39 protein-coding genes (1 of these 39 running past the window's edge) are annotated in these 57,671 nt (G+C 69.0%); 15 read left to right on the plus strand and 24 right to left on the minus strand.

Annotated elements, in window-relative coordinates:
• Positions 1–113: 113 nt before the first annotated feature.
• Both DVA66_RS00725 and DVA66_RS00730 read right to left on the minus strand, forming a co-directional pair.
• Positions 114–1,076 (minus strand): carbohydrate ABC transporter permease, encoded by a 963-nt coding sequence (locus DVA66_RS00725; protein ID WP_114558297.1) that lies wholly within the window; start codon positions 1,074–1,076, stop codon positions 114–116.
• A complete protein-coding gene (locus tag DVA66_RS00730; protein ID WP_114558298.1) occupies positions 1,076–2,383 on the minus strand; it encodes an extracellular solute-binding protein in 1,308 nt (435 codons plus the stop codon). Before DVA66_RS00730 ends, DVA66_RS00725 begins: the two co-directional genes overlap by 1 nt.
• 763 nt (positions 2,384–3,146) lie before the next feature.
• Between DVA66_RS00730 and DVA66_RS00735 the strand changes: the two genes are divergently transcribed.
• Positions 3,147–3,926, plus strand: coding sequence for a DUF4839 domain-containing protein (locus DVA66_RS00735; RefSeq protein ID WP_157973748.1), 780 nt, complete (start codon positions 3,147–3,149; stop codon positions 3,924–3,926).
• Positions 3,927–4,161: 235 nt separating this feature from the next.
• On the opposite strand, the gene DVA66_RS00740 is transcribed toward DVA66_RS00735, so the two are convergent.
• From DVA66_RS00740 to DVA66_RS22065, 7 genes are all read right to left on the minus strand, one after another.
• On the minus strand, positions 4,162–7,272 hold the full coding sequence (locus tag DVA66_RS00740; RefSeq protein WP_114558300.1) for a discoidin domain-containing protein: 3,111 nt from the start codon (positions 7,270–7,272) through the stop codon (positions 4,162–4,164).
• Positions 7,269–8,000 carry a hypothetical protein gene (locus DVA66_RS00745; RefSeq protein WP_114558301.1) on the minus strand — a complete coding sequence of 244 codons (732 nt, stop codon included), beginning with the start codon at positions 7,998–8,000 and terminating at the stop codon, positions 7,269–7,271. The genes DVA66_RS00740 and DVA66_RS00745 overlap by 4 nt, the downstream gene beginning before the upstream one ends.
• A 789-nt stretch (positions 8,001–8,789) precedes the next feature.
• Positions 8,790–11,726 (minus strand): type I restriction endonuclease subunit R, encoded by a 2,937-nt coding sequence (locus tag DVA66_RS00750; RefSeq protein ID WP_232821660.1) that lies wholly within the window; start codon positions 11,724–11,726, stop codon positions 8,790–8,792.
• On the minus strand, positions 11,726–12,907 hold the full coding sequence (locus tag DVA66_RS00755) for a restriction endonuclease subunit S domain-containing protein (RefSeq protein ID WP_114558302.1): 1,182 nt from the start codon (positions 12,905–12,907) through the stop codon (positions 11,726–11,728). The genes DVA66_RS00750 and DVA66_RS00755 overlap by 1 nt, the downstream gene beginning before the upstream one ends.
• Positions 12,904–14,397, minus strand: a complete 1,494-nt coding sequence (locus tag DVA66_RS00760) for a type I restriction-modification system subunit M (RefSeq protein WP_114558333.1) — start codon at positions 14,395–14,397, stop codon at positions 12,904–12,906. Before DVA66_RS00760 ends, DVA66_RS00755 begins: the two co-directional genes overlap by 4 nt.
• Entirely contained in the window at positions 14,394–15,944 is a 1,551-nt protein-coding gene (locus tag DVA66_RS00765; RefSeq protein ID WP_114558303.1) for a type I restriction-modification system subunit M, read from the minus strand. The genes DVA66_RS00760 and DVA66_RS00765 overlap by 4 nt, the downstream gene beginning before the upstream one ends.
• A gap of 219 nt (positions 15,945–16,163) precedes the next feature.
• Positions 16,164–16,850, minus strand: a complete 687-nt coding sequence (locus DVA66_RS22065; protein WP_114558304.1) for a DNA/RNA helicase domain-containing protein — start codon at positions 16,848–16,850, stop codon at positions 16,164–16,166.
• A 741-nt stretch (positions 16,851–17,591) separates the two neighbouring features.
• On the opposite strand from DVA66_RS22065, the gene DVA66_RS00775 reads away from it, so the two are divergent.
• Both DVA66_RS00775 and DVA66_RS00780 read left to right on the plus strand, forming a co-directional pair.
• Positions 17,592–21,506 carry a YobI family P-loop NTPase gene (locus tag DVA66_RS00775; protein ID WP_114558305.1) on the plus strand — a complete coding sequence of 1,305 codons (3,915 nt, stop codon included), beginning with the start codon at positions 17,592–17,594 and terminating at the stop codon, positions 21,504–21,506.
• A 768-nt stretch (positions 21,507–22,274) separates the two neighbouring features.
• Entirely contained in the window at positions 22,275–22,832 is a 558-nt protein-coding gene (locus DVA66_RS00780) for a DUF6919 domain-containing protein (RefSeq protein ID WP_114558306.1), read from the plus strand.
• Between the two features lie 12 nt (positions 22,833–22,844).
• Here DVA66_RS00780 and DVA66_RS00785 read toward each other — a convergent pair whose 3' ends face one another.
• Entirely contained in the window at positions 22,845–23,147 is a 303-nt protein-coding gene (locus tag DVA66_RS00785) for a hypothetical protein (protein ID WP_114558307.1), read from the minus strand.
• A gap of 355 nt (positions 23,148–23,502) precedes the next feature.
• Between DVA66_RS00785 and DVA66_RS00790 the strand changes: the two genes are divergently transcribed.
• The gene (locus DVA66_RS00790; protein ID WP_157973750.1) at positions 23,503–24,618 is read left to right on the plus strand and encodes a DUF4365 domain-containing protein; all 1,116 of its coding nucleotides are present in this window, start codon (positions 23,503–23,505) and stop codon (positions 24,616–24,618) included.
• Positions 24,619–24,854: 236 nt separating this feature from the next.
• Here DVA66_RS00790 and DVA66_RS00800 read toward each other — a convergent pair whose 3' ends face one another.
• From DVA66_RS00800 to DVA66_RS00825, 5 genes are all read right to left on the minus strand, one after another.
• Positions 24,855–25,523 carry a hypothetical protein gene (locus tag DVA66_RS00800; protein ID WP_157973751.1) on the minus strand — a complete coding sequence of 223 codons (669 nt, stop codon included), beginning with the start codon at positions 25,521–25,523 and terminating at the stop codon, positions 24,855–24,857.
• 57 nt (positions 25,524–25,580) lie between these two features.
• The gene (locus DVA66_RS00805; RefSeq protein WP_232821661.1) at positions 25,581–26,009 is read right to left on the minus strand and encodes a hypothetical protein; all 429 of its coding nucleotides are present in this window, start codon (positions 26,007–26,009) and stop codon (positions 25,581–25,583) included.
• Between the two features lie 284 nt (positions 26,010–26,293).
• On the minus strand, positions 26,294–27,994 hold the full coding sequence (locus tag DVA66_RS00810; RefSeq protein ID WP_157973752.1) for an alpha/beta hydrolase: 1,701 nt from the start codon (positions 27,992–27,994) through the stop codon (positions 26,294–26,296).
• Between the two features lie 495 nt (positions 27,995–28,489).
• Positions 28,490–29,593, minus strand: coding sequence for a peptidoglycan recognition protein family protein (locus tag DVA66_RS00820; RefSeq protein ID WP_157973753.1), 1,104 nt, complete (start codon positions 29,591–29,593; stop codon positions 28,490–28,492).
• Between the two features lie 129 nt (positions 29,594–29,722).
• Positions 29,723–30,211: a hypothetical protein gene (locus DVA66_RS00825; protein ID WP_114558314.1), complete on the minus strand. Its 489-nt coding sequence runs from the start codon at positions 30,209–30,211 to the stop codon at positions 29,723–29,725.
• A gap of 130 nt (positions 30,212–30,341) precedes the next feature.
• On the opposite strand from DVA66_RS00825, the gene DVA66_RS00830 reads away from it, so the two are divergent.
• From DVA66_RS00830 to DVA66_RS00840, 3 genes are all read left to right on the plus strand, one after another.
• Entirely contained in the window at positions 30,342–30,986 is a 645-nt protein-coding gene (locus tag DVA66_RS00830; protein WP_114558315.1) for a C39 family peptidase, read from the plus strand.
• A gap of 196 nt (positions 30,987–31,182) precedes the next feature.
• Complete coding sequence (locus tag DVA66_RS20705; protein WP_157973754.1) at positions 31,183–31,800, plus strand: hypothetical protein; 618 nt, start codon at positions 31,183–31,185, stop codon at positions 31,798–31,800.
• A 485-nt stretch (positions 31,801–32,285) separates the two neighbouring features.
• Complete coding sequence (locus DVA66_RS00840; RefSeq protein WP_114558317.1) at positions 32,286–32,780, plus strand: hypothetical protein; 495 nt, start codon at positions 32,286–32,288, stop codon at positions 32,778–32,780.
• A gap of 135 nt (positions 32,781–32,915) precedes the next feature.
• On the opposite strand, the gene DVA66_RS00845 is transcribed toward DVA66_RS00840, so the two are convergent.
• Positions 32,916–33,665 carry an IclR family transcriptional regulator gene (locus DVA66_RS00845; RefSeq protein WP_232821662.1) on the minus strand — a complete coding sequence of 250 codons (750 nt, stop codon included), beginning with the start codon at positions 33,663–33,665 and terminating at the stop codon, positions 32,916–32,918.
• A 96-nt stretch (positions 33,666–33,761) separates the two neighbouring features.
• On the opposite strand from DVA66_RS00845, the gene aceB reads away from it, so the two are divergent.
• The 7 genes from aceB to DVA66_RS00880 all read left to right on the plus strand — a co-directional run bounded on the left by aceB (position 33,762) and on the right by DVA66_RS00880 (position 47,233).
• On the plus strand, positions 33,762–35,366 hold the full coding sequence (gene aceB, locus DVA66_RS00850) for a malate synthase A (protein ID WP_198671369.1): 1,605 nt from the start codon (positions 33,762–33,764) through the stop codon (positions 35,364–35,366).
• Between the two features lie 20 nt (positions 35,367–35,386).
• The gene (locus tag DVA66_RS00855) at positions 35,387–36,658 is read left to right on the plus strand and encodes an ABC transporter substrate-binding protein (protein ID WP_114558320.1); all 1,272 of its coding nucleotides are present in this window, start codon (positions 35,387–35,389) and stop codon (positions 36,656–36,658) included.
• A 1-nt stretch (position 36,659) separates the two neighbouring features.
• Positions 36,660–37,586 carry a carbohydrate ABC transporter permease gene (locus tag DVA66_RS00860; RefSeq protein ID WP_114558321.1) on the plus strand — a complete coding sequence of 309 codons (927 nt, stop codon included), beginning with the start codon at positions 36,660–36,662 and terminating at the stop codon, positions 37,584–37,586.
• Positions 37,583–38,479: a carbohydrate ABC transporter permease gene (locus tag DVA66_RS00865; RefSeq protein ID WP_114558322.1), complete on the plus strand. Its 897-nt coding sequence runs from the start codon at positions 37,583–37,585 to the stop codon at positions 38,477–38,479. The genes DVA66_RS00860 and DVA66_RS00865 overlap by 4 nt, the downstream gene beginning before the upstream one ends.
• A gap of 66 nt (positions 38,480–38,545) precedes the next feature.
• The gene (locus tag DVA66_RS00870; protein ID WP_114558323.1) at positions 38,546–40,696 is read left to right on the plus strand and encodes a Tat pathway signal protein; all 2,151 of its coding nucleotides are present in this window, start codon (positions 38,546–38,548) and stop codon (positions 40,694–40,696) included.
• Between the two features lie 250 nt (positions 40,697–40,946).
• A complete protein-coding gene (gene pulA, locus DVA66_RS00875) occupies positions 40,947–46,703 on the plus strand; it encodes a pullulanase-type alpha-1,6-glucosidase (RefSeq protein ID WP_114558324.1) in 5,757 nt (1,918 codons plus the stop codon).
• On the plus strand, positions 46,700–47,233 hold the full coding sequence (locus tag DVA66_RS00880) for a hypothetical protein (protein WP_114558325.1): 534 nt from the start codon (positions 46,700–46,702) through the stop codon (positions 47,231–47,233). The genes pulA and DVA66_RS00880 overlap by 4 nt, the downstream gene beginning before the upstream one ends.
• Before the next feature lie 355 nt (positions 47,234–47,588).
• Here DVA66_RS00880 and DVA66_RS00885 read toward each other — a convergent pair whose 3' ends face one another.
• The 7 genes from DVA66_RS00885 to DVA66_RS00915 form a co-directional block, all read right to left on the minus strand.
• Entirely contained in the window at positions 47,589–48,683 is a 1,095-nt protein-coding gene (locus tag DVA66_RS00885; protein WP_114558326.1) for a Gfo/Idh/MocA family protein, read from the minus strand.
• Entirely contained in the window at positions 48,680–49,435 is a 756-nt protein-coding gene (locus tag DVA66_RS00890; RefSeq protein ID WP_114558327.1) for a ThuA domain-containing protein, read from the minus strand. The genes DVA66_RS00885 and DVA66_RS00890 overlap by 4 nt, the downstream gene beginning before the upstream one ends.
• A 38-nt stretch (positions 49,436–49,473) precedes the next feature.
• Positions 49,474–50,454, minus strand: coding sequence for a carbohydrate ABC transporter permease (locus tag DVA66_RS00895; protein WP_114558328.1), 981 nt, complete (start codon positions 50,452–50,454; stop codon positions 49,474–49,476).
• Complete coding sequence (locus DVA66_RS00900) at positions 50,451–51,428, minus strand: ABC transporter permease (protein WP_114558329.1); 978 nt, start codon at positions 51,426–51,428, stop codon at positions 50,451–50,453. Before DVA66_RS00900 ends, DVA66_RS00895 begins: the two co-directional genes overlap by 4 nt.
• Positions 51,425–53,068 (minus strand): extracellular solute-binding protein, encoded by a 1,644-nt coding sequence (locus DVA66_RS00905; RefSeq protein WP_114558330.1) that lies wholly within the window; start codon positions 53,066–53,068, stop codon positions 51,425–51,427. Before DVA66_RS00905 ends, DVA66_RS00900 begins: the two co-directional genes overlap by 4 nt.
• A gap of 456 nt (positions 53,069–53,524) precedes the next feature.
• Positions 53,525–54,202 (minus strand): GntR family transcriptional regulator, encoded by a 678-nt coding sequence (locus tag DVA66_RS00910; RefSeq protein WP_198671370.1) that lies wholly within the window; start codon positions 54,200–54,202, stop codon positions 53,525–53,527.
• 29 nt (positions 54,203–54,231) lie between these two features.
• The gene (locus DVA66_RS00915; protein ID WP_232821663.1) at positions 54,232–55,104 is read right to left on the minus strand and encodes a hydroxypyruvate isomerase family protein; all 873 of its coding nucleotides are present in this window, start codon (positions 55,102–55,104) and stop codon (positions 54,232–54,234) included.
• Between the two features lie 61 nt (positions 55,105–55,165).
• Between DVA66_RS00915 and DVA66_RS00920 the strand changes: the two genes are divergently transcribed.
• On the plus strand, positions 55,166–57,301 hold the full coding sequence (locus DVA66_RS00920; RefSeq protein ID WP_114558331.1) for an alpha-amylase family protein: 2,136 nt from the start codon (positions 55,166–55,168) through the stop codon (positions 57,299–57,301).
• Positions 57,302–57,322: 21 nt separating this feature from the next.
• Here DVA66_RS00920 and DVA66_RS00925 read toward each other — a convergent pair.
• Positions 57,323–57,671: part of a LacI family DNA-binding transcriptional regulator coding region (locus tag DVA66_RS00925; RefSeq protein WP_157973755.1), annotated on the minus strand (this coding region is incomplete at its 5' end). 594 nt of the annotated region lie beyond the right edge of the window; the window shows 349 of its 943 annotated nt.

Genomic DNA, 57,671 nt, shown 5'->3' on the forward strand with positions numbered 1-57,671 from the left:
CCCAGCGGCGGGTCCGGCGGCGACGTCGGCGCTGGCGGGCCCGGTCGGCGGCCTCGAGAGGTGCGGGGACGGCGGCCGGCGCGGCGGAGCGGCGCGGGGCGTCCAGGGTGGTCTCAGTCATGGAGGGTCCTTCCGCGCTGGGCGCGCCAGGTGAGCACGGTGAGGGCGAGGACGCCCACGAAGGTGGCCATGCCGATCGCGGCGGCGTAGCCGAACCGGTAGAACTGGAAGCCGTTCTGGTACATGTAGTACGAGACGACCGTGGTCGCGTCGCCCGGCCCGCCGGCGGTGATGAGGGCGATCAGGCCGAAGCCCTGCGAGGCGCCGATGAACAGGGTGACCAGCAGGAACACCGTGGTCGGCATCAGCGAGGGCCAGGTGATGGTGCGGAACTGCGTCCACGCCCCGGCCCCGTCCACCTCGGCCGCCTCGTAGAGCTGGGTGGGGGCGTCGGACAGCGCGGAGAGGTAGATCATCGAGGCGTAGCCGACGCCGCTCCAGATCGCGATGAGGATGAGGGCGGGCAGCGCCCAGTGCGAGGAGGCGAACCAGCCGGGCAGGTCCTGCAGCCCGAGGGCGGCGAGGGTCTGGTTCACCAGCCCGGCCGAGGGGTTGAGGATCATCAGCCAGACCATCCCGATCGCCACCACGGTGACGATGTAGGGCAGGAAGAAGATCACCCGCAGCACCGCACGGCCGGGGACGTCGCCGTTGAGCAGCAGCGCCAGCCCCAGCCCGCCGAGGACGGTGAGCGGGACGCTGATGCCGGCGTAGACAACGGTGCGGAGGGCGGCGTTCCAGAAGCCGGGGTCGACGGCCAGGTCGAGGAAGTTCTGCAGGCCGACGAACTCGATGCCCTCCAGGCCGGAGACGAGGTTCCAGCTGGTGAAGGACAGCCCGACCACCGACAGCAGCGGGATGAGGGTGAAGGCGAGGACGCCGAGGAGGTTGGGGGCGAGGAAGGCCCAGCCGATCCACGGCTTGGGCAGCGACGGGTTGCCGCGGCCGGTGCGGGTGGCGGTGGTCGGGGCCGGGGCGGGCGCGGCAGGAGGTGCCAGCGGCGGCGTGAGGGTCATCAGGCTTGCCTCTCGTAGCGTCGGATCGCCGCGTCGGCCAGGGCGTCGATGCTGGCGACGGCGTCGGCCGGGGACTTCTCGCCGATCCAGCAGAGGTTGCGCTGCTGCTCGCTGACCAGGCTGATCTCGGGGACGGCGCTGAGGATGGTGTCGGTCATCAGCTTGGGCTCGTCGGTGAACAGCGTGCGGCGGAACGACTCGACGTCGAACCACTGCTCGGGATCCTCGCCGAGGACGCCGGCCAGCACGTCCTCGTCGGGCAGGACGTCCAGGGCGGGGATCTTGCCGCCGCCGAGCATGGGGCCCGCGCCGTCGGTCACCCAGTAGCGGACGAACTCCCAGGCCAGGTCGATCTTGGTCGAGCGCGGGTTGATCATGATGAAGTTGTTGAAGCTGCCGCCGTTCCAGTCCCCGCGGGCGGTGGTGGGCGTCGGCGCGGCCGCGACGAGGAAGTCGTGCGGGTAGTCCTCGGCGTTGTTGAGGTAGCGCAGGTTGAACGGCGCGGTGGGCCAGACGACGAACTCGCCCTGCAGGAACGGGGTCTGCTGGTAGGCCTCGAGCTGGCGGGCCAGCACCTCGGTCCAGGGGTAGGCCGCGCCGTCGTCGATCAGGCTGCGGCCCAGCTGCATCCACTCCAGGAAGGCGGGGTCGTCGAAGTTGGAGCCGCCCTCCGGGGCGTACCAGTAGTTGGCGCCGAGGGACACGCGGGCGGTGTCGGGCACGGAGTAGGTGCCGTAGCGATCCGGCCCGGCGAGCTCGCGGACCGTGGCGGCGAACTCGTCGACCGTCCAGGCCCGGGGCAGCTCGATCCCGGCCTGCTCACGCAGGGACTCGTTGAAGAGCAGGAAGTTGGGTTCGCGCGCGGTGGCGAGGGCGACGATGCGGCCGTCCACCATGGTCGCCCGCGGGGCGGTGGTGTCGAGGTAGGGCGCGAGGTCGGGGTCGGCCCGGACGCGGTCGGTGAGGTCGAGCGCCATCCCCGAGCCGGCCCGCAGCGCCATGTTCTGCGCGGCGTAGGTGAAGTAGACGTCGATGTCGACCCCGCCCTGGAGCGCGGTGTCGACCTTGAGGTTGCCGCGGTCGTCGTTGACGAAGCGCGTGTAGGTCACCTGCTCGCCGGTGGCGGCGGTGAAGCCGTCGACCAGCTCCTGCGGGCCGTTGGCGGCGGGCACGCCGCCCCAGACCTGGAGGGTGGTGGAGGGTGAGCCGGTGCTGCCCGACCCGCAGCCGCTGAGGGCTGCTGCTGCCCCTGCGCCGGCCGCGGCCCCGAGGAGGGCGCGGCGGGAGAGGGTCGTCCGTGGTGTCATCGCTGATCTCCCTTGATGCTGTGCGATGGCAAAAAATTAGCGGTGCGCGGGCTTGCGCCGCAAGCGTCTGTGAAGAATTTTCCTCCACCTGTGCCGTGCGGCAGCCGGTGCCGTGCGGGATTCGGCGGAGTGCGCATCCGGGAGGTTGGGCGCACGAGTCGTCCTCTGGGACGGACGCGGTCAGCCAAAGAGACGGGGACTGCCTCCGTGGGGCCCGAGCCGGGAGGGCCGTGGGGCGAGGCGACTTCATGAACGGCGCGCGGCTGACGACCGCACCGCTGAGGGACGCCTCGGGACCCCGGTAGCGCCGCCCCCCGACTCCTCAACTTCACGACGGCACGGCAGTTGTCAACCACCACCGGCGCCATCGACAGCTTCCCTCCCCCGCAGCGAAGCCGCCGAATTGATCACGTCCTTCGAAGTCGGTCGGCGGCGTCGCCAGGCGGACCGACCGAGCTCGCCGCGGTGCGGGGTACGCCGAGCCGATCGTCAAGCGCACGCACTCCTTCCAGGGATTCCGGCAGAGCGCGAGTTGCGAGCGCGTTGCAGCGACGTCGGGGCGATGGTCGCCTCCCTGATCGGCCGCGCACCACCTACTTGCGTGACCCAGTCAGATGCTCGCCGAGCTGCTGTTCGGTCGTTGTGGCTGGTGGACTGACTGCCGAACGCAAAGGCGGATGAACGTGCCGAGTAGCGAGCTGGCGCGTTGCTACTCTCCTCTCGGCCAATGCGCGATGGTTCGGGTGAAGGGATCTGGAGCCGGATGGCTGCCAACGACACCGAGTATGAGTTCAAGCCGGTCAACGCGGTCCGAGGTATGGAAGCTCGGACCGTCGCGAAGTGGGAAAGCGAAGGCTGGGAGCTCGTCAACCAGACGCCCGGCACGATCCGAACTGAGCTGACCTTCCGTCGCCCCAAGCCAAAGTGGAGGAGGACGCATACGCTCATAACCCTGGGCGGTGCCGCTGGGCTCGCAATCGTTGCGGCCCTCATCGGTGCAGTGGTTGTTGGCGACAACGACGATCTTCCGGCAGTCGTACAGGCGCCGGACACCTCAGCCACAAGCGCTCCTCTCGAGCCGGTTCCGTCTAGCGAGGCCGCCACCCCTGCCGTGGAAGGGGATCCCGCCGCTCCGGCCCCCTCTGAAACGGAATCTGCTGCCCCTGCGACTGCGGCTGACGATCCCAACGTTGCAGCTCTGCTGACGATGGACTATTGCGACCCCGCCATAGGCACCTTCGCAGCCAACTATGAGGGACGGCCTATTGCCTTCGACGGTCTGATCGCGGACCTAGCGCGTCATGGCGACTCTGACACCCGGTACGACATCTTGATTTCCGCCGGAGACGACATCGACTCTGGGGCGGGACCAGCCTTCAAGTACGAGGACGTCAACACTACGAGCGACTTCGGGTGGACCGACCCTGCGAGACAGGACACCGTGGGTGAGGGTGACAGGCTTCGCTTCACCGCCGAAGTCGTTGAGTACCGGAGCAACCAGTGCCTGCTTTACCTTGATCCCATTGCCACCGAGTTCAGGTGATTGATGGCGGCCGGCCGACTGCCCTCCCTGCGCTAGACACCGCGCCGGCAATCAGTCACCAGCGTTCGAGGGCAACGCCTGTTGCGGTATCAGCCCGCAGCGTCCGGCCGATCGACCGCGCTGCGGGGCCCACTTGTTGCGCTTGCATGTGCTCTGGAGCGTGCGTTGCCATACGTAAGGAGGCGTTCCTCGAGGTGTGCCGGCAGAGCAACAACCTGGAGGGTGGGTTCCGACCTCACTCCACCGGCACCCCGTCGGTCCACACCCGGGTCGGCGCGTACCCGGCCTTGGTGACGGTGACCTCGACCGACAGCGTGCTGCCGGCGTCGGCCTCGGTGACCTGGTGCTGGCGGGTGTCGGCGCCCTCGACCGGGACGCCGTCGCGCAGCCACTGGTAGCTGGCGCGCACGCCAGGCTGGCGCCAGCGGCCCGGCGCGACCACGAGCGTCCGACCCACCTCGGCCTGTCCGCGCAGCACCGGCTCCGACACCGGCACCAGCAGCGGACCGGCGGCCTCGGCGTAGGCGTCGACGGCCTGCCTCAGCTTCTCGGCCGCCTCCACCACCTGGGTGTGGGTGACGTCGCCGGCACCGGCGACCCGCACCCGCGCCAGGACGTCCTCGCCGGCCTCCAGCGCGCTGGCGAGGGCGGCGTAGTCCTCCCCGTCGACCGGGGCGTAGGCGCGGGCGTCCTCGACGGCGGCGGTGAGGTCGGTGGTGTCGAGGAGCATCAGGCCGACGTCGCGGGTCTGGCCGGAGGCGAACTCCAGCCGCAGCCCGGACGGTCCGAGGGGACGGCTGAGCAGGAACTCCCGCGCGATCGTCAGCTCACCGTCGGCGAAGGTGTAGTCGTCGGCGTCCAGGCTGCCGAGCACGTTGCCCTCCGGGCCGATGTAGCGGACGCCGGTCAGCTCGTCGCCGTCGAGGTCGACGCCGAAGACCACCCGGTTGGCCGGGTCGCCGGCCACCACTGCGTTGACGTCGTAGGTGGCGGACGCGGGGTCGACCTGCGGGTCGGTCTCGGGTGCCTCGGCCGGCCCGTACACCTCGATCTCGGTCATCGTCGGGCTCCACTGCTCACCCTCGACCAGCGAGGTCAGCAGCACCCGCAGACCGGTGGAGGTGACGGTGCCGAAGTCGGTGACGACGTGGTCGTGGCCGATGCCATCGTCGCCCTCGGCGAAGGTGACCCACTCGCCCGTGGCCGCGTCGAGCCGCTGCAGCTCATACGTCTGCACCCGCGGGTTGGTGCCGGAGTCGGTGTACTCGTCGAGCTGCACCTCGGTGAAGGTGGTCGCGGCGCCGAAGTCGAGCTCGAGGCTGATCGGGTAGGTGGCGTCGTCGGCGGCCGCCCAGCGGGTGGTCGGGTCGCCGTCGACGAGGTTGGCGGCCTTGAGCGCGAAGTTGTTGTGCGGGTGGGTGGAGCTGGCGGTGGCGTTCGCCCCGAGCGCGAGGTTCGCGCGCTCGTCCGGCCCCTCGTCCTCGATCGGATCGTCGTCGACCGGGTTCTCCACCTGCTCACCGATCGGGCTCTCGTGCAGGCCGATGTCCATGCCGTTGCCGTAGTAGAGCGGGGTGCCGAAGAAGTCGGCGTCGCCCACGTTCGGGTTGTAACGGCCGGCGTCGATGAGCGGGGAGGTGGGCCGGAGCTGGAAGTGGGCCGCGGAGTCGACGACGTCCTCCACCCCGCCGTCGCGGTCGTAGTCGGCCGGGTCGCCGACGAACTGCGGGTCGGCGGTGACGGAGTCGGCGTCGGCCGGCTGGTCGGGTGAGTGGACGCCGCCGGCCTCGTAGAAGGCGTTGTGGGAGAAGCTGGTGAGCCGGAAGGCGTCGTCGCGGCGGGACCACGGCGTCGGGGTGGTGGTGGAGGTGTTGTAGAAGACGTTGTTGAGGAAGTAGACGGTGTCGAGGAACGTCTCGTCGTGGACGTAGTCCATCTGCGCGGCGTCGTAGATGAAGACGTTGTTGGTGAAATAGGTGGGTGAGTAGTTGGTGGAGAGCATGTTCTTCACCAGCACGCCGTTGTCGTTGACGCTGAGGTTGTAGCGGGCGACCGAGTTCGAGCTGTTGCCCATGTAGGCCATCCAGCCCGCGGCGTTGTCGTGGGAGTAGTTGTACTCGTAGGTGACGTTGAAGTTCGTGTACTCCAGGTCCCACGGGGTGCCGTCGTACTCGTCGTAGGGCCCGCCGTAGACCTCGTTGAAGCGCATCACCGAATCCGCGCCGGCCCAGAGGTAGAGCGCGCAGGAGACGCCCTCGTAGCGCTGCAGGTAGCCGTTGATCTCGTTGTACTCGACGACCATGTCCTTGGTGTTGGCGAGCTGGATGGCGCCCTGGCCGATGTTCTCGGCGTAGTTGTGGCCGATGTAGACGTCGCGGCTGTAGAGATCGCGCTCGCGGACCCACAGCTGCTCCCAGCCCTCGTGGAACTTTCCGGTCTCGTCGTACTGGCCCGACGCGGCGTCGCGGTCGAAGAACCAGTTAAAGGCGAACTGGATCGCGTGCAGCTCGACGGTGCGGAAGGTGTTGTCCTCGATCCGCACGTCCTGGAAGTAGTAGGCGCTCTCCTGGTAGTTCGCGTAGCGGTCGGCGCCGAAGACCTGGAAGACGATGCCGCCGTAGTGGATCTGCTGCCAGGTGCTGGGTCCGTCGATGTGGTGCACGTCGACGCCGCTGATGCGGAAGTGGTCCATGACCAGGTCGTCGCCGTCGGAGAGCAGGTCGGCGTTGATGGTGATCGAGATGCCGTCGCGGACGATGTTGCCCTCGGTGATGTCGACCTCGAAGTTGTCGTCGTTGGAGATCTGCAGGTGGTGGATCTCCCAGTACTGCTGGTTGCGCAGCGTGATCGCGCCGGTGGTGCCGACGGTCTCGGGGTTCTTGGTGGTGCCGGTGGTGAACGGGCTCGGGGTGGTGCCGTCGGCGGCGATGTAGGGCTTGGCCGCGTCGGCGTCGCCGTAGGCGTCGATGGTGATCGGTGCGCCCTCAGCGCCGTCACCCTTGGGCCACAGCTGCTGGCCGTGCCAGGCCTCGCCAGCCTTGAGCAGGATCCGGTCACCGGGCTCAAAGGTGTGCTCGCTGGCCCGGGTCAGGTTCTGCCAGGCGTCCTCGGGCGAGGTGCCGGGCGCGCTGTCGTCGCCGCTGGTGGCGTCGAGGTAGAAGTCGGTGCCGCCGTAGGGGTTGGCGCTGTTGCCCGGCCAGTCGGCGGGCTCCGCCTCGCTGGTGGGAGCCGGCTCGGGGTCGGCGGCGCGGGCGTCGGGGGTAGTGGCCCAGGGCAGGGCGAGCGCGAGCAGCACGACGGCCAGCAGGGCGACGGCCGAGCGGGCGCGGGCGGGGAGGGTGGTCACGAGAGGGTCTCCTGGGCGAGGGCGGTGAGGCGGTCGAGATCGACGTCCACGTCGAGGCCGGCGCGGCGCTCCTCGAGGTAGGCGGTCAGCTGCTCGTCGAGCAGGGCCTGGCGGATGCGGGGGCGGTACTGCTCGAGGGCGGCGGCGGTGTCGGTCTCGGCGTCGAGCAGCCCGACCCGCTGGACGTGCTCGGTGGTGCTGGTGGCCGGCGCGACCGCGCCGACGTTGAGGGTGCTGACGGTCTGCAGCAGGCGCGACTGCGGGGAGTGCTGCGGGGTGGGGTCGGACCCGTCGAGGGCGGTCTGCTCGGTGGTGGCGGTCGGGCAGCCGTTGGGGTCTTGAAGGGCAGCAGCTGCGATGTCGCCGGTGAGCAGCTCGCGGCAACCCGGGGCCTTCCCGTCGGCGGCCGGGACAGTGAGCGTGACGACGTCATAGCGGGTGGCGTTGGTGCGCCAGCGGTCGGAGTGGGCGGCGAAGTAGGCCTCGACGTCGGCCTCGGTGGCGTGCAGCGGGTCACCCGGCTCGTCGCTGAGCCGCTGGCCAACCTCGGTGCGGACCGCCGTGAGCAGGTGGTCGTAGAACTCGTCGTCGTCGAACTCGGTGAGCCCGTAGACAACCTCGCCCCGGCGGACCGCCTCAGCACGGTCGGTGTTCGTCTGCTCGCGAAGCTCCATGAGGGAGGCGAAGTCAGTCTCCTCGAGGACGCCCTGCTCGCGGGCGACGGCCAAGAGCGTGTGGTCGGCGGCGATTCGGTCGACCGCTCTCTCGGCGAGGACGGGGGCGACGTCCTGGCCAGTACGGCGGGACTCGTCGCTGACCGCTGGGGCGAGGCGTTGGAGGTGGAAGGTCAGCTCCTGCTCCGTGGCTTCATCCCCAGCGACCGCGAGCGTCGGTGCAGACCCCAGCGCCTCCACAGTCCCGATGATGGCGAGGATCAGCGCGCAGGCGGCACACGCGAGTGCAAGGGAACTTCGCGACAGTCGAGCGAGCATCGGCACCAGCCGTGGGGATCGGACGAATCGAGAGGCGGGCAGCGGCGCAGCCCCCGAGCGTGGTGGGCATAGGCGGGTGACGCCAAGGTAGGCCGCTCGTCTAGACCTGTCAATAGTCAGATCTCTGCCGCTCCCCCACAGTCACACGACCGCGGTGGCGAGCGTGCCCGATGCCTTTTCATGTCGGCGCTTACGCGTGCTGGGACGTGAGGTTTGCGACACTCCAGGCCGGCCGTTCGACGCAGGCGAACACCTCTGGGTGCGGGAACCTGCAAGGGCCTTCACCGCAGGTTCTCCAGCCCAGGCCAACGCCCGCCTGAAGCAAGGCGGGCGGTTGTTGCCGGTGCAGCGGGCCCGCCAGCAGCAGGAAAGTACGCTGACCCATTTGCAATGCAACGGATCACGCGCCGATGCGCCAATCAGGGTCCGCCGATTCGAGGGACCCGGCGCGGGCTGGATGCGCGAGCTAGCGTGGGCGGCCTCGCAGCATGTACCCGACATCGGCTCGCGGCGGCCGATCGACGGTCAGTAGTACTCCCGGACGTAGCCGAGCGCCTTCTCGAAGACGTCGTTGTCCCGGATCTTGAACTGAAGATAGAGCGTCTTCCGTAGGGCCTGGCGGACCTCTTGGTCGCCACGGATCGTGGACTGCCAGCCCTCAAAGCGGACTCCACGGACGACCTCGTCGATCCGGTTGACGACGTTCTCGACGATGATCGGAGTCTGGTCGCCCTTGAGAGCGTCGAACAGTTCAGTCAATGCCGCCTTGCCCTGCTCTTCGCGAGGCACATCGTCGGTTGCCTTCTCGGCAGCAACAGTGTCGCGGGCGAGTTCGAGAAGCTCGCGGAGGAAGTCAAGGCTGGACTGTTGGATGTCGGCGTAGCGCTCGCGCAGGTCGTTGAGGCGCTGGCCGAGTTCGACGAAGACGGGGTTGTGCAGGTGCCGGGCGATGCGTGCGGTGATCTGGCGCTCGATCTCTACACTAGGGATGTCGGTGCGCCGACCGATCATCAGGTCTTCGATCGTCTGAGCGTCGAGCACGATCGTCTCCGTGCTCTGAGGAATCTCGACGGCGACGTGCTCGTTGATCAGGTCGATCGTCTTGGCTCCGAGCGAGTGCCACACGAGTCGCCCCGTGATGTCCGAGGGACGCACCGACTCGTAGACATCCGAGAGCCAGCGGTAGTCGTCGCGATGCTCGCCCAGCATGGGGTCGGGACTGAGCGCCTCCCACAGTTGCGATACCACGCTGTAGGCCGCTCCGAAGGCGTCCTTCGCGACATCGTCAGCGATCGCGGATTGCGCCTGGACGAGGCCTTCGTACCCGCCGACCGTGCGGTCGACACCGGGGAAGAACGCGAGTGCGGCAGCCATCGCCGGCGCGAGCTGAGCCTTCAGCTCCTCGATATTGGAGACGACCTCACGTACAGCCTGCTCATCGAAGGAGAGGGATCGGGCGACGTCGTCGAAGATGCCGAGGTAGTCCACGATCAGACCGTGGGTCTTGTCCGGCGGGTACACGCGGTTGGTCCGTGTGATCGCCTGGAGCAGCGTGTGCTCTTTGAGTGGCTTGTCGAGGTACTGGCAGTAGAGGATCGGTGCATCGAATCCGGTTAGCAGCTTCGCGGTGACGATGATGATCTTGAGTGGGTCCGCCGGGTCGTTGAACCGGGCGACGACCTCCTCCAACTCATCTGCACCGGGCGTCCACTTCGCCCAGTCGGACGAGTCGCCGCGCGACTTCGACATGACGATCGTCGATGCGTCGGGCCCGAGGTGCTTGTCGAGCTCGTCCTTGTAGGCCACGCAGGAGGCCTTGTCGTAGGCGACGACCTGGGCCTTGAAGCCTTGGGGCTCGACCTTGCGTCGGTAGTGGGTGGCGATGTCCGCAGCGATCTTCGCGATGCGCGAGGGCGTCTTGATCAGCACCTCGATCGAGGACGCCTTCTTCGAGAGCGTGATCTTGTCGCTCTCGGACAGGTCGCGGCCGGTCGCTAGCTCGTCGAAAGCCGAGTCGATCGCTTCTTGGTCGATGTGAATCTCCGAGAGCCGAGGTTCGAAGTGCAACGGCAGGGTCGCACCGTCGCGGATGGAGTCCTGGAACGTGTACCGCGACAGGTAACCGCCCTCGTCCTCAGGCGCGCCGAACCACTTGAAGGTGTTGCGGTCACGCCGGTTGATCGGGGTGCCGGTCAGGCCGAAGAGGTACGCGTTGGGCAGGGCCTCACGCATCTTCTGCCCATAGTCGCCCTCCTGTGAGCGGTGAGCCTCGTCGACCATCGCGATGATGTTCTGCCGAGCGTCGAGGACGCCGGGTGCCTCGCCGAACTTGTGAATCGTGGTGATGATGATCTTTCGCGCTCCCTGGCTGAGCAACGTTCGGAGCTGAGCCCGGGAGTCGGTGGACACCAGGCCGGGAACGTCAGAGGCGTTAAAGGTGCCGGTGATCTGAGTGTCGAGGTCGATGCGGTCGACCACGATCAAGATGGTCGGATTCGTCAGGTCCGCCATGGCGCGAAGCTTGAGCGCGGTGAAGACCATCAGCAGCGACTTGCCCGAACCCTGGAAGTGCCATATCAGGCCCTGCTTAACCTTCCCGAGCAGCACCCGGTCGACGATCAGGTTGGTCGCCTGGATCTGCTGGAATCGCGCGATGATTTTGATCTTGCGGTGCTTCTTGTCGGTCGCGTAGAGGGTGAAGAACCGCAGGAAGTCGAGCACCGCTCGAGGAGTGAGGACGCCTTCGACGGCCTTTTGGACCGCGACGAGACCGATTGTCGCCGGCGCGTCCTCATCAGTGGGGTCCTCGCGCCAGGGGCCCCAGAGCTCGACCGGCATCCCGATGGTGCCGTATCGGAAGTCCTTGCCCTCGGTCGCGAACGAGAACACGTTAGGCACGAAAAACTGCGGGACGCTCTGTTCGTAGCCGTCGTGGATCTGCGCGGCCCCATCGATCCAGGTGTACGCCGGCCGGATCGGCGTCTTCGCCTCACCCACGACGAGCGGCAGGCCGTTGCACCACAGCACCAGATCGAACCGCTTCTCCAGCCGCCCCTGCTTGAAGGTCACCTCAGTGGAGACGATCCACTGGTTCGACGAGTCATCGTTGAGGTGGTCGAAGTCGATCAGCCGGACCGTGATGTGCTCGCCGTTCGGCCCGAACGGCATCGACTTCTGGCCGGTCACCCACGCCATAAACTCCTCGTTCGCGACCACCGGATGCGGGCTGTTGCGAGCCGCGATCAAGATGGCACGGAGGTTGTAGATGACCTCGTCCGCCTTGGCAGGATCCGCCTCGATTTCTGGGTTGAGATTGACCAGTGCACCCTTGAGCACACCTTCCAGCAACACTTCGTCGGTACTCCGCGGCAACTCATTGCCTGGCGTGAACTGCACGGCCAGCGACTTGATTGAGTCCCGAACGAAGTCTCGGACAGAGTTCGCCTCGTTGAACAGAGCCATTAGCCGCCTCCAAACACTTGGGCCAGCACCGTCCCGCGCAATGCGGCAACAGCTTCCGCCTCGTCATCGGCCCGGTCCACCGCAGCAATCAGTTGACCGATTCGCTCGACAAGAGCCCACTGGTCGCGCTTCGAGGGGACCACGAGAGACCGAGCCAAGTAGTCGGGAACGGCGAGATTGGAGATGTTCGTCGTTCGGCGTGCATAGTACCGTGTCACGCCGGTGAGCCAGTCGAGGCGCAATTTCCAGAAGAGGTATGCGGGAATGACCTGATCCTTGTCTGGACGCAGCAGGCGTTGGAAATCAGTCGGAATGGTGTCCGGCAGATCTGGCCCGGCGATTACGACGCGGCCAACAGCCTGTTCGAACGATCCTCCCGAACGCTCGAGCACGATGTCCCCGTCACGGAGGATTCGGTCCGCAGCCTGCCTGCTCGTGATGGAGCGCGTCGGCGAGCCGTCGGGGTCCACAAACAGTACGTCCCCGGAGTACGACTTTGGGCCGAGCGCCAGGACATCAACCTCGCTTTCTCCGGCAGGAGCGCCCCACACACCGCCGATGACCAACTCACAGAGATCGACAATCTGCCGTTCGACGCCGACAGCCGAGCTGAACTGTTCCAGCGCCCACTTGGCGAATGCCGATCGAAGTTCCGAGGTTTGCTGCTTGAGGGCCAGGCGGTGGCGCTCGATGGACCAGAGGAGATCGGCGAGGCGCTTCTGCTGGTCGAGAGGCGGGAGGTCGAACTCGAAGTTGGCGAGGTCACGCCAGTGGGTGCGGGGCGAGAGGGAGCCGGCTGAGGTGCCAAGTGCATGGTCGAAGTACTCATTCGACTGGACGACAAAGGGCAAGAACTCGCCGAGCAGCTGCGTCTCGTCGGCGTCGAACGTGTAAATGTCTCCTGAACAGACCGCATCGAACTCGGCATAGGCGACCTTGCGTTGATACGCGCGGCGCTTCCCGAAGAGCGTCTGGCCGGGCTTCACCCGGCGGGTGAAGGTGGTGCCGTGGTTGGCCGATCCCCAGCGGCTGATTTTCAGCTGGCCGGGGTCCATGTGCTCCATCGCGATGATCCGGTCGATGCCTGCTGTGTCGAGCTGCCGGACCGTCTCGTTGGCATTGCGGACGACGTCCCCGAAGGCAACGCGCTTCCATGCGGGCTTGTCGAGGTCCAATGTCATGCCGTCACCTCTGCTCGCAATTGCGCGAGCACGTCAGCGATGGCCTTGTCCGATGCGGCAGCGGCGGCGCGCCAGTCGACGACCGCGTCGGCGACGTCGATCTGATCACCATCGTCGGCAGTATTGGCTCCAGCGACGTATAGGGGGATGGCAAGGCTGTGGCCCTTCTCGGCGATCTGGTCGAGGGTCGCGACTGCAGCGAACCCGTCCTGTGGCTCGAAGGCCCGATAGGCTCCCAGGATCTTTTGCTGGTGCGACTCGCGGAGGAACGACTGCGCCTGTTCGCGGGCGACCTCGTTGACCGCGTTGATGATAAGCACCTTGCCGCGATGCGCAGCCGGTTTCGTCGCCCTCAGCGTGACGACCACGGCCTCCATGGGGCTGTTGTAGAAGAGTCCTGCGCCGAGCCCGAGAACGCACTCGATCAGGTCAGACTTGGCCAGTGCTTCACGCAGAGCTGCCTCTTCGCGGCGGAAGAGCACACCGTGGGGAAACAGGATGGCTGCTCGTCCGGTCTTGGGGTCGAGACTCTTGGCGATGTGCTGGAAGAACGCGTAGTCGGCACGCCCCTGTGGCGGCACACCCCACAGGTTCCGGCCGTAGAGGTCCCTGGCGAATGCGGCACGGTTCCAGGCCTTGATGGAGTAGGGCGGGTTTGCCAGTACGACGTCGAACGTCTGCAGACTGCCCTTCCCGTCGAGGAATGCTGGCCTGCTGAGGGTGTCGCCGTGGGCGATGTGGCCGTCGGTGATGCCGTGGAGGAACAGGTTCATCCGCGCGATGGCAGAGGTCCCGTAGTTGAGCTCCTGGCCGTACAGGCGGAGGTTGCGCCACTCCTTGCCCTGCCGTTTGAGCTCGGCGGCGGTGGAGATGAGCATGCCGCCGGTTCCGCAAGTGGGGTCGTAGACCGACTCACCGGGTTGCGGCTCGAGCATCATCGTCATCAGGTGCACGAGCGTGCGGTTGGTGTAGAACTCCTGCGCGGTGTGACCGGAGTCGTCGGCGAACTTCTTGATCAGGTACTCGTAGCCGTTGCCGAGCTCGTCCTCGGGCAGGTTGGCGATCGAGAGCGTCTTGGTGGAGAAGTGCTCGATCAGGTCGGCCAGGGTCGAGTCCGGGAGGAGGTCCTTGTTGCCCCAGTCGCCGTCGCCGAAGACGCCGGGCAGGGTGTCAGGGTTGGCCTTCTCGATGGAGCGCATGGCGTACACGAGCGTCGCGCCGATGTTCTGCGTGACGCGGCGAATGTCGTCCCAGTGGCAGCCATCGGGGATGGCGAAGCGGTGGTTCTCCGGGAGGTCGGCGAGAATCTCGTCGTCGTACACCTCCATCGCGGCAGCGTGCTCTTCGTCGTAGACGTCGGAGATCCGCTTCAGGAAGACCAGCGGGAAGATGTACTGCTTGTAGTCGCCCGCGTCGATGAGACCGCGGAGCACGATCGCCGCGCCCCACAGATAGTTCTCCAGCTCGCGCTGCGTGATCTTGGTGCTCATACGGACAGCCCCCACTTCGCCAGCTCGACCTCCAGCGCAGTGCGCGTCTTGGTCGCCTCGGCGTGCGCCGCTTCGAGGTTGGCGAGAGTGTCCGCAAGCGTGAGCTTCTCACCGGTGTCAGGTGGGGTTACGTACAGCGGGATGTTCAGGTTGTAGTCGTTGCTTTCAATTTCGGCCAGGTCGACGACGCGGGAGCGTCCCTCGATGTCGGCGTGAAGCTCGTAGGCGTCGAGGAGCTCTTGTGCGTGTTCGGCTTCGAGAGTGTTCTGGTTGCGCCCCCGCTTGAAGAGGTCCTCGCCATTGATGAAGAGGACCTTGCCCTTCTCGTCCGGCTGCTTTGCCTGTCGAAGGATCAGCACGCAGGCGGCAAGGCCGGTGCCGTAGAACAGATTGGGAGCCAACCCGATGACCGCGTCGACGAGGTCCGACTTGAGCACGTGCGTGCGGATCCGCGCCTCAGCGCCCTGCCGGAAGAGTGCGCCCTGGGGCAGGACGACCGCGACACGGCCGGTCTGGGGTTTCGCGGAGGTAAGCATGTGTTGGACCCAGGCCCAGTCGGCGTACCCCTTCGGCGGGACACCACCGAGGGCGTTCCGGCCCCACTTGTCAGACGCCCATTCGGGCTCGCCCCAGTTCTTGAGCGAGAAGGGCGGGTTGGCGACGACGCAGTCGAACTGCGCGAGGTTGTTGCCCGTGTAGAAGGCGGGGTTACGGAGCGTGTCCTCGCGGACGATCTTGAAGTCCTCGACGCCGTGGAGCAGCAGGTTCATCCGCGCGATCGCCGAGGTAGCGAGCACCTTCTCCTGGCCGTAGAGTTTGCCCCACAGGGTCTTGGGGCTGCCGCCGGCAGCCTTCACGTGCTCGATGACCTCGATCAGCATGCCGCCGGTGCCGCAGGCCGGGTCATAGACCGTCTCACCCTCTGTGGGGTTCAGGATGTTGATGAGCAGGCCGACGACCGAACGCGGGGTGTAGTACTCGCCGGCCTTCTTGTTCGACTGGTCGGCGAACCTCTTGATGAGGTACTCGTACGCGTTGCCGAACACATCCGGCGAGACCGCTGCGTTGGTCAAGGCCTGGCTGGAGAAGTGCTCGATGAGATCGGCAAGCTTCCGGTCAGGCAGCTTGTCCTTGTTCGTCCAGCTGGCGTTGCCGAAGATGCCGTGGAGCGTCTCGGGGTTGGCTTTCTCGATCTCGCGGAACGCGGTCTGCAGGGCCGTGCCGATGTTCTCGGTGTGGCTGCGCACGTCCTCCCACATGCTGCCCGGCGGGATCGAGAGGCGGTGGTTATCCGTGAACAGGGCGAACTCGTGATCACCGCCGGACTCATCGAGCGCCTGGGCGTACTCCTCGAGGTAGACGTCGCTGATCCGCTTGAAGAACATCAGCGGGAAGATGTACGCCTTGAAGTCAGCCTGGTCGATGCCGCCTCGCAGCAGGTCCGCGGCGGCCGCAAGGTACTGCTCAAGCCCCGCCAGGGTCAGCGATTTCCGGCTACCCTGTGACAGCGATGCAAGAGCTGCCGCACGTGCCTCATCCTCGGTCATCCGGCTCCTCGTCATCACACCACTACGCGACCACAACCGTAGCTACAATCACAGGCGCGCGGATGAGCCGCCAGACGAGGTCCGGTGATGCCATGATCACGCCGAACCAGTCGCACTCGAACGCTGCGCCGTGTAGACGCAGCCCACCTGCTGGAAGCCGCGGACGCCGTAGGCCCAGAAATGCGTGCCGGGCGCGTCGCCGACCGTCGTCTCCTCTTGTTAGTTCCACGGTCGGTGCCAGTCGTCGACGCTCACGTCGGCCCTGAGCGCCTCACCGCTGCGGACGTCGCTCCACCGCCAGCAGTAGCCCGCCGCCATCCTCGCGTTGTCACCGAACTCGAGCCTTCTCCGCAGCCGCGCCTCCATCTCGGCCGGGCTGCGGCCGACGCTGAGCTCGAACTGGTCGTCGCCGTCCCAGGCGACCGGGCTCGAGCCCCAGCAACTGGTACCTCCACTTCTCGTACGCCCGGCTTCCACCACATCGGAACTGCTCTGTTGAGGTCGATCTCCCTCGTGCTCAGCCCCGCGGCTGCGGCGGGTCGCCTTGGGGCCTGTGAGGTCGAACTCAGCGCCTGGCTCAGTGATAGGCGGGCGGCGCAAGGGGGCGCAGGCTCTCCTGCGCCGAAGGTCACCGGCTCGTACTCGCCCTCGAACGATTGGCTCGGGCTCGGGCTTCGGTGCGGGCTCGGGCTTCGGCGCAGGCTTGGGCTCCGGTGCAAAGTTGAGCTTCGGTGGTGGAACACTGTCGGGATCGGTAGAAGCATCTGCCGGCGTTCCAGGAGGTGCGCTTCTTACAGCGGAAGCCGGGGTGAGCGCCGTCTCACACGGCCGCGGCGGGGTGCAGCCTGCGGACGCTGCGGTGCTCAGGACCGCTGCCAGGAGCCGCGCGGTGAGACGTCGGGACACCCCGCCACCGTGGTGGGAACGGCCCTCAGCTCGGCCTCAGACCGCTTGCTACTGCTTTCGAAACTTGTTGATACCGCGCGCCGAACCCGCACCGGCGGCTCGGGACTCGGCGTTGAACAGCGACCACTCGACCTCATCGGCCCAGACGGAGAGCTGAGTGCTAGCCTCATCGGCCCAGAAGGTCGGTGCCGTACGTGGTTGCTGTGTCGCGTGAGTCTTCGGCGGTGCTGCTGAACTCGAGCACGTTGATCGGGTACGCGGATATCTCCCGGTTGATGTCGTGCCGTCGCCGAGACTTAGACGTGCAGTCGCCCTCGTCGCCTCGCCGGTCCGCACCGTCACGCTGACAGGGGTGCGCACCAACATTGACGCAGGGACTGACCAGGGCCTGGACCGTCGCCGCAACACACAGCGGCGGCTCCGGGCGATCCCTGCAGAGAATGGGCCCCAGAAGACGGCTTGGTGTCGGTGCCCGCCGCTAGCCTGACGGCCCTGAGCTCCCGAACTCGGGACGGGAACGCGGTCGGGCGAACCCAACTGCCAGACGCCACAACTGCGGCACCGTCTACTTGGAACCGCGGGCACGCGCATAGAGGAGACACGGTGGGGCACGGTTCAGAGCACAACGGTCACGGTTCAACCGGCGGTACGACCGCTTCCGGCGTCGGCGAACCGGCAGCGCCGCCCCCTGCCGTTGATGCCTCGTGTTTGTCGAGCTCAGGTCAGGGCTCGGGAGCGTCGGTGGCCATTGTGGCGTCCACGGCGACCTCTTCGGCAGCGATGCCGCTCGAGTCGCTCACTCCGAGCTACGACGAAGGGCACCACGGCACCTACCTGCGGCGACTTGAGGAGGCAGTCACGGACCCGCGGAACCTCAACATCGCGCTGACGGGTCGCTACGGCGCCGGTAAGTCCAGCGTGCTTGACCAGTTTCAGGCCAACCACCGCAAGACCATCCAACGCCTGGCCATCTCCACCCTCGCCCCCGGCGAGGAGGGCGAGAGCACCACGAACCGCATCCAGAAGGAGATCGTCAAGCAGCTGCTGTACGGCGCATCCGAGAAGGTCGGCAAGAACTCTCGGTTCAGCAAGATCGCCGTCCTCGGCAGGCCCAAGGCCTTCCGGCAGTCCGCGGTCATCGTCATCTGCGTGGGCGGGCTGCTGTACCTGCTCGGCTGGCTCCCGGACCTCAAGTGGACCGTTGCCGGCCACCCGACCTGGGCACGGGCGGCCGCGTGGGTGGGTGCCTGGCTCCTCGCAAGCGTGGTTGTGAGCGCCTTTCGGATGCTGACCTACGGCCGGTTCACCGTCTCCGACGTCTCGGCCGGCGGCGCGGCGCTCACGCTTGCGGAGAAGCCGGACTCGTTCTTTGACAAGTACCTCGACGAGATCGTGCACTACTTCGGCCACGAGTCGAAGGACATCGTCCTCTTCGAGGATTTGGACCGGTTCGAGGACCCGCACATCTTCGAGGCGCTGCGTGAGCTGAACATCCTGCTCAACGAGGTCCCCGAGCGTCGGGCGAAGGAGCCGGCGCCCGCGGTGCGCTGGCTGCTCGCACGCCTGTCCGAGCAGACGCGCTACAAGCTCACCGCAAAGCTGCCGTACCGGTGGGCTAAGCGGCTGCTGGGCCTCGGCGTGCCCGTCCGATTCGTGTACGCCGTCAGGGACAGCGTCTTCGAGAAGATCGACGCCACCCCCAGTGGTGCTGGTGACGCGGCGGCTGCGGACGGGGAGAGCGGTGAACCGCCCGGAGCAGACACTGGCGCCGCAGCGCCTGCCGCCCAGGTCGATGCGGCCGCTGCCGAGACGTTGCGCGCGAACCGCACGAAGTTCTTCGACATCGTCATCCCGCTCGTCCCCTTCATCTCCCATCGCAACGCCCGCGACCTCCTCCTCAAGCTCCTCGCCGAGCGCGGCATCACCGGCATCGAACCGCGGTTGGTCAACACCGTCGCGCAGCACTGCACCGACATGCGGCTGATGCGCAACATGTGCAACGAGTACCTGGTGTTCGCCGAGCGCCTGCTCGAGCCGAAGGAGCCGAACAAGCCGGCACCTGGAATGGACGCCAGCCACCTGTTCGCCCTCGTGGCGTACAAGAACTTTCACCTCGAGGACTTCGAGAACATCACCCGCCGCGACAGCGACCTCGACCGCCTCTACGAGCTCCACCAGCGCCTGGTACGCGAGACGATCGCCGCGAAGGACGCGCGGAAACGTGCCCTGCTGGCTGCCCCCGAGCTTGTTCAGGAACAGACCCGAGTCACCGAGCTGTTAAGCAAGCGGCTGACCCAACACGCAGAGCTGGCGAGGCGTGCGGCTCGATGGGACGCTTACCCGTACGAGTTCGTAGTGGGCTCGACCGTGTTCAATGCCGATGACGTGGCCCGGGGTGGGTTCTGGACCGCGCTCGCGCAGGCTCCGTCGCTCACCATCAGGCTCGTCGACTCCAACGTCTTTGAGACCCTCGACAAGCAGGCCCTTGAGGTGCTCGTTCCAGAAGGTCTCAACGCTCACCGCTGGGGTGACTACGACGACACCGCCAGGCAGAACGAGCTCGATGACATCGAAGGCGACATCCAGTCTCTGCGGCGAGCCGACTTCGCACAGCTCGTCGAGATGAAGAAGTTCACCTTGGCGCCCGACCCTGCGACTCCCGGGACGGAGTCGGACCGGCGTGCGTTCGCCGACTTGCTGACGGCGACGCTGAAGTCGCAGCTCGCGTGCGACCTCGTCCGCCGCGGCTACATCGACCGGAACTTCTCCCTGTACGCCGCCCAGTTCTACGGCCGCTTCACCGGCGTCGACGTCGCCAACTTCATGGTCCAGCACGTACAGACCAACACGATGGCCGTCGACTACGACCTCAGCCGCGACGGCGCCGTCGCCAACCTCCTCAACGAGACCGTGGAAGGCGGCGACGGGCTCGAGCACACCTTGGCGGCCTACAACATCGACATCGTCAACCACCTCCTCGCAAAGGACGACCCACGGGCCGGTGACGTAGTGGACAACCTCATCACCGGATGGACCGGCCACGAATCGCGAACATTCCTCGCCGCCTACCTCACCTCCGACAACGCAGAGCGCGAGAAGCTCGCAGCCGCCTTGGCCGAGCACGGGTGGCGCGAGGCGTTCACCTACCTCGTCGGCGACGACGATGTTCCGGCCAACGCGCGCGTGGCCCTCGTCAGCGCTGCCATGTGCGCGTTCGACCCGCACGCCACCTACGACCTCGAGGACAGCGTCCGCGAGTTCATCACCACGAACTACCGCGCCATGCGCGCCTTCACCGAGGAGCACCCGCTCGATGCGACCCTGCCACCGGCTGAGCGCACCCCGGCGCGGCTGGACATCCTGCTGGGCCGCGCCGCAGTCGTCATCCCGAAGCTCGATGACGTGCGCGACCCCCGCCTGCGCAAGCTCATCGTCGATGGCAACCGGTATCAGCTGACCGCCGACAACCTGCGCACCGTGCTCGGCGTCAGCGGCGGAGTGTCCCTCGACGAGATCCAGCAGGACCAAACCGTATACGAGCGCTGCCTCGACGACTTGTCGAGCTACGTGGCTGCAGTAGAGGGGGACGCCCACACCGACTACGCGATTCGGACCCCCGAGACCCTCGCGGCCGTCCTCAGCGACGGCGTCGAGATCTGGGACGACGAGCTGCTCGAAGACCCGCAGGACGGTGATGTTGCCGATCTGCTCGCTCTCGCGTCCCCGGCTGCGCGGCTCAGCAGGCTGCCCGCCGTACCAGAATCCACCTGGCCCATGCTCGCCGCGGCAGACCGGTTCCGCGCATCCCTGGCCAACCTCGAGGCGTACCGCGGCCGAGTGGGCTCGATCGACACGCACTTGGCCGCCCTCCTCGAGCACGCGGGCACCGTCCACGTCGACGGGCCCGACGACACCAACGACCAGGACGGCAACGCGTACAGCCGCCAGACCGCAACCATCGCAGTCCTCAACGCGACCACACTCCCGACGCGTGTGCGGGTGGACTTGGCCGCCAGTCTCGCCGCGACCGTCCCGCTCCCGGTTGAAAGCATTGCGGCTGCCAGCGACGACCTGTTCTCGCTGCTGCTCGACCGCGGGCTGGTCGAGGATGATGAGACGACATTCGGGCACTTCCGCGACGGTGGCTGGGCTGCCATCGGACCCGCCGTCATGGTCTCGGACGACATCGCCACGTTCCTCAAGCCAAACCTCGTGAAGGGGATGGTTGCCGAGCTCCTCGCAGTTCCCGGCACCAGCGCCAAGGTCGGTCACGTCATCGTCGCCGATGTCGACGGGTACGTGTCAGACGACGATTGGGAAGAGCTTGAGGCCGTCGCCCGCTATGCAGACGCCCGCCATGTCCCGCTGACCCCGGAAACGGTCGCACGCATCGCACGCATCGGACACGACCAAGGACAAGTCGACACCAAGCTCATGTTGCGCCTGCTGTGCGCGGCATCACCGCCGGCATCAGCCGACGGCATCGTCGAGGTGTTCTCCCAGCTCGGGAAGCCGTACTCCGACATCTCGCGGGCCGGCGCCAAGCTCACGGTCGACGAGGATGAAGTCCACGACAAGCTGTTCAAGGTGCTCAAGACAGCGGGACGCATCTCGCGCGGCTACCCGCGGCGTCACTACAGCGCCACCGTCCTCTAACACCGGTCGCTCGCGCTGTCGGCAGTGCCGAGCACGATCACCAGGGTGCAGAGCACTGGGCCAGCCGTGAGGGATGCGGTGCGCGAACGTGAGCCGCACGTGCCGGCCGGACGCCCTCGAGGACGGCAGGTGGGTGTTCGCGCCGTAGGGGCCATGTTGCCGGTTGAATCCGGCCGCCGGGTCGTGTGGCACGCATGCGGGACGCGCTGGCTGCCACTCTTACGCAGCACGCGCGTCGGCACGGCCTGTAGTTGGCCGGGTACCGGGAGTGGTTCCGGCTGAACCGACAGTCCTCGCTCCTCGCTCCCGGGTTGGCTGAGACCCGCCGGTTGGAGGGCCGGCGTCGGTGGGTCGAGAACGCCGGGGTGCGTGACGGTCTGGCGGTCGGGCAGGCGATGGCGCGACGAGCGTTCTGTACGAACTAGCTGCAGGCGGCGCAGCCGGTCGGGGCACGCAGGTCGCAGGGACGGGCCGCGGCGTCGCGGGAGGGTGCGGCGCGCCAGCGTTGCGCGCGACCCCGCGTGAAGCAGTCCGTGGCCGCGCGCGAGCGCGGTGGGATGAACGCGCCCGCACTCGGGTTTGCAGGGTTCGAGGACTACATTGCCGCCCGCCGGGCCGAGGGTGCTACGGCTCATCGGGTGCGGCCCGAGCCCGGATGCGGCGGCCGAACGGCTCCTCGCGGCCGCGCCAGTGCGAGCGGCGATTCGGGAACTACCCGCGCCCCGTAACAGTCTGACGCACCGAGCCTAGGCCTGGCAGGGTTTCGGCATGACGCCTGAGTCGAGCGGGACACCACGGTGGGATGCGGCACGCAGCCTAGATGACCTCGCGCGGGCCACCATCGCGTTCCTGCGCGGCGAGCTCGACTCCACGCCCACGCACGGCGGCCCGCCGAACCCAGAGACCGCGCCGCTCATCGGGGCGCTGGTCTCCTTGAACGAGGCAGGGTTTGTCACCATGGACTCGCAGCCGGGCATCGTCGACGGCGCCGGCGCACAGCGTGCATACGTCGAGGGTCTCTGCTTCGAGGACACCGTTGACCGACTCGTTCACGGCCTGCTGCGGACCGACCTGGTCGCGTTGATGTTCGCGCCCGGCACGAGCGCTTGGGGCAGCATTGCCGTCACGGTCAACGACGGTGAACCGTTCACCTTCCTAGGCCGACATGACGGGTCCGACCTGGAGTATTTCGACAACGGCAGCCCGGAGCTCGCCGCCGTACTGGACCAGTTGTGGCTGGTACAGGTGTTCGACCCGGTTTGGGGTCGCGCCGAGGAGTTGTGGACGCACCTCACGGCTGCGCTGGCCGGCCGAACCACTTCGTGACCGAGCTCGCGGCTACGGCACGTAGACGCGTATCTCGTGCATGGTGTCGCCCAAATCGCCGCGATGGCACCGGCCCAACGCCCAGCGGATGCCCTGACGCCGCATGGCCGTGATGCGATGTCCGCCCGAGGTGATCTGAGGAGGAGTCGCGTAGACCGGCTCGGCGTACAGCGACGAGAGGCCCTCGAGGTCGGTCGAGCTCAGCCCAGCGGCACGTCCGGCCCGGGTGGCCGCGGCGCGGTTGCCCGTCGGATACGACACCGGGTCGTTGCGGACCAGGTCGTTGACCTGCGCCCAGTTCACGCCCAGCGCCATTCCAAGCTCTCCGACTTCCAGATCCGCGGGTAGTCGGGCACGGCCTCCAGGTCGATGTCGAACCACAACCACGGGCCCCCCGCACCCCAGGAGTCCCCATCGCCTCCGTCGGCTTTGTGATCGGCGGCGTCGCGACATGGGCACACGTTCGCAGAACCGGCCGTTGGTGCTGGCCGTCTTTCCACAGTCGGAGCCCGGCAGCGGCTGCCGGTCGACGCGCCTTGAACGTCTGCGCGCCCTGGGATGGTCGTACAACCGGCTGGTCGCCGAGACAGGTTCAGCAGTCGAGCGCGTCCCTCAGGTCCAGCGCGCGGGAGTGGCTGGACATCGTTGCAGACTTAAGGGTGTGGTGGGGATGGGCGAGCACGACGAGCTCGAAAACCGGTACCTGTCGGAGTTCGAGGCGCTGCTGAGCAGGAGTGGTGTCGTCATCGGCTATCGGCACGACCGAGCCGGTATCGACACCGGTCTGCACCTGTTCGCGCGGGGCGAGAAGCCCACCAGGGCGGGCGAGGGGCGCCCCTACTGGCGCGCGCTGGCCAGCCGGGTGTGGTTCCAGCTCAAGGGCGTCCATGCGACGACCACGTCGGCGGCCGAGTTCGCGAACACCGACCACGTCGCCGTGACGGTGAAAGTCGAGCACCTGAAGTTCTGGTTCGCGGCCCCCGAACCGGTTTACCTGGTTCTGTACTTCGAATCGGTAGACCGGTTCATCGGCATCGACGTCCGCGAACTGGTCGAGCGGCAGTGGGGGCACGACTTCTACGGCACCCTGCGGGACCGGCACGGCGATGTGGTCGTGCACGTTCCGACTGACGCGGTCATGGACACCGTCAGCATCGCCGCGATGGTGGACCACCGCAGCATGCGCATCGACGGCCCCGCGTTCCGAGGGCGCCCCCTCGGGCACCGCATGGACCCGCTGCGCTCGGAGCTCGCACCTCCGGCGGCCGACGTGTGGGTCGAGATGGTCACCCGGGTTCTCCAGGCCCATGATCTCCGCGAAGCCAGCCGCACCCAAGTCGGCGACCTCACCGTCCTGCACGGCACCATCGCGCAGACGCTGCTGTGGCAGTCGCCCGCGTTCGCGGAGTACGGCTACAGCAACAGCCCCGACGAAGTTCGCGATGAGCCCGCGCTCGAGCAGATCTTCGGCAACGTCGGCATTATCCTCGACTCCACCCAGGACCGGACCACCTTCACCGACGAGGAAACGAAGGCTCTGTCCGAGTTCATCGAGGCAGCTTCCACCAACGACCTAGACGTCGGGGTCTTCTTCCGCGGCCGAGACCTTAGCGGGACCGGCGGGCTGTGGCGCAGCATCGTTCGCGAGTCGGCGCCGGGCGACCGGCAGGGCGGGTGGCATGAGCTCGGACTCGAAGCGTTGACCTACCTCGTGCTTACCGCAACCCTCGTCTACCTGGAGTTCGCGCCCCACCTGGATTGGCGCCACGCGAACTTCCTCGGCTGAGCGAGAGCCAGCCCGACAAAATCGTTAGAACGCCCGATACCGCATCCAGGTCTCTCTCGGCGAGTGGGCATCGCGACCGCAGAACCGCCGGATCATCGCATGCGGCCCCTCCGTTCCGGTGCTGCTGTAGGCGCACAGCTCGGCGGGGCTGCCGGGACAGCTCTTCCAGCGAGGGCGCCACCGCAGCACCACCTCAGACCGGTTCTCCAGCGCCCCGGCATGCTCGCCCACCTTGTTCAGTACCAGTCCTCGAACTCTGCCCGCATATCAGCTGCGATTTCTGCTTCGATAGCCCGCTGTTCCTCGAGCATGTCGCTTTGAAAGGCTTCGTATGCATCCATCATGTCCAGGGAGGCTGAAGACATGGTGTATGCGTATTTCAGTGCTTTTGCCAATGCTGGGAAGTCGATCTGGTCTTGTTCGTTCGCCAACCCGCTGCCGTAGCGGAATGATTCACCTGTTGGGTCCGTTGCCGAGATGCGATCGAACAGCTTGCGCACATCCTTCGGTGTGGTTGAGAGGTTTAGTGCCGTGAGATGCCCGTCCAGCTCGTCGAGCAGCGCCATGAGCCGGTGTCCGTGCTTTTTCTGCAGGCGCTCTGCCACAGCCTTGGTGGCTAGGGATGGGTCGCTCTCCCCATTATTGCGCCGCAGGCGGGTGGCGACGCGGATGGCGGACTTGAGGTCCAGCTCGATGGCGTGGCGATACAGGTAGAGGAACGGCAGCAGCATGGCGTCGTCGGGAGCCTGTGCCCGAAAGGTTGTGGCCAGGCGTTCCGCTGCGTCTGCAAAGGAGTAGCCGAGACTGTCCGTCCGGTCGGGAAAGCGAACGATGAGACCTGCACGGTCGCCTGCAGGGAATTCCGTAAAGATGTCACGTCGAGGTTGAGGTTGTTGGCGGGTCATGGTTGCAAGTCTCCGATGATTGGGCGGTGGATCATCAGCCGGGGCGGCGGGCAAGTATCAGCCGGGGCGGCGGTGGCGCGTCTGGGAGCTGCAGTACTGCCCACAGTTCGTCGTGCTCGTGGTCAAACACAGCCGGCCCGTGAAGGTACCGGCAGTACGCACGCACCTGCTCGACCGGGTGCAGACGCTCGGCGGCGTCACGAAGACGCAGATCTCCTCGCTGTCGACCAGCATGCTGGCCTCGCTCGCTGCTTGAGCTAGGACCGCGAAATACACCGGGTGACCGGTCTTCGGCGAGGTACCGCAGAGGAGCGCGTCGACGCGCTTGCTGGTGAGCGGCAGCTGGTACTCGAGCAGCATCTCCACACCGGACAGCCCGGCGTCGTTGAGGTCGTTGGCCAGCACGGCGAGGCTCTCGCGCCAGGACCGCTGCTCCGCCGGGCTCGGGCGGTGGCCGACCTGCCGCCGGAACTGCTCGCTCAGCACGTCCACCAGCGTGTCAGCGCGGACGCGCTCGAGGAGGTGCGCCGCGGACCCGCGGAACAATGGCACGACAAACCCCAGGAAGTACGGAACTTCCCGCACGGGTGGGAGGCTCGTCGTGCTGACTTGCCTGTCGGGCCGGGCGGCTTCAGTGGCACTCTACCGAGGCCCGACGGAGCAACCACCGCCCTCCGAGGCATCCGGGCTGGGATGTCGGACGCGCCCTTCTAAACGCGCGGAGAGCGGCCGCACAGCATCCGGGCTGGCGGCCGCTCCCACGGTGTCGTTCAGGAACGCGTCAGGCTCAGCTGCGGCGCGTTCTGCTCACGCACCAGCTGCCGCAGCTGGCTCGGCCCCTCAGCGGCCTGCGGATCGTCAGTGAACGGGTTGCCCTCCATCGCGCAGACCCGACCGTCGATCTCACCGGCGCTGTTCGGATCCAGCAGGTACTGCCCCACCAGCTCCCCGGCGCACACGTTGGCCCCGAGCGCCCCGTGCCCCGGGGTCTCGGTGGTCAGCAGGGCACTGTTCGGCAGCAGGCCGCGAAGGGCCTGGGCACCCTCGTAGCGGGTGGCTGGGTCCTCGCGGTTGCCCACGACCAGCACCGGCGCCGCAGTCTGGCTCGTGTACGGGCCGGTGTAGCGGTCCTCGTCGGTGAAGGGCCAGACGCTGCAGGTGCTGCCGGCCCAGGTCCACACCTGACTGAAGGGGCCGTCGGTGCGCACCGAGCGGTCACCGGCCCGGTCGATCTGCTCGTGGTCGCTGGGGTTCTCGCTGTCGCTGCAGCCGACCCCGACGAAGCCCTGGTTGGCGTTGACGGTGTCGGGGATCTCGGGGAACGGGGCGTCGGCGGACTGCGCCAGCGTCGACCGGGCGGTGTCGGCGTCCAGCAGCTGGGCCTGCTGGGCGGCGCGTCCCAGCTCCTCGGGGCTGGCACCCGCCTCCAGCTGGGCCAGCAGCTCAGCCAGCAGCGGGAAGAGCGGGGCGTTGTAGAGCAGGTTCATCGTCAAGGCGAGCAGCTCGTCGTAGCCGATCACCAGCACCTCACCGGTCGACGGATCGCTGAGCTCGATCGGATCCTCCCGCACCCGCTCGGCCAGCGCGTCGAACCGGGGCCGGGCGTCGGGGGCGAGCGCGCACGTCTGCGGCCCGGCGTCCTCGCACAGCTCCAGGAAGCGGTCGAGGGTTTCGGTGGCGCCCTCGCCGGAGCGGATCGCGGTCAGGAACGGGAGCCGGCCCGGACGGTTCGCCCACTTCACCGGGTCGATCACGGCGTCCACCACCAGCGCACCCACCCGGTCGGGGAACATGTTGGCGTAGGTCGATCCGAGCTGGCTGCCGTAGGAGATGCCGTAGTAGTGCAGCTTCTCCTCCCCCAGCAGCTCGCGGACGTGGTCGTGGTCGCGGGCCACGTTCGCCGTCGACATGTGCTCGGCGATGGCACCACCGTTCTCCGCGCACGCCTCGGCGAGGTTGCGGTCAGCGGCCTCGAAGGCCGGCAGCTCCTCGTCCTCGACGGGGAAGGCGCCCGGCTTGGTCGCGGGCAGCGCGTCCTCGACCGTCGCGAAGCAGTCCAGCGGACTGCTGCGGCCGATGCCCCGCGGGTCGATGCCCACCAGGTCGTAGCGGGAGGACGCCTCAGCGCCGATCCACTCCTGCAGCTGCGGCCCGCCGGCGGCGACGAACTCCACCGCCGAACCACCGGGACCGCCCGGGTTGACGAAGAGCGAGCCGATCTTGTTCTCCTGGTCCGACGCCGGCAGCCGGACCATCGCGAGGTCGATCTGCTCGCCGTCGGGGTCGTCGTAGTCGAGCGGCGCCGGCACCAGGGCGCACTCCAGGCCCTCGGTGAGGTCGGCGTAGCAGGGCTGCCAGGCGATCTGCTCGGCCGGTTCGGCGGACGCCGGGACCGCCGGGACCAGACCGGCCACCAGGACGGCGGCCGCACCGAGGGCTGCGGGTGGGATGAGGCGTGACACATGGGGCACGGGGGTTCTCCTCAGTTGTCGGGGTACCTCATGCTCAGCACACCCAGGCATCGGTCGACCACCCCTGCGGACGCATCTGGGCCCACAGGACTACACCGTCCCGGGCGGCTGCTGACAGACGTCACCACGAGGCCGGGATCCCCCGACCCTGCGGACGTCGACGACCCACCGGAAGGCATCCGCCTTGGAGCCAGCGTGAGGACGGCGACATGAGCCGGCCGACGATCTACGCCCTGCACGAGCACCCGGAGTGGTTCCCGCCGTTCGCGGCGGCGTTCGCCGAGCAGGGGGTGGAGGTCGAGGAGTGGCTGCTCACCGACGGCGTCCTCGACCTGGACGCCGCCCCCGTCGCCGGGGGTGTTCTGGTCGCGGATCAGCGCCTCCTCCCACACGCGCGGCCACGGGCTGTCCAAGGACTACGCGCGGGCGTGCTGTCCTGGCTGGAGGCGCACGGCGACCCGGCTCGGGGCCCCGCGAGGCCCCGAGCCGCAGCGGTCAGCCGATCAGTGCCGCGGTCCGCGACCGCAGCGAGGCCATCTTGGCGATGACGTTCCGCCCCGGGCAGGCGGTCGCCATCACGTCACCGTGGCCGGCGATCCGGTAGATGGTCTTGCCGGCCAGCGTCACCCGGCTCTCCGGGTCACGGCCGTACGGCGCGAGCTTCCAGGCCGCCAGGCGGGCGGCGGACTCCAGCATCGCCGAGGTCGCGGCGGCGGTCTCGTAGTTGCCCATGAAGGAGATGCCGACGGTATCGGTGTTCCAGCTGCCGGCGTGCGCACCGTGGGCGTTGGACTCCACGCTGCCGTCGCGGCCCTCGAAGATCCGGCCCCACTTGTCGATGAGGAAGTTGTAGCCGATGTCGCACCAGCCCAGCGTGTTGGTGTGGTACGCGTGGATGCCGCGGATGATCTGCGCCGAGTCGGCCTGGGTGTAGCTGTTGGTGCCGGCGGTGTGGTGGATGATCGCGGCGTGCAGCGTCGGGTTCGGGCCGCGGCAGGTGCTGCCCAGGTTGGGATCCGCGCCCCAGCCGCCGCGCCACGTGAGCTCGGGACGGGCCGGCGCCGCGGTCGTCCCGAGGCGGTCACCCGGCACCTCGCGGTCGGAGGCGAGCCGCTCGGGGTCGATGAGCACGACCTGCGGGTCGGCGACGTCGCCATCGGGAGCGTCGAGCACCCGGACGGCCACGCCGTCGCAGTCCCCGACGAAGATCGGGTCCGTGCCGTCGCGGGGGCCGACGGTGCCCTCGGTGCGGCCCACCGGTCCGTCGCCGAGCGGGGCCCAGCCGCTCCAGCGGCCGTCGCGGCGGACCCGGTAGCGGACGTCCGGCGCAGGGGCGTCGGTAGCGGCCCAGGTGACGGCGAGGGTGGAGAAGGCGCTGGTGGTGCGGGCGGCGAACTCGGCCACCGGGCGGGCGCCCTCGCGGGACGTCCGGGTGGTGCTGGTGACCGGGTCGAGGTCGAGGTAGTCGATGCGCGTCCGGGACGGCTCGGCGACCGCCTGGAACGGGGCGACGAGACCGGCGCCGACCGTTCCGGTGAGGCCCACGGCCCCGCCGAGGCGGAGCAGCGAACGGCGGGAGAGCGCAGCAGAGTCAGACATGGCGACCTTTCAGGGGGGTGGGGTCGTCTGGAAGAGGGCACGGCCCTCGCGTCGCAGTTAACCGTCCGGCTCGGCGGATGTCACGGGGTGCGGGCGCACGAGATCAGGGCTCGTGGACGTCCGGCTGGTTCAGGAGACGGTGGCGTGCGGGACGGCCGGCAGCTCCAGCGCGTCGAAGAAGTGGCCCACCGTGGACTCGTCGAACCCGCGCACCTGGAGCAGCTGGGTGCGGGCCTCCTCGCGGTGCTGGGCGACGTCCGCGGACGTCAGCAGGCCGACGGCGATCAGCGCGTCCGCGGCGTCCTGGACCACGCAGGTGCGCGGACGTCCGCCCAAGAGGCAGGGGTTGCGCATGACCCGGGCGAAGGCGTAGTCGTCCAGACCGGTGATGTGGGTGAGCTTGTCGGCGCGGCAGGCCCGGTGCAGGTGCCAGCGGTCGACCGCCCGGCGGATCTCGTCCGGCTCGCAGGCGGGATCGGTCGCGGTGGCCGTGGTGAAGACCGCAGCGATCAGCGCGAGCTCCACCTGGTCGGCGTAGCTCGACGGGTGCGTGGCCGAGATCGGTGGAGGGGTGGCCTCCTTCGCCGTCGGCTTCCGCAGGAACCGGTCCAAGAGCATCGTCGCTCCTCCTACGTGTCGTCGTTGACCCTTCGAGAGTAGATCAACGCTCCAGCGGTCAGAAGATCCGGCGCTGGGGGTGACCCTGCGGCGTGGTCGTCTGAGGCCACCCCAACGGAAGGACTGATCGATGACTCCCACCCCTCCCCAGCTGAGCCGCCGGCACGCGTTCGGCGTCACCGCGGCCCTCGGACTCGGCGCCGGGCTGTCGGCGCTGCCCCAGCTCACCGAGATCGCGGCCGCCATGCCGCCGATCCCCGAGCCCGGCATCCCCGACCGCAAGGTGCTGCGCTACACCTACCAGCGGCAGGCCACCCAGAACTGGTGCGCGGCGGCGTCCGGTCGGATCGCGCTGTCGGCCAAGGGCAAGACCCCGACCCAGAACTCGCTGCGCAAGCAGATGGGGATCGGGCCGGAGGGCAGCCACGGGCTCCAGGAGCCCCGCGAGATCGCCTGGACGCTCAACGCCCGGCTCGGGCTCGGCGGCAAGTCGTTCCGCTACCGGCTCTACATCCCCGCAGCCGGGACGCTGAAGGAGCGGCTGCGTTACCGCACCCGGATCAGCATCCACAACGGCTATCCCGTGGTCATCAACATGAACAGCGTCGCCGGTGAGCCCTACAGCGCCGGGCACTACATCGCGATCGTCGGCTACGACAAGACCCGCTACAAGATCGCCGACCCGGACGCGCCCAGCCGCAACGGCGTCTGGTACCACCAGAACGACATCGTCGACTGGAACAAGCGCAACCGCTTCACCGCCTTCGGCACCTGATCCGTGCTGAGCGCTGCCGGTGCGACCGTCTCGGTCGTACCGGCAGTCGCGGTTCCTGTGGCTTTCGCGGCCGGTTATCCCCAATCCACATGACTTATCCACAGGTTCTGTTGAAAGGCTGTGGGTCGCGGGGATCCCGGTGGCAGGATGACGACCGAGACGGCTCGAGGCCTCACCCCAGGGAGGAGCGGATCTCGTGAGACGACGGCTGCGTGCTGCCTTGGCGGGCATCGGGCTGACGTGTGGCCTGCTGATCTCGGGCTGCCAGGGCGAGGATCCGGAGCCCGCGCCGACGGCGGTCCTGCCCACTCCAGCAGCGCCAAGCCCTTCTGGTACTACCACCTCAGATGTTTCCGAGGAGGAGGCGGCGATCAAAGCAGCCGCAGAGCGGTACGTGCAAGGTCGCGAGCGCGCAGAAGCGATGCTGGTCGCTGGAGATTTCGACAACGTAGAGAGCGAACTCGCCCCCTACTTCTCAGGCTCCTACCTATCGTACTGGCAGACCGAGTTCGCTGAGTTCGAGCGAAAGAACTGGACGACAACCGGAGCGGTCGACTTCACCGTCGTCGATGCAGGCGATTACCAACGTGAAGTTGACTCCGGAGAGTCTGTCGCCATCTTCGCGTGTGTGGACTTCCGGGAGGCAGTTGTTCGGACTTCGGAGGGCGACGTTGTCGAGCGCGGCTACGAGTTCAGCATTGATCGGATCGACATGACTAGAGCACCAGACGCGCCCTGGAAAGCGACTGAGCTCGATTCGGTCCCAGTGGACGAGCCGATCTCGGAGACACCATGCGCGGACACCTTCGCATAGCAACTACAGGGGCCGTGTCCCTACTGATGGCCATACTCGCAGTGCCCTCTGCGCCGAGCGCGATAGCCGACGAATCGTCTAGCGAGGGCAAGGTCGAGATCGATTTGAATGGCGGCCTCGCTGAGTACCACGCCGAGCGAAGCAGTGACGGCGGTCGGGGCTCGGACGAAGAGTCGGCCGATGGCGCCGGGAGACCCGGCCTGCGCTCGCGTCAACCCGATCCACCAGGGATATCAGGACCATCTCGCAACCGTTCTGCGGCCAATACTGACGGGGCGAACGGCCATGACTTCCCGCCACCGGCCCCTCCTGCTTGGGACCCGAACTCACGTGCAGCGGTTCCCGGCATCGGATCCTGCGATGACGCAGTCGCGCAAGGTTACGACGCCGGGTGCACACCCGCTGACCGCCAACCTGAAGCAGAAGCTGCGCCTGCGGAACCCGCTCCCGCAGCAGAGGCTCCGGAGGCTGAACCGGAGCCAGACGTGAACCCCGAGGTCGCCGCTCTGTCGCTGATCGCCGAGATCGAGTTCGGAGGCGGCACTCCGCAGATCGGGCCGCCCGCCGACATCAACCCGTGGGACATCTACGTGGTCGGCTATCCGTACTGGTTCTGGACCGACGGGCCGACCTCGCTCACCGACTCCGAGGAGTCCCTCGGCGTCGAGGTGTCCCTCGAGGCGACCGCCACCTCGGTGACCTTCACGACCGGCGACGGCGGCAGCGTCACGTGCGAACCGGCAAGTGCCGCCGCCTGGGACAGCTCCGTCGCGCCCCAGGAGTCCTCGCCGAACTGCGGCTACACCTGGGAGCGGCGGTCCGCTACGCCCGACCAGCCAGAAGCCACCCACACGGTCACCGCCACCACCACCTGGGAGGTCGACTGGACCGCCGGCGACGCCTCCGGCACGGAGGTCGTGCAACGTAGCGAGTCCGTCGACGTCGTGGTCGGAGAGCTGCAAGCCCTCGTCACCGGCTGACCCACCGCCCTCGGCCAAGGATGAGTCTTCGCTGAGCACGCCCGGCGACCGGCGCGCAGGCGATTGCTCAGGAGGAAGGACGGCGCTGGTCCGGGGGCTCCGCCCCGACTTCCGTCGGCTCACGCTCCCCGCGGGTCAGGGTGCCGCGACAGCTCCGCCCGCCTCGCGCCCGTCGACGATCAGGGCCAGCCGGTCGGCCGCGTCGAGCACGACCGGGGCCAGCTCGGGCACCCGCTCGGTCGTCACCCGCGCCGAGGGCCCGGAGATGGAGACGGCCAGCCGGACGCTCTTGGTCGGAACCGCGACCGCGATGCAGCGCACCCCCACCTCCTGCTCACCGTCGTCGATCGCGTAGCCGCGGGAACGGATGGCGGCCATCTCCTCGAGCAGCCCTGCCACCGTGGTGATCGTCTGCGACGTCCGCGGCTCCATGCCGGCGTGTTCGACGATGGCGCGGACCTCGTCGTCGGGCAGCGCCGACATCAGTGCCTTGCCCACCCCGGTGCAGTGCGGATCGACCTGCCGGCCGACCTCGGTGAAGGTCCGCATGGTGTAGGGCGACGGTGACTGCGCCAGGTAGATCACCCGGTCGTTGGACAGGATGGCCAAGTTCGCGGTCTCGGACGTCTGCTCGGTCAGCGCCCGGAGCACGGGATGGGCCCACGTGCTCAGGGTCTGGCGGACCACCTCGCCGTAGCTGAGGAAGCGCGGCCCCAGGGCGTAGAGCCGGTTGTGCGTCTGACGCACCAGCCCGTGCTCGCCCAGCGTCGCCAGCAGGCGGTGCACGGTGGTCAGCGGCAGACCGGTCGCCGCCACGAGCTCACTGAGCGACGCCTGCCCGCCGGCTGCGGTCAGCGCCTCCACCACGGCCACAGCGCGCTGCACCGACTGGACTGCACCACCGGCCATCTTTTCCTCCGACCTGTTGACGGGACCGCTCACACACCATAGCGTTCCGCATGTCGAATAGTAGTTTCCATCATGCGGAAGTCAGAGTTGATGATCCAGATCCTTGGAAGTTCCCGTCCCGACGCAGAGCGGGTGCTCACCCCCCAGGCCCTCGAGCTGGTCGAGCAGCTCCACCACCACTTCGACGGACGTCGTCGAGAGCTGTTGGCGCTGCGAGCGGAGCGGGCCCGCACCATCACGGCAGGCAAGGACTTCGACTTCCTGCCCGAGACCGCCGACATCCGCTCAGGTGAGTGGAACGTGGCCTCCGCCGGGCCAGGTCTGGACGACCGCCGGGTCGAGATCACGGGCCCTCCGGAGCGCCGGATGGCGGTGAACGCGCTGAACTCCGGCGCCAAGGTCTGGCTCGCCGACCTCGAGGACGCCATCACCCCGAGCTGGGACAAGCTGGTCGACGCCCAGGTCACGCTGCACCGCGCGGTGCACGGCGACCTGGACTTCACGACCGAGCAGGGCAAGGAGTACCGCCTCGGTGAGGAGCTGGCGACCATCGTCGCCCGGCCCCGGGGCTGGCACCTGCTGGAGGAGCACGTGCTCGTCGACGGCACACCGGTCGCCGGCGCCCTGTTCGACTTCGCCATCTACCTGGCCGCCAACGCCCACCGGCTGGTGGCCAACGGCAGCGGACCCTACTTCTACCTACCCAAGCTCGAGAGCCACCTCGAGGCCCGATTGTGGAACGACGTCTTCACCTTCGCCCAGGAGCGGCTGGGCATCGCGCACGGGACGATCCGCGCGACCGTGCTGATCGAGACGATCCCGGCCGCCTTCGAGATGGAGGAGATCCTCTACGAGCTGCGGGACCACGCGGCAGGGCTCAACGCCGGGCGCTGGGACTACATGTTCAGCCTCATCAAGTACTACCGCGACCGGGGAGCCCGGTTCGTGCTGCCGGACCGCAACGCCGTCACCATGACGGTGCCCTTCATGCGCGCCTACACGACCCTGCTGGTGCAGACCTGCCACCGGCGCGGCGCCCACGCGATCGGCGGGATGTCGGCCTTCATCCCCAGCCGCGACGCCGACGTCAACGCCACCGCGCTGGACAAGGTCCGGGCCGACAAGGAGCGCGAGGCCGGCGACGGCTTCGACGGCTCCTGGGTGGCCCACCCCGGCCTGGTCGACATCTGCCGCAGCGCCTTCACCACCGTGCTGGCGGACCGTCCGCACCAGAAGGACGTGCTGCCCGACGGCCACGTCTCCGCTGCCGACCTCCTGGCAGTGGACCAGACCCCCGGCGCCGTGACCGATGAGGGCCTGCGCAGCAACGTCTCGGTCGCCCTGCGCTACCTGCGGTCCTGGCTGGGCGGCGTTGGCGCCGCGGCGATCGACAACCTCATGGAGGACGCGGCGACCGCCGAGATCGCCCGGGCCCAGGTGTGGCAGTGGGTGCACTCCGGGACGCGGACCACCTCGGGTGAGCCCATCACCGCCGAGGCCGTCCGAACCCTGGTGGAGGAGCAGGTCGCCGCCCTCGGGCCCGACTTCCCGCCGGCCGCCAGAGACGTCTTCCTGCAGATCGCGCTCGCCGACGACTTCGACGACTTCCTGACCACTGTTGCCTACCCCCACGTGGTGGAACCGTCGGCTCGCGCCGACGTCGCCGCAGGGGTCTGACCACGTACCCGAGGAGAACGATGACCATGACACGGATCAGCCGACGCAGCCTGATCTCCGGCCTCGGCGCCCTGGGCGCCAGCGGGGCACTGGCCGCCTGCGGTGGCGGGCCGGCTGGCTCCGCGACGCCCAACGAGGTGTCCTTCGCCAACTGGTCGGACAACTTCGCCGATCTCTACACCCAGAGCCTGGACGCCTACGAGGCCCAGTCGGGTGTGACGGTCGTACGCCAGGCCGATGTCCCCTTCGACGACTACCAGACCAGGTTCCGCACGCTGCTCTCGGGCGGGCAGCCGCCGGGTCTGATGCGGCTCAACGACGACTTCGTGCGCGAGATGACCGACAAGGAGCAGCTGGCCGACCTCGGCGAGCGGATCAGCGGTCTGAGCGAGGAGGAGTACTTCGCCGACGTCGCCGCCTTCACCGCTCTGGAGTCCGGGCAGGGCGGCCTGCCCATCGGGTCATCGCCGCGGGTCCTCTTCTACAACAAGACGATGCTCCAGGAGGCGGGGATCACCCCGCCCAGCAGCTGGGTACCCGACCAGTGGCAGTGGGACGACGTGCTCGCTGCCGCCCAGGAGGTCACCGGAGGGGACCGGTACGGCATCTGCCTGTGGACCGACACCGGCTTCGAGAACACCTTCGCCGTGAACAACGGCGGCCCGGGGATCTTCTCCGCCGACGGCACCAGCTTCACCTTGGCCGACCCGGCCGGCATCGAGGCGATCCAGTGGGTGGTCGACCTGACCCTCAAGCACAAGGTGCAGCCGACCTGGGCCTACCTCACCGGGGAGGACGCCGACCTGAGGCTCTTCACCGCCGGCAACCTCGGGATGTTCTTCGGCACCATGGGCCTGGCCACCTACATGCGGGAGAACGTCACCGACTTCGAGTGGGACGTCGCCCCGATGCCGGCCAAGGTCGAGCAGCGGCAGGAGGGCAGCCTCTCGGTCTTCGTGGTACCCCGGGAGTCCGCTGACGTCGACCGCGGCTGGGAGCTGCTGCAGTGGATGGTGGGCCGCGAGTCGGGCTCGATCTTCGCCGAGGCCGGCGCCTTCATCCCGCTGCACCGGGAAGCGGCCGCACTGGTCGAGAAGACCTCCACCCAGGGCGAGAACATGGCGTTGTTCGCCGAGGCGGCCGGGTACCAGACCACCGTCAACTCCACCCGAGCCACCGCGCAAGCCGTGCAGCTCTACCGCCCCCAGCTCGAGCGCGCCTACATCGGCGAGATCAGCGTCGAGGAGGCGCTGACCAGTGTCCGGGCCCAGGTCGAGCGTGTCATCGGCTGACATGTCCGTGCTGACAGAGCCCACCGCGTCGGCGGTCGCCCGCCCGGAGCGACGGCGACAGCGGCGGCGCGCCGCCCTGCAGGGCTGGGCGTTCGTCGCTCCCCTGGTCATCGGCATCGCGGTGTTCCAGGCGTATCCGCTCCTCGTGTCGCTGTGGGCCTCCTTCCACTCCTGGGACGGTTTCACCACACCGACCTGGATCGGGCTGGACAACTTCACCGCGATGCCGGCCGACGAGCTGCTCGTCAACTCGGTGAAGATCACGCTGCTGTTCACGCTGGGCTCGATCCCGCTCACCGTCGTCCTGGCCCTGCTGCTGGCGGTGCTGTGCAACCGCGGGGGGCGGATCAGCAGCTCCTTCTTCCGCACCGCCTACTTCACGCCCTACGTCACCAGCATCGTGGCCATCAGCCTGGTCTTCACCCAGTTCTTCGCCCCCGAGGGCGTGATCAACCAGGTGCTGGGTCTGGTCGGCATCGACGGTCCGGAGTGGCTCGCCGACTCCACGTTCGCCCTGGTCGCGGTCATCGTCGTCGCCGTCTGGCAGGGCGTGGGCTACCCGATGGTCATCCTGCTCTCCGGCCTGCAGGCGATCCCGAAGGAGCTGTACGAAGCAGCCGACGTGGACGGGGCCAGCCCGCCCGCACGGTTCTTCCGGATCACCTTGCCGCTGCTGACTCCCCAGCTGTTCTTCGTGCTCATCACCCAGTTCATCCTGAGCTTCCAGATCTTCGGGGTGGTGTTCGTGATGACCTCCGGCGGACCGGGGAACGCCACGTCGGTGTTCATCTACTACGTGTTCCAGAACGCGTTCTCCTTCGGCCAGCTCGGTTACGCGTCCGCCATGGCGTGGGCGATGTTCCTCTTCATCGTGGCCCTCACCGTCATCCAGCTGCGACTGCAGAAGAAGTGGGTGTTCTACGCATGACCGTCCTCGAGAAGCAGACCGCGCTGCCGGGTGCACCCGGTGGCGAGCAGCACCGAGGTCACCGCCGACGCGTCCGCCGGCTCAGCGGATGGTCGTTCGTCCGGGTGCTGTTCATGCTCGCCCTGGTCGTCGTCTTCGCCACCCCGCTGCTCTGGATGATCAACAACTCGTTGCGGACCGAGGCGGCCATCGCCGCCGACCCGCTGGGGCTGGCCGGTCCACGTCTGGAGCTGGACAACTACGCCGTGGCGGGTGAGGCCGTCGCGCCCTTCTTCCTCAACAGCGTGAAGCTCGCCGTCCTCAACGTGGTCGGGGTCCTCCTGATCGGAGCGCTGGCCGGGTACGCCTTCGCCCGGATGCAGTTCCCCGGCAAGGGCGTGCTCTTCGCGGTGGTCCTCGCCACCGCCATCGTCCCCGGCATCGTCTACCTCATCCCCCAGTACGCGCTCTTCCAGCAGCTCGGCTGGATCGACACCCACCTGCCGCTGTGGGTGCCGAGGGTCCTGACCCCGGTCTTCGCCACGTTCCTGCTCCGCCAGGCCTTCCTCGGCCTGCCTCGAGAGCTCGAGGACGCCGCCCGCATCGATGGGGCAGGGACGCTGCAGATCTTCTTCCGGGTGATGATCCCCCAGGTCAAGCCCGCCCTGGCGGCGGTCGGCATCTTCACCTTCATCGAGAGCTGGAACGACCTGTTCGGCCCGCTGATCTTCCTCAACTCCACGTCGCTGCAGACGCTCCCGGTGGCGCTGGCCCTCTTCCGTGGCGAGTTCTTCACGACCGTCAGCACCCTGATGGCTGCCTCGACGCTCACTGTCGCACCGGTGCTGGTGGTCTACCTGTTCGCCCAGCGCTACATCGTCGAGGGCATCACCAGCAGCGGCGTGAAGGGCTGAGCAGCACCGCCGACGAACGCGCAGAACCACCCGACCGAATCCGCCCCAGAGAAGGAGCGATCCACCATGTCCGACGCTGCACTCCCCTGGTACCGCCGCACGCTGCGCTGGGGCCAGACCAACCTGACCGAGACCGACCCCGAGCGCTACGACCCAGAGCTGTGGCGGGCGCAGTGGAAGGCGACCCGGATCCAGGGCGTCATCGTCAACGCCGGCGGCATCGTCGCCTACTACCCCAGCGCGTTCCCGCTGCAGCACCGGGCGAGCCACCTGGGTGATCGCGACCTCTACGGCGAGATCGTGGCCCACGCACGGGCCGACGGGCTGAGCGTCATCGCCCGGATGGACTCGAACCGGGCGGGAGAGGAGTTCTACGCCGCGCACCCGGACTGGTTCAGCTGCGACGCCGACGGCGCTCCGTACCGGGCGGGCGCCGCCTACATCTCCTGCGTCAACAGCCCCTACTACGACGAGTACCTGCCTGCGGTCTTCCGCGAGATCATCGAACGCAGCGCACCCGACGGCTTCGCCGACAACAGCTGGGCCGGGCTCGCCAGCCACCAGATCTGCTACTGCACCTACTGCCGTACCCGCTTCCGCGACGCCGTCGGTGAGGCGCTGCCGGCTCGCCGGGACTGGGACGACCCGGTCTTCCGGGAGTGGGTGCGGTGGAACGACCGGCGCCGGGTCGAGATCTGGCGGCAGAACACCGCGGTGACCACCGAGGCCGGTGGCCCCGACTGCGTCTGGGTGGGCATGCTGCACGGCGACCTGGCCGACCAGGTCAAGCGGTTCACCGACCTCCGCGAGCTCACCCGTGACGCGAAGATCCTGTTCGTCGACCACCAGCGCCGCACCCAGCGGGACGGCTTCGCCGAGAACGCCGAGGTCGGCAAGCGCCTGCACCAGCTCGCCGGCTGGGACGTCCTCATGCCGGAGAGCCAGGCGATGTACGCCGCGGGGGCGGGCTTCTTCCGCTCGACGTCGATGCCCGAGGCCGAGGTCCGGGTGTGGTCTGCCTCCGGGACGGCCGGCGGCATCCAGCCGTGGTGGCACCACATCAGCGCCTACCACGAGGACCGGCGTCAGTACGCCACCGCCGAACCCATCTTCACCTTCCACGAGCGCAACGAGCGCTACCTCACCGACCGGACACCTCGGGCCCAGGTCGCCGTGGTGTGGTCCCAGGCCAACTCCTACTTCCACGGCCGCGACGACGTGGACAACACCGCGGTAGCACCCAACCGAGGCATGGTCGCGGCACTGCGCCGGGCCAGGATCCCCTACCTGCCGGTGCACGCCGACGACGTCGCCGGGCTCAGCGAGGAGATCGGCGTGCTGGTGCTGCCCGACCTCGCCGTGATGTCCCCCGAGCAGTGCGAGGCCGTACGGGCCTTCGCGGCCCGCGGAGGATCGGTGGTGGCGACCGGGCAGACCAGCCTGAAGGATGCCGACGGGCAGCTCCTGGACGACTTCGGGCTGGCCGACGTGCTCGGCGTGTCGGCCACCGGCAGCTCCCGCGGCACGGTGCGGCCCTACGCCTTCGACATCGAGGACTGGCAGCGCCACGACTACCTGCGGTTCGACGACGCCGTGGCCGACGAGTCCTCGCCGCTGCGGTCGCGCCTGGCGGGGACCACCATCCTCGCCCTCGGCGGTCGGCTGGAGGGCGTGCGTGCCGTCGACGCCGATGTCGCCGCCACCTACGTCGAGCCCTTCCCCTTCTACCCTCCGGAGCTGGCCTGGCTCCGCACCGAGCCGACCAGCACCCCGGTGCTCACCGTCCGCGAGCACCCGGCGGGTGGGCGGATCGCCTACCTCGCCGCCGACCTGGACCGGGCGGCGTCCCGGGACCACCGGCCGGACAGCCTCCAGCTGCTCGGCAACGTGGTCCGCTGGGCGCACCCGGCGCCGCCGCTGCTCGAGGTCGACGGCGCGGGCGACATCGACTGCCACGTCTACGAGCAGGACTCGGCACTGGTCGTGCACCTGGTCACCAACACCGCACCCAGCCCCGTGCCCGGCTCACTGCACGAGCTGATCCCGCTGGGCCCCTTCCGGGTGCAGGTGCGAGATCCCCGGCTGACGGGCGAGATCCGGGGCCGTGCCCTGGTGGCGGACACGGACGTCACGGTGTCCACCGACGCCGGCACGGCCACGGTGGAGGTGCCGAAGCTCCTCGACCACGAGATCGTGGTGCTCGGCCTTCCCGGGTGAGGACCTCCCTCATCCCGGCAGGAGCCGGGCCGGCCCTGTGAGGGACCGGCGGCCCGGCGATCCCCCGCTCGTCCGTGCTGCCGGCCCCTGCTGGATCCCGGGCCTGCGCCGACGGCCGAGGTGGCGCGTGAGAGGTGGCTCCGGGTGCCGAGAGGTGCGGGAGGGCTCCGACGAGGACGCCCGTTGCCCAGCGCTCATCCGCAGGCTTACGCTCGCCAGATCCGGACGGCCTCCCGAAGGGATCGCAACGATGCGACCGACCCCGACCACCCCTGCCTCCACGCGCCACCGCCGCACCGCGGCCCTGCTCAGCGCGCTGGCGATCACCGCCACCGGCCTGACGGTCACCGCCGCTCCCACCCCGGCGCAGGCCGAGGACGAGCTCGTCACCCTGGTCGGCAGCCTGCAGAGCGAGCTCGGCTGCGCCTCCGACTGGGATCCCGGCTGCACCGAGACCGTCCTCGAGCCCACCGGCGGCACCGGGTACGCGGCCACGTTCACGGTCCCGGCCGGCAGCTGGGAGCTCAAGGTCGCCATCGGGGGCACCTGGGACGAGTCGCACCCGGCCGCCAACCGTCCGCTGGTGCTCGAGGCCCCGACCGAGGTCGAGGTCGCCTACGACTCCGAGACCGACGCGGTCGACGTCCGCTCCGCCGAGCTCCCCGGCGACGCCACGAAGGCCGACGCCGACCTCGCGCAGGACTCGCTGCGGGCGCCCGTCACCACCGAGCAGTTCTACTTCGTGATGGCCGACCGCTTCGCCAACGGCGACCCGTCCAACGACACCGGCGGCATCACCGGCGGACGGCTCGACCACGGCTTCGACCCCACCGACAAGGGCTTCTACCACGGCGGCGACCTCGCCGGCCTCCAGCAGCAGCTCGACTACATCGAGGGCCTCGGCACCACCGCGATCTGGCTGACGCCGTCGTTCGAGAACAACCCGGTGCAGGGCGCGGACGCCGACGCCAGCGCGGGCTACCACGGCTACTGGATCACCGACTTCACCCAGATCGACCCCCACCTCGGCACCAACGAGGAGATGAAGGCCCTCATCGACGCCGCCCACGCCCGCGGCATGAAGGTCTACTTCGACATCATCACCAACCACACCGCCGACATCATCGACTACGCCGAGGGCGAGTACTCCTATGTCGACAAGGCGATCGAGCCCTACCGCGACGCCACCGGCATCCCCTTCGACGACGCCGACTACGCCGGCACCGACACCTTCCCCGAGATCGACCCGGCCACCTCGTTCCCCTACACCCCGGTCTTCCGCGACGAGGCCGACGCGACAGTCAAAACCCCGGCCTGGCTCAACGACCCGCGGCTCTACCACAACCGCGGCGACTCCACCTTCGCCGGCGAGTCCAGCACCCACGGCGACTTCATCGGCCTGGACGACCTGTGGACCGAACGGCACGAGGTCGTCGACGGCATGATCGACATCTACTCCACCTGGGCCGAGTTCGGCATCGACGGGTTCCGCATCGACACCGTCAAGCACGTCAACCTGGAGTTCTGGCAGGAGTTCTCCCCCGCCGTCCTCGAGGCCGCCCGCGCCGGCAACGAGGACTTCTTCATGTTCGGCGAGGTGTTCGACGCCAACCCCGCCTACACCTCCACCTTCACCACCGAGGGCCAGCTGCAGGGCGTCCTCGACTTCGGCTTCCAGGCCCGCGCGGTCGAGGCCGCAGGCGGCGGCGTGGGCAGCACCGGGCTGCGCGACTTCTTCCTCGCCGACGACCTCTACACCGACACCGACTCCAACGCCTACCAGCTGCCCACCTTCCTCGGGAACCACGACATGGGCCGCGCCGCCATGCTGCTCGGGGCCAAGGGCCTGGACGACGCCGAGCTGCTGCAGCGGGTCGGACTCGCCCACGAGCTGATGTTCACCAGCCGCGGCCAACCGGTCGTCTACTACGGCGACGAGCAGGGCTTCATCGGCGCCGGCGGTGACAAGGACGCCCGCCAGGACATGTTCGCCACCCAGACCGCCCAGTACGCCGACGAGCCGGTCCTCGGCGGTCCGTCGGGGTCCCGCGACCGCTACGACACCAGCCACCCGCTGTACCAGCAGATCGTCGAGCTGTCCGAGCTGCGCGCCGACCACCCGGCGCTGGCCGACGGCGCCCAGCAGCACCGCTACGCCTCCGACCAGACCGGCCTGTACGCCTTCTCCCGGATCGACCGCGAGGAGCGCCGCGAGTACCTCGTCGTGGTCAACACCGGCGCCGAGGAGCAGACGGCCGCGATCCCCACCTGGACGCCGAGGGGCAGCCTGCGCGGCATCCACGGCGACGACGCCCGGCTCCGTGCCGACGCCGAGGGCCGCGTCGAGGTCACCGTGCCCGCGGCGTCCACCGTCGTCTACCGCGCCGACCAGCAATTGAAGAAGCGGAAGAGCGCGCCCGACGTCGTCCTCGTCAGCCCCGACGGACGCCCCGGGCAGCCGGCTGAGCAGGCCACCGTGGGCGGCCGCGCCGAGATCCGCGCCGGCACCACCGACAGCGTCTTCGCCCAGGCCAGCTTCGCCTGGCGTCCCGCCGGCACCAGCGAGTGGCGCCCGCTCGGCACCGACGACAACGCCCCCTACCGGGTCTTCCACGACGTCGACGACCTCTCCGCCGGCACCCTGGTCGAGTACCGGGTGGTGCTGGAGGACGCCAGCGGCAACCTCAGCGCCGACTCCTCCTCCGCCGTGGTCGGCGAGCCCGCCCCGCCGCCGATCGGCCCCGGCGGACCCACCGGACCGGTCGAGCAGCCCGAGGCGGTCTCGGTGCCCGGCGACCACAACAGCGAGATGGGCTGCGCCGCCGACTGGGCGCCCGACTGCGAGCAGGCCCAGCTCACCCTCGACCCCGACGACGACCTCTGGAAGGCCACGATCGACCTGCCCGCCGGCCCGCACGCCTACAAGGCCGCGGTCAACCGGTCCTGGGACGAGAACTACGGCGCCGGGGCGGTCCGCGACGGCGCCAACATCTCCTACACCGCTCCCGGCGGCCCGGTCACCTTCTACTACGACCACGCCACCCACTGGGTGACCAGCGACGCCCAGGGCCCGATCCTCACCGCCCCGGGCTCGATGCAGAGCGAGCTCGGCTGCCCCGCCGACTGGTCCCCGGACTGCATGCGCCCCTGGCTGCAGGACCCCGACGGCGACGGCACCTACACCTGGTCGTCGACCGAGGTGCCGGCCGGCAGCCACGAGCTCAAGGTCGCCCACGGCCTGGGCTGGGACGAGAGCTACGGCACCCCCGACGGCGGCAACGTCACTCTCACCGTCCCCGCCGACGGGCTGGTCACCACCATCAGCTACGTCCTCGCCACCCACCAGATCACCGTCAGCACCGCCGCCCCCGGCAGCGCGCCCGACCTCGGCCAGCAGCGCGCCTCCTGGGTCCGCGACGACCTGCTGGCCTGGCCGTCCGACGCGCTCGGCGACCTGCCCGTCGAGCTGCTCGACTGGCGGCTGCACAGCGCACCCGAGGGCGGGGCGGGCATCGACGCCGAGACGCTGTCCGGCACCCGCTCGGTCCCGCTCACCCGGCTGCCCGACGGACTGCCCGAGGACGTCCTCGAGGACTTCCCGCACCTGGAGGGCTACGTCGCACTGCGGCTCGACACCACCGACAAGGCCGCGAAGGAGTGGCTGACCGGGCAGCTCGCGGTGGCGATGTACGACGACATCGGACGCCTCCAGGACGCGACCGGCGTCCAGGTGCCCGGCGTCCTCGACAACCTCTACGCCGACGCCGCCGACGCCGACCTCGGCGTCACCTGGCAGGGACGACCCGGTGCGGCCCGGCCGTCGCTGCGGCTGTGGGCGCCGACCGCCAAGGACGTCGACCTGCTGGTCTGGCCCGGCGCCGGCGCGGAGACCCGTCCGGTCGAGGAGGCCACCCGCGTCCAGCTGCGGCGCGATCCCGACGGCACCTGGCTCGGCCGCGGCACGCCGCGCTGGAACGGCGCGCACTACCTGTACGAGGTGCGGGTCTACGTGCCGGAGACCGACACGGTGGAGACCACGCTGGTCACCGACCCGTACTCGGTCGCGCTGACGCTGGACTCCACCCGCTCGGTGCTGGTCGACCTGCGCGACCCCGACCTGGCACCCGAGCAGTGGCGCTCGGCCGAGCCGCCGACCCTGAGCGACGAGGTCGACCAGTCCATCTACGAGCTGCACGTGCGCGACTTCTCGATCGGTGACGAGGACGTCCCCGCCGAGCAGCGCGGCTCCTACCTGGCCTTCGCCGCCGACGGCAACGGGACGCGGCACCTGCGCGAGCTGGCCGATGCCGGGCTCAACACCGTGCACCTGCTGCCGACCTTCGACATCGCCTCCATCCCCGAGGACCCGGCCGACCAGCGCACGCCGGGCTGCGACCTCGCCGCCCTGCCGCCGGACAGCCCCGAGCAGCAGGCCTGCATCGCCGAGGTCGCCGCCGCCGACGCCTTCAACTGGGGCTACGACCCGTGGCACTTCATGGCCCCCGAGGGCTCCTACGCCTCCACCGCTCAGACCGCACACGGCGGGCAGCGGGTGACCGAGTTCCGGGCCATGGTCGGCGGGCTGCACGACGCCGGGCTGCGGGTGGTGCTCGACCAGGTGTACAACCACACCGCCGCCTCCGGGCAGGCCGAGAAGTCGGTGCTCGACAAGGTGGTGCCCGGCTACTACCACCGGCTCGACGCGGTCGGTGAGGTGGAGACGTCGACCTGCTGCCAGAACGTCGCCACCGAGCACGCGATGGCGCAGAAGCTGATGGTCGACTCGACCGTGCTGTGGGCCCGCGACTACAAGGTCGACGGGTTCCGCTTCGACCTCATGGGCCACCACAGCCGGGAGAACATGCTGGCGGTCCGGGCGGCGCTGGACGAGCTGACGGTGGCCCGCGACGGCGTCGACGGGTCGGCGGTGACGCTGTACGGCGAGGGCTGGAACTTCGGTGAGGTGGCTGACAACGCCCGCTTCACCCAGGCCACCCAGGGCCAGCTCGACGGGACGCACATCGCCACCTTCAACGACCGGCTGCGCGACGGCGTCCGCGGTGGCGGGCCGTTCGACGAGGACCCGCGCACACCCGGTTTCGGCAGCGGCGGCACGGATCCCAACGACACCGACCTGGTGCAGATCGGGCTCACCGGCAACCTGCGCGACTTCGAGCTGCGCTCGGCCGAGACCGGTGAGGTGGTGAGCGGGGAGGAGATCGGCTACAACGGCGCCCCGGCCGGCTACGCCACCGACCCCGACGAGGTGGTCACCTACGTCGACGCCCACGACAACGAGACGCTGTTCGACGCACTGACGTTCAAGCTGCCGCCCGACCTGCCGATGGAGGACCGGGTGCGGATGAACACCGTCTCGCTCGCGACCGCGACGCTCGGGCAGGGGGTGACCTTCTGGCACGCCGGCACGGACCTGCTGCGCTCGAAGAGCCTGGACCGCAACTCCTACGACTCCGGCGACTGGTTCAACAGCCTCGACTTCACCCGCACCGACAACGGGTTCGGCCGCGGGCTGCCGCCGGCGCCGGACAACGAGGACAAGTGGGACTACATGCGTCCGCTGCTGGCCGACCCCGACCTCAAGCCGGCCCCGGCCGACATCGACGCCGCCGCCGAGGCCGCCCAGGACCTGCTCCGGCTGCGCTACTCCTCTCCCCTGTTCCGGCTGGGCTCGGCCGAGGCGGTCGAGCAGAAGGTCAGCTTCCCGGTCTCGGGCACCGCAGACGGCCGCGCCGACGTCATCGTTCTGCGCATCGACGACACCGTCGGGGCGGACGCCGACCCCGAGCGGGACGGGTTGCTGGTCGTCTTCAACGCCTCCGGCGAGACGCTCACCCAGACGGTGCCCGGACTGGAGGGTGCGGAGCTGGAGCTGTCGGCTGTCCAGGCCGACGGCGCTGATGAGGTGGTGAAGGGCGCGACCTGGGACGCCGAGGCCGGAGCCGCGAGCGTGCCGCCGCGGACGGTGGCGGTGTTCGAGCAGCGATGACGAGAGGTCGGAGAGTCCTGCTGGGTCTGCTGGTCACCGCGCCACTGCTGCTCACCTCCTGCACGGACGACTCGGCCGTGTCGTCGGTGCGTGCGGAGCTGGTGACCGACCCGGCGCCGGTCCTCGCCGTGGACGCGTGCCCGTCCGAGCGGTTCTCCGACGACGGCGCCAGCTACCTCTACCCCGACCTCGCCGAGGGCTCGGTGCCCGACGGGGTTGCGGTGGTGGAGCTGGTCTGGTGCGAGCTCGCCGGCCAGCACGTGGTCGAACGCCGGACCACCGACGTGAGCGACGCGCTGCTCGAGCAGGTGTCGGACCGGACTCTCACCCGGGGCCAGGTCGACGGCGAGTGCCCGGCGACGCCGCCCGAGGTGCCGGCGCTGCTCGCGGTGACCGACACGGGCACCTACCGGGTCGCACTGCCGCGGACTCCGGGCTGCGGCATGGTCAGCCCGGTCGTCGGAGCCGCGCTCGACCCCGACGACGACCGGTGGCACCTCACCCGCACGGTGCGTATCGACCAGCCCTGATCCCCGGGGGGCGAAGGACGGTCGGCCGTCGTGCCGGTCGCCTTCGGTGAGGGATCGGACAGGGCTGGAACAACGCGCTGAGCCGTCGAAGCGCGAGCACGGGCCGCCCGCCCTTCAGCGCTGATCGCCCTTCGACAAGCTCAGGGCGCTGTGGTCGGCACCTCCTCGACCCCGGCGCCGGAGGCCTCCACCGATCGCCATCGGTGAGGGATCCGCCGGGCCGGGACAACGCGCTGAGCTCGTCGAAGCGCAAGCACGGCCGGCTCACTCCCATGGTGATCGCCCTTCGACAGGCTCAGGGCGTTCTGGTCGGCACCGCCTCGACGACGCGTTGCTACCGCGGGCTGTCCACGGGTCAGCCAGAGGCCCGCGCCACGACCTCCGGCAGCAGCTCACGTACGTGCCGGTCGGTCTCCCGCTGCTGTGCGACCTCCAGAGCCTGCTCCCACACCTCGGCCATGCTGACCTGGGCTCGCCGCTCCGCCGACAGCACGGCGGCCTCGACCATGGCCAGACTGCCCAGGTTGTCGATCACCACACCATCGGGCACCGGGCCACCGCGGACCGCGGCGACCAGCTGGTCCAGGCCCGCGGCGATGCCCTCGGACTCGGTGTCGAGGTCGTCCAGCGGCACCGATCCAGTGCCTGTGCCCAGCCGGGGCACGGAGTCACCGTCCCAGAGCAGTGAGCCTTGGGGGGTCTCGACCCGCCAGGCCCCGTTCCACGACGTCTCCTCCCCCAGCGAGCACCAGGAACCGTGGTAGCTGAACTGGCTGCCGTCGTCGAGCTCGAAGACCGCGACGGCCTCGGCTGCGCCCTTGTACCAGCTCCAGGGCGGGTTGGACTCCAAACACAGCACGCTCCGCGGCTTGGCGCCGGTCAGCAGGCGGGCGGTGTCGAAGGGGTGGATCGCCATGTCCAGCAGCAGCGGGTGCTCCATCTCCTCCCGGAACCCGCCGAAGCGGGGTCCGCGGGCGAAGGAGCAGCTGATCGCTCCGGTCGGCGCCAGCTCGCCCGCGGCACGGGCCAGGCGGCGGACGTGGCGGGTGTGCCGTCGGGACTGGCTGACGCTGAGCAGCCGACCGGTGGCGCGGGCCACCGCAGCCAGCCGGAGCCCGTCGGCCAGCGAGTCCGCCGCGGGCTTCTCCGAGACCACGTCGAGCCCCGCCTCCATCGCCGCGCGGCTGACCTCGTGGTGGGCCGCCGGCACGGTCGTGTTGACCAGGATGTCGGCCTCCACCTCGGCCAGGATCGCGCCCAGCTCACTGGCGAGCTGCACACCGTCGGCCCCCACGGTCCGGACCGCCTCCGCAGCCCGGGCGGTGTCCAGGTCGACCACGGCCACCGGGACGGTCCCTGCGGACCGGTGCACGAGCCCCAGCCACTTCGAGCCCATGCCGCCCGCACCCACCACCACGGTGCGCAGCGGGTCCGGGGCGCCTGCGCTCACCAGACGCTCCGCTCGGCCACCCGCCGCAGCCCGGGGAGGCGGCGCTCACCCCGGGGGTCCCGTGCCCAGCGCACCCCGTTGGCGATCACGCGCTGCACGTCGGGATGGTCGTAGACCGGGTACTCCTGGTCGCCGGGGCTGAAGTAGAAGATGCGGCCGTTGCCCCGCCGGAAGGTGCAGCCGGAGCGGAACACCTCCCCACCCTCGAAGGAGCTGATGAAGACCAGCTCGTCCGGCGCCGGGATGTCGAAGAACTCCCCGTACATCTCCTGCTTGTCGATGCGGATCGGGTTGGGCACGCCCTCGGCGATGGGGTGGCCGGGGTCGACGGTCCAGACCCTCTCCTGGCGGCCGTCGTTGCGCCAGCTCAGCGAGCAGGTGGTGCCCATCAGCCGCCGGAAGATCTTGGAGAAGTGGCCCGAGTGCAGCACCAGCAGCCCCAGACCGGACAGCACCTGCTGCTGCACCCGGTCCACGACCTCGTCCTGGACCTCGCGGTGGGCCTTGTGCCCCCACCAGGTCAGGACGTCCGCCCACTCCAGTGCCTGCTCGTCCAGCCCGTGCTCGGGCTCGTCCAGGGTGGCGGTGCGCACCTCGACCGACGGGCCGAGCACCCGGCGCAACCCCTCCGCGATGGTGGTGTGCATCCCCTCCGGGTACAGCTCGGCCACGTGCGGCTCCAGCACCTCGTGGCGGTTCTCCCCCCACACCAGGACCCGGATGGGGTCGCCGCTCGGTCGTTCCTCACTCATGTCCTTCTCCTCTGTGTCGGCACGGATCGCACGGGCACTCATCCCTTCACGGCGCCGATCATCACCCCGGTGGCGAAGTGCTTCTGGATGAAGGGGTACACCAGCAGCACGGGCACCATGGCCAGCACGACCACCGCCATCTGCAGGGCCAGCGAAGCCGGGACGCCCTCGGCCGCGAGCTCGGCGCCCGGGGCACCCGGCACCGCCTGACCCTGCAGCACGTAGGAGCGGAGCACCAGCTGCAGCGGCCACTTCGTGGTGTCGTTGATGTACAGCAGCGCGTTGAAGAAGGCGTTCCAGTACGCCACCCCGTAGAACAGCCCGATCACCGCCACCACGGCCTTGGAGACCGGCAGCACGATCTGGAACAGGATGCGCCACTCCCCGGCCCCATCGATGCGCGCGCTGTCGATCATCGACCGGTCCACGTTCATGAAGAAGTTGCGCATGATCAGGACGTTGAAGGCAGAGACCGAGGTCGGCAGGATCAGGGCCCACAGGGTGTCGATCAGGCCCAGGCTGGAGACCAGCAGGTAGGTCGGGATCATCCCGGCGCCGAAGAACATCGTGATCAGCACCAGGAAGAGGATCGGCTTGTGCAGCAGCGTCCCGGGACGCGACAGCGCGTAGGCCCCCAGGATGGAGACGATCAGGCTGATGGCGGTACCGACCACGGTGACGAAGACCGACACACCCACAGCACGGGTCACCACCCCGCCAGCCAGGATCTGCTGGTAGGCGTTGAGGCTCAGGTCCGTGGGCACCACCACGAGGCCACCGGCTGCGGTGATGGCCTCCTGCGTCGAGAAGCTCGTGATCACGACGGTCCACAGCGGGAACAGCACCGCCAGCACCACCAGGCACAGGAAGACGATCTTGGCCAGCTTGGTCGCTGCCTTGGGCTCCTCCTCCCAGGCCGGACGGTCCGGGTGGTGGCCGCGCCGACGTCGGAGGCGGTCGGGTGCGGGATCAGCCACCGGGTCGGGCTGACGCTTGGGTCCGGGCAGGGTCACGGTCATCGCTGGTACACCCCCGCCTCGCCGAACACGTGGGCGACCTTGTTGGCCCCGACCACCAGCAGCATGCTCACCACTCCCTTGATCAGCCCGGCAGCCGCGCCATAGCTCCAGTCGCCGTAGATCACGCCGGTGTAGTAGACGAACGTGTCAAGCACCTCCGCCGCCTGCGCACCCACGGCCTCGCGCTGCAGGATCAGCTGCTCGAAGCCGACCGAGAGCGAGTCACCGAGACGCAGGATGAGCAGCAGGATGATGACCGGCTTGAGGGCTGGCAGGGTGATGTGCCACATCCGACGCAGGGCGCTGGCCCCGTCGACCGCGGCAGCCTCGTACTGCTCGGTCTGCACCGTGCTCAGCGCGGCGAGGAAGACGATCATCCCCCAGCCCGCATCGCGCCACACCGACTGGGCCGTGAGCAGCAGGATGAAGACATCCGGATTGGTCATGATCTCCAGCGGCTCGTACCCCCGCGAGGTGAGGAACTCGTTGAGCAGACCAGCCCCTCCGAAGATCTGCTGGAAGATCGCCACCACGATGACCCACGAGAAGAAGTGGGGCAGGTAGGTGATCGCCTGGATCGTCATCTTGATGCGTGCCGACAGCAGCGTGTTCAGCACCAGCGCCAGCACGATCGGCACCGGGAAGTAGAACACCAGCTGGAACGCGGTGATCGCCAGCGTGTTGGCGACCGCGGACCAGAAGGCCTCGTCCGCGACCACCCGCTCGAAGTTGCGCCACCCGACCCACGGGCTGTCCAGGATGCCGGTGTAGGGCGAGTAGTCCTTCCAGGCGATGACGTTGCCCAGCATCGGGACGTAGGCGAACACCAGCAGGAGCACCACGATGGGCACCGCCATCACCAGCAGCGGACCGTCGCGCCTCAGCCGGGTCCGCAACGACACCTTCCGCAGCACCGCCGGAGATCTCGGGTCACCTCCCACCGGTGGGTGGCGCGGGGTCTGGGTGATCGTCATCCCTGGGCCTCGAGTGCCTCGAGGTAGAAGGCGCGCATCCGGTCACCGCCGGAGCGCCGCCAGTCCTCCACGGCGGCGTCCAGATCGGCCATCGTCCGCCGTCCCCGGGCGATGTCGGCCTCCAGGTCCTCGAAGGGGCCGGACAACGAGGCGAACTCGTTGGGCACCACCAGGGTGCGCCCGTAGAAGGGGGGTTCGACGGCGTACTCCATCACCGAGGCCATCCAGCTCGTCATGTCCTCGACATAGCCGTCGTACTGGACCTCCGTCGCCGCGCGCTCCGCGCGGGAGATCCAGGTGTAGGTGCGCACGACCTCCCGCTCACCCTGGTCGGTGAGGTAGAACGCCCCCCGCTCGTCACGCTCGTGGTGCGTGCCCTCGACCCCGTAGTCGAGCAGGACGTTCTCGCGCGATCCGAACGGGGCGGCGAAGTAGTTGGCCAGCGCGAGCTGCTCCTCGATCCGGGCCGGGTCCTCGCTCTTCTTCAGGAAGGAGAACAGGTTGGCAGGGGTGCCCTTCCAGACCACGGGCTCACCGGTCCCGTCGGCGGCGAACAGCGGCACCGGGTACATGTCGAAGTCCGGGTTACCGGGTCGGGCCGCCCGCAAGGTGGAGAGCCAGCCACCCACGCCGTCGCCGGTGATGGCCACCTCTCCGGAGATGAACCGCTGCCGGCCCTGCTGGCTGTTGCCGGCCACCGAGTCCGGGTGCACCACGCCAGCGGCGAACACGCGCGCCTGATACTCCATCGCCGCCCGGTACTCATCGGTCTCGTAGCGGTGCACCAGCGTGCCGTCCCGCTCCACCCACAACGGCGGCGTGCCGAAGATGGTGTGGACCGCGCTGCCGTCGGACAGGTCGTTCACGGCCCACCGTCCACCGCCGGTCAGCTCCTTGAGCAGGGAGAGGAAGTCCTCGGCGCTGCTCGGGGCCACCTCGATCCCGAGCTCCTCCATCAGGTCGCGCCGCTGGAAGATCGTGGTGGTGATGGTGTCGCTGGCGTACGGGAGGGCGTAGAGCCCGCCGTTGAACACGCAGCAGCTCCACATCGCCGTGGGCAGCGCCGCCAGGTTCGGGTAGCGCTCGATGGCGTCGCCGGCCAGGAACGGCGTCAGGTCCTGGAAGTTGGCCCGCACGGCGTCGTCGAAGCGGGTGGGCATGCCCGAGGACTGCACGGTGACGAAGTCCGGGACGTTGCGGGGCGAGGCGAGCACGGCCTGGAGGCGTTCGTTGTAGGAGTTGCCGTCGGTGATGTTGAACTGGAACCGCGCGCCGATCTCGGCGTCCACGGCCTGCATGTAGGCGTTGTCCTCACGGCCGGGGGGCACGGTCGCCCACAGCGGGGTCATCGCGGTGAACTCGCTGCCCCGTCCGGGCACCTCGGGAACGGTTTGCACCATCTCCCTGGGGATGGTGGTGAACCCCGACACCGAGCCGTTGACGCCCTTGATGTCGGGCTCGACGATGCTCTGCGGGATGTACTTCGGGAGCACGCTGGGGTCCAGGGCGGCCCCCGAGGGCGAGACCGGGGCCGGGGTACCGCCGCCAGAGCACGCGGCCAGACCCGCTCCGACGGCGGTTCCGCCCGCCAGCCCGAGGAACAGTCGTCGGTCGATGCGGTTGGCGCGGATCGTGCTCATAAGGATCTCCCATCACGTCATTGTCGGGGTCGACTTGTTGAAGCGCTTCGATACTCGCCTCCGCCACTTCGTCTGTCAAGAGACATTGTCTGCCAATCTTACGACGGCGTGAGGGTGGTGGTGGTGGTCGGTGGGCAGCACGGGCTATTGGGTGAGGCCGTCGACGCCCGACGAGCACGGCCCCGACGTCGACACCGACCCGCGAGCTGACGCGGGCGCCGGACCTACGTCGGCGAGCGGAGCAGGCCCCGGGATCCTCGCCTGACAGGCGGATCCAGGCCGCGCGTGGTAGCCGACACGGACGTCACCGTGTCCACCCACGGCGGTAGGCCACCGTGGAGGTGGCGAAGCCCTTCGGCTCACGAGATGGTGGTGCTGGTGTTTCCTGCCCGAGCCTCCCGTCGGTCGGTGCCGGCGGAAGTCCTCCGACGAGGTGTGCGAGCTCGCGTGGTGGGCTCAGCCCTGGTCGCCGGCTTCGAGCTGCGCCAGCACCCGCTCCCGCGACCGCGTCAGGTGATCGGCGATCGCCGTCTTCGCACCGTCGACGTCGCCGGCGCGGACCGCCTCCATCACCGCCACGTGCTCGGCCACCACGGTCGAGGGGGTGGTGCGTCGGTGGGCGGCGAACTGACCCATGGTCAGGTGGATCTCGCCGGAGATCATCTCGTACATCCTGGTCAGCCGCTCACTGCCGAGGCCGTGGATCAACGACCAGTGGAAGGCGATGTCGGCCTGGACCTGCTCGGTGAAGTCGGCGCGCTGCGCCGCTGCCTCCATCAGCGTCTGGGCCCGGGCGGTCTCGTCCGGCACATGGTGCAGGGCGGCGAGGTGGCCGGTCGCCGCTTGCTCGAAGGTGATCCGGCTGAAGAACAGGTCGTCGATCTCGGCCGCACCCAGCCGTGGCACCACCGCCGACTTGTGCGCCACCCGGCGCAGCAGCCCGAGCGCGGTCAGCCGCTCCAGGCACGACTTCGCCGTCGGCCGGGCCACCCCGTACTCCGAGGTCAGGCGCTGCTCGGTGACCTTTTCCCCCGGCGCGATCTCGCCGTTGATGATCCGGGCGCGCAGCGACTCGTAGACGGCCTCCGTCAGCGATGAGGGACCGAGCTTGAACTGACTCGTCGTGGTGACCACGCAGCATCCTCCTGTTCTCGGCGGCGACGTCAGCGCGACGCCGGCGCGTGGTGCTGCCCATGATGGCAGCCGGTGGTAGATCCGGTCCGCAACCACCCCAGGCCGTCGAGGGAGCCGGCGGCGGGCCGGTACTCCGCCGCCACCAGCCCGTCGTAGCCGGCCCGGTGCAGCGCGTCGGCGACGGCGTCCCAGGGCACCTCCCCGCTGCCGGGCTCGGAGCGGTCCGGGACGTCGGCGAGCTGGACGTGCCCGATCCTGCCCGCCGCCGCTTCCACCGCGGCCGGCAGGTCGACCCCGTTCATGCCGAGGTGGAAGGTGTCGACCAGCAAGGCCAGGCCCGGCACGCCGGCCTCGTCGAGCAGGGCCAGCACCTCGGTGTGGGTGGTCAGCGGATACTCCCCGTTGAGGCCGCGGGCCAGCGGCTCCACCAGCACCGTGCCGCCGACCTCAGCCACCGCATCAGCGGCCCGTCGGTAGGCCTCCAGCGCGGTCCTGTGCTGGACGTCGAGGTCCTGGGAGGGGTCGAGCTGGCCGTGCAGCAGGTTGAAGTAGCGGCAACCGGTGGCCTCGGCGATCCGGAGCAGGACCGCCGTGCTGGCGACCAGCTCGTCCTGCCGCTCCTGCCGGCAGGCGATCCCGCGTTCACCGCCGGGCATGTCCCCGGCGTAGAAGTTGAGCCCGGTGAGCCGCAGCCCGGAGTCGGCCAGCAGCCGCACCAGGTCGTCGACGTCGGCCTCGTCCGGGCTCGGACCGGCGAAGGGCCACCAGCTCTCCACCAGGGTGAAACCGGCCGCCGCGGCGGCCGCGAACCGCTCGCGGTAGGGCAGCTCGGTGAAGAGCAGCGAGAGGTTGGCACTGACGTCGAACCCGTTCCAGCTGAGGCGTCGCTCCATGGCCACCATCTTGGCAGATTATGCCCGACATGTCAGCATGTCTGACAACAAAGGAAGAAGAGGTCGACCGATGACGATCACCGCCCCGAAGCCTGCCTCCGCCATCCCCGCCCGCGATCCGAACTGGTACCGCGGCGCGACCCGGTGGACCCAGCTAACCTTCACCGACGACGACCCGGCCGTCCTCGACGTCGACTTCTGGCTCGACGTCATGCGCCGCACCCGTTCGAACGCGCTCTGCCTCAGCGCCGGCGGGTACATGGCCTTCTACCCGACCCGGATCCCGTTCCACCACCGGAGCGTCCACCTCGGCGACACCGACCCGTTCGGCGCACTGGTCGAGGGCGCCCGCCGGCTCGGCATGCACGTGATGGCCCGGGTCGACCCGCACGCCGTGCACGCCGACGCCGCCGAGGCCCACCCGGAGTGGCTCGCGGCCGACGCCGAGGGACGTCCGATCCCGCACGCCTCCCAGCCGGGCGTCTGGTACACCGACCCCTGCAGCAGCTACCACCGCGACTACATGACCGAGGTCGCCCGCGAGATCGTCTCCGACTACGACGTCGACGCGGTCTTCGCCAACCGCTGGGAGGGCCACGGCGGCGTCTCCTACGCCGAGGGCACGGCCCGGGCCTTCCTGGCCGACACCGGCCACCGGCTGCCGCACGTCGACCGCCCCGACGACCCCGCCTGGACGGCCTACGCCGGCTGGCGCAGCCGACGGCTCAGCGAGCTGGTGGTGCGCTGGGACGACGCCGTCCGCGCCATCCGTCCGCACGTCCGGTTCATCCCCAACCGCGGCGCGATGCTCACCCGCGACCTGGTGCGCGAGCTGGTGGACGACCGCTACCCGATGTTCTTCGTCGACAAGCAGGGCCGCTCCGGCACCGAGCCGGCTTGGATGTCGGGACGGATCGGCAAGCGCAGCCGCGGGCTGTACCCCGAGCGTCCCGTCGCCCTCATCACCTCGGTCGGCCCGGAGTCGCCCGTCCTGCGGTGGAAGGACTCGGTCGCCGACGGCCACGAGCTCCGCAGCTGGATCGTCGACGGCTTCGCCCACGGCGCCCTGCCCTGGTTCACCAAGTTCAAGGCCGAGTGCTTCGACACGCGCTGGGTCGAGCCGGTGGCCGAGGCCTACCGCCTGCACCAGCGCTGCGAGCCGGTGTTCTCCCGGCTCCCGATCACCGCCGAGGTGGCGGTGCTCGACAGCCGCTCCAGCACCGGCCCCTGGGGTGGTCACGGCGCTCCGAGCAGCCACGAGGACGGCTTCTACCAGGCGCTGGTCGAAGCCCGGATCCCCTTCGAGTACATCGCCGGCGAGGCGCTCACCCTCGAGCGGCTCCAGGACGTGCGGGTGCTGGTGCTGCCGCGGGCCGTCCAGCTGGAGGCGACCCAGGTGGAGGTCATCGAGCAATTCGTGGCCGGTGGCGGGAGCGTCGTCGCTGCGTTCGACTCCGGTCTGCCGCCCACCACCGAGCCGGACCAGCCCAGCCTGGCCGGGCTGCTCGGCGTCCGGCTGGTCGAGGACGTCCGTGGTCCGGTGAAGAACAACTACATCACCCTCGCCGACCCGCACCCGGTCAACCAGGGCTACGACGGGGCGCAGCGGATCGTCGGCGGCTCCCACCTGCTGGGCATCGAGGCGGTGGACGCCGCCGACGTGGTGTTCCGCTTCGTCCCCGACTACCCCGACCTGCCCATGGAGGAGGTCTACCCGCGGCCCGGCGTCGAGCGGCCGGCGGTGGTGGCCCGCGAGCACGGCTCGGGCGGTCGCACGGTGCACATCGCCTTCGACCTCGGCCACATCTTCTGGGACGCGCTCCAGTCCGACCACGGCCGGCTCATCGCCAACGCCGTCCGGTGGGCGCTCGGCGACGCCGGGCCGTCGATCGAGGTCGGTGGACCGGGGCTGGTCGACGTCGCGGTCCGGTCCGCGGAGGGGGAGGTGGCGGTGGCGGTGGTCAACCTCACCAACCCGATGGCGATGCGCGGGCAGCACCACGAGACGATCCCGCTGCCGGGCCAGACCGTCAGCGTCCGGCTGCCGGCGGGAGTCCGGGACGTCGCGGCCGGGCTGCTCGTCGCCGGCGCCCCCACCGAGGTCGAGGTCGTCGACGGCCACGCCGTGGTCCGGCTCGGCCCGGTAGAGGTGCTCGAGGTCGTCCACCTGCGCTGGGACGCGGCGAGCCGCGCCACGGCACACTGAGCCCGTCGAAGCGCGAGGGGCTCAGGAAGGGGGCGGGGCGGTGGAGGCGCGGACGAGGAGCTCCTCGTCGGTGCTCCAGCGCACCTCGTCGACCTCGATGCCGAGCTCCTGCAGCAGCAGCTGGGCGGCGACGCGTCCGCGGAGGACGACGTTGCGCTGCACGGTGGTCAGCGGCGGGTCGATCCACTGCCCGACCGTCTGGCCCCCCGCACCGATCACCGAGACGTCGCCCGGGGTGCGCAGGCCGAGGTCACGGGCGGCCTTGATGCCGGCGATGGCCATGGTGTCGCTGCCGTACAGCAGGGCGGTCGGCCGGTCCGCGGCGATGAGCACCTCGTGGGTCGCCTGCTCGCTGGCGGTGCCGGAGTAG

This window comes from Desertihabitans aurantiacus, from assembly GCF_003344635.1.
Taxonomy (GTDB): Bacteria; Actinomycetota; Actinomycetes; order Propionibacteriales; family Propionibacteriaceae; genus Desertihabitans; species Desertihabitans aurantiacus.

Excerpts from the sequence above, each read along its gene's own strand:
- pulA (WP_114558324.1), top strand. The coding sequence starts at position 40,947 with ATGCGACCGACCCCGACCACCCCTGCCTCCACGCGCCACCGCCGCACC.
- DVA66_RS00760 (WP_114558333.1), bottom strand. The coding sequence starts at position 14,397 with ATGAGCACCAAGATCACGCAGCGCGAGCTGGAGAACTATCTGTGGGGC.
- DVA66_RS00800 (WP_157973751.1), bottom strand. The coding sequence starts at position 25,523 with ATGACCCGCCAACAACCTCAACCTCGACGTGACATCTTTACGGAATTC.
- DVA66_RS00905 (WP_114558330.1), bottom strand. The coding sequence starts at position 53,068 with ATGAGCACGATCCGCGCCAACCGCATCGACCGACGACTGTTCCTCGGG.
- DVA66_RS00865 (WP_114558322.1), top strand. The coding sequence starts at position 37,583 with ATGACCGTCCTCGAGAAGCAGACCGCGCTGCCGGGTGCACCCGGTGGC.
- DVA66_RS00755 (WP_114558302.1), bottom strand. The coding sequence starts at position 12,907 with ATGACATTGGACCTCGACAAGCCCGCATGGAAGCGCGTTGCCTTCGGG.
- aceB (WP_198671369.1), top strand. The coding sequence starts at position 33,762 with ATGCGGAAGTCAGAGTTGATGATCCAGATCCTTGGAAGTTCCCGTCCC.
- DVA66_RS00855 (WP_114558320.1), top strand. The coding sequence starts at position 35,387 with ATGACCATGACACGGATCAGCCGACGCAGCCTGATCTCCGGCCTCGGC.
- DVA66_RS00915 (WP_232821663.1), bottom strand. The coding sequence starts at position 55,104 with ATGGTGGCCATGGAGCGACGCCTCAGCTGGAACGGGTTCGACGTCAGT.
- DVA66_RS00730 (WP_114558298.1), bottom strand. The coding sequence starts at position 2,383 with ATGACACCACGGACGACCCTCTCCCGCCGCGCCCTCCTCGGGGCCGCG.
- DVA66_RS00785 (WP_114558307.1), bottom strand. The coding sequence starts at position 23,147 with ATGGCGCTGGGCGTGAACTGGGCGCAGGTCAACGACCTGGTCCGCAAC.
- DVA66_RS00895 (WP_114558328.1), bottom strand. The coding sequence starts at position 50,454 with ATGACCGTGACCCTGCCCGGACCCAAGCGTCAGCCCGACCCGGTGGCT.
- DVA66_RS00825 (WP_114558314.1), bottom strand. The coding sequence starts at position 30,211 with ATGCTCTTGGACCGGTTCCTGCGGAAGCCGACGGCGAAGGAGGCCACC.
- DVA66_RS00725 (WP_114558297.1), bottom strand. The coding sequence starts at position 1,076 with ATGACCCTCACGCCGCCGCTGGCACCTCCTGCCGCGCCCGCCCCGGCC.
- DVA66_RS00880 (WP_114558325.1), top strand. The coding sequence starts at position 46,700 with ATGACGAGAGGTCGGAGAGTCCTGCTGGGTCTGCTGGTCACCGCGCCA.
- DVA66_RS00860 (WP_114558321.1), top strand. The coding sequence starts at position 36,660 with ATGTCCGTGCTGACAGAGCCCACCGCGTCGGCGGTCGCCCGCCCGGAG.
- DVA66_RS00735 (WP_157973748.1), top strand. The coding sequence starts at position 3,147 with ATGGCTGCCAACGACACCGAGTATGAGTTCAAGCCGGTCAACGCGGTC.
- DVA66_RS00870 (WP_114558323.1), top strand. The coding sequence starts at position 38,546 with ATGTCCGACGCTGCACTCCCCTGGTACCGCCGCACGCTGCGCTGGGGC.
- DVA66_RS00830 (WP_114558315.1), top strand. The coding sequence starts at position 30,342 with ATGACTCCCACCCCTCCCCAGCTGAGCCGCCGGCACGCGTTCGGCGTC.
- DVA66_RS00900 (WP_114558329.1), bottom strand. The coding sequence starts at position 51,428 with ATGACGATCACCCAGACCCCGCGCCACCCACCGGTGGGAGGTGACCCG.
- DVA66_RS00790 (WP_157973750.1), top strand. The coding sequence starts at position 23,503 with ATGGGCGAGCACGACGAGCTCGAAAACCGGTACCTGTCGGAGTTCGAG.
- DVA66_RS00780 (WP_114558306.1), top strand. The coding sequence starts at position 22,275 with ATGACGCCTGAGTCGAGCGGGACACCACGGTGGGATGCGGCACGCAGC.
- DVA66_RS00765 (WP_114558303.1), bottom strand. The coding sequence starts at position 15,944 with ATGACCGAGGATGAGGCACGTGCGGCAGCTCTTGCATCGCTGTCACAG.
- DVA66_RS00890 (WP_114558327.1), bottom strand. The coding sequence starts at position 49,435 with ATGAGTGAGGAACGACCGAGCGGCGACCCCATCCGGGTCCTGGTGTGG.
- DVA66_RS00820 (WP_157973753.1), bottom strand. The coding sequence starts at position 29,593 with ATGTCTGACTCTGCTGCGCTCTCCCGCCGTTCGCTGCTCCGCCTCGGC.
- DVA66_RS00920 (WP_114558331.1), top strand. The coding sequence starts at position 55,166 with ATGACGATCACCGCCCCGAAGCCTGCCTCCGCCATCCCCGCCCGCGAT.
- DVA66_RS00750 (WP_232821660.1), bottom strand. The coding sequence starts at position 11,726 with ATGGCTCTGTTCAACGAGGCGAACTCTGTCCGAGACTTCGTTCGGGAC.